Raw genomic sequence first — 54,453 nt, 5'->3', positions numbered from 1 at the left:
CGCATGAGGCAGCAGCGCCTTGGCAGCAATTCTCAGTCATGTAGGCGAGCAGCGCGTTCATGACCGGATAGGCGGCCGAGTAGATCAGCGACCGGCTTTCGCGCCGGAAGGTCACAAGGTCCGCGTGCTTGAGCTGGCTCAGGTGAAAAGACAGCGTCGCCGGCGGTAGCGCGAGCCGCTCGCCGATTTGCCCCGCCGCAAGCCCCTTAGGTCCGGCTTGCATGAGCAGCCTGAAAATATCGAGCCGCGTTTCGTGGCCGAGCGCGACAAGTGCGGCCAGGGCTTCCTGCTTTTCCATATTTCTAATATGATGGAAATATAGATCAGGTCAATACCGTCGAGACGTCGATTCCCCATGGTGCCGGTCGAGAGACTTCCGTCGCGTAACGCGCCGTCGCACTGAGTCGAAAACGAACGGAAAGTGTCGTATCGAGGCGTTGAATGGAGCGTGCATGACGCGACCTGTGCCGTTGAGACGAAATCTACAATGCTGACACATCAGCATATTAGATTCGCCGTTGCGCCGATGATGGATTGGACGGATCGGCACTGCCGATACTTCCATCGCCTGTTGTCGCGCCGCGCCCGCCTTTATACGGAAATGCTCACGACCGGCGCGGTGATCCACGGCGACCGCGCGCGGCTGATGGCGTTCGATCCGTTTGAGCAGCCCGTCGCCATGCAGCTCGGCGGCGCCGAACCCGCTGCGCTGGCGAAGGCCGCGAGCACCGTCGAGCAATTCGGCTATGCGGAGGTCAATCTCAACGTCGGCTGTCCGTCGGATCGCGTGCAGAACGGCGCGTTCGGCGCCTGTCTCATGCGCGAGCCTGCGCGCGTCGGCGACTGTATCAAAGCGATGAAGGACACCGTCGCGATTCCCGTCACCGTGAAATGCCGCATCGGCGTCGACGATCAAAATCCGGAGCAGGCTCTGTTCGCGCTTGCGGAAGCCTGCGTCGAAAGCGGCGCCGACGCGCTGTTCGTGCATGCGCGAAAGGCCTGGCTTAAGGGCCTCTCGCCAAAGGAAAACAGGGACGTCCCGCCGCTGGACTATCCGCTGGTGCACCGTCTCAAGCGCGCCTTGCCGGACGTTCCCATCGCCATCAATGGCGGGCTGACGCGGATCGCCGAGATGCAAGAACAGCTGCAGTTCGTCGATGGCGTGATGATCGGGCGCGCGGCCTATCATGATCCCGCGCTGCTTCTTGAGGTCGACCCACAATTGTTTGGACAGTCGGCGCCGGTCGCCAACCTCTTCGACGCCGTGGACGCGTTCCTTCCCTACGTCGACCGCGAACTCGCGAAAGGCGAGCGGCTCTCAGCGATGACGCGTCATCTGCTCGGCCTCTTCGCCGGAATGCCGGGCGCACGGTCGTTCCGTCGGCGGCTGGCGCTCGAAGCCGTCAAACCTGGCGCCGGAGTCGAAACGCTGCTCGGGGCCGTCACTGACGTGCGCACGGCCATTGCGCGCTTCGCCGAAGCAGAAGCAGGGAAACCCGCCAACGCCGAACCTGCCGAGATCGCCTGACGATCAACCCGCCGACAGCGCCGCCAAAATGGCGATCTCCGCGAGTTGCTGCGCGGCGCCAAGCACATCCCCCGTGTAGCCGCCAATCTGCTTTTTTGCGAGGTTGGTAATAAGCGCAGCCACGACGAAGGCGGCGAAGATCGCAACTGCGATCTGGATCAAGCCGGCGCCGCCGAGCCATGGCGCGAGACCAAAGCCGGCCGCTACGAGCCAGGCGCGCGTCCAAAACTCGCGCGAGGGCGCCGAGACGGTCGCGCCCAGCCCATCGGCGCGCGCCGTCGGAAGCCGCATCATCGGCGCCAATCCGGCGACGCGCGACAAGGCGCCCGCGAAGATGAGGGCGCCGGCCGCGAGCGCGACGCTTCGCTCAAAGAGTGACGCGAGCGCCGCGACGCGCAGCAGGACGGAGAAACACAGCGCCAGGGCGCCATAGGTCCCAACGCGGCTGTCGCGCATAATGGCGAGCTTCGACTCGCCCGTCGCGCCGCCGCCGAACCCATCCGCGACATCGGCGAGTCCGTCCTCGTGCAGCGCGCCTGTGGCGAGTGTGAGGACCGCGACCGCGACGAGCGCGCAGACGAGCGCAGGAAGATGGCAGATGCGCGCCAGGAACAGACTCGCCGCGCCTGTTGCGCCGATCAATGCGCCGGCGATCGGCAGCGCCGGCGCCATGCGGGCGAAATCAAGCGGCGCATGCGCGCCGTCGCCGATCGGAAAACGCGCGTAGAACCGTAAAAAGCTCTGGACGTCGGCGAGGAGCGCGCGCTGCATCGGTTCTACTTTCGGCGCCGCGTCGGATTTGTCGAGAACCCGAACCCTTCCGCGCGGCTCTAAATCGTCTGGTTGTACGCGCCGACCTCGGGATTTTCGCACAGCATGCCGTCGATCGCCGTAAACATCTCCTTCATGCGCGACTGTGAGACGGGGCTTTCGACCACGACCACGAGCTCCGGCTTGTTGGACGACGCGCGCACGAGGCCCCAGGTGCCGTCGGCGACCGTGACGCGCACGCCGTTGATGGTGACGACGTCGCGGATGGGCTGGCCGATGATCTGCTCGCCCTGCGCGCGCATCGCCTCGATGCGCGCCGTCACCTTGTCGATGACGCCATATTTCTTTTCGTCGTCGCAATGCGGCGACATCGTCGGCGAGCCCCAGGTCTTCGGCAACTCCGCGTAGAGTTCGGCCATCGACTTCGTTGGATTGCGGTCGAGCATTTCGAGGACGTGGACGGCGGTGAGCAGCCCGTCGTCATAGCCGCGTCCGATCGGCTCGTTGAAAAAGAAGTGCCCCGATTTTTCGAATCCGGCGAGCGCCTTGCGCTCGCTGACGCGGCGCTTGATGTAGGAATGCCCCGTCTTCCAATATTCCGTGACGACGCCGCGCGCGACGAGTTCGGGATCCGTCGCGAAAAGCCCGGTCGACTTCACGTCGACCACGAATGACGCATTCGGATGGACCTTGGAGAGATCGCGCGCGAGCATGACGCCGATCTTGTCGGCGAAGATCTCGTCGCCATTATTGTCGACAACGCCGCAGCGATCCCCGTCGCCGTCAAAGCCAAGCCCGACGCATGCGCCCGTCTCGCGCACCTTGTCGGCGATGGCGTGCAGCATGTCCATATCTTCGGGATTGGGATTGTAGCGCGGGAACGTGTAGTCCGGCGAGACGTCAAGTGGGATCACGTCGCAGCCAAGGCGCTCCAGCATCTGCGGCGCGAAGGCGCCGGCGGTGCCATTGCCGCAGGCGGCGACGACCTTCATCTTGCGGGCGAACGGCGGCCGGCGCGTGAGATCGTCGATGTAGCGCGCGCCGAAATTTTCGATGTAGCGATAGGAGCCGCCTTCCGCCTCGTGAAATTCGCCGGCGAGAACGATCTCCTTCAGGCGTCCCATCTCCTCCGGCCCGAAGGTCACGGGCCGCCGCGCGCCCATCTTCACGCCCGTCCAGCCGTTGTCGTTATGCGAGGCCGTCACCATGGCGACAGCCGCGACATCGAGATCGAACTGCGCGAAATAGGCCATCGGCGACAGTGCGAGACCGATATCGCGCACGCGCACGCCGGCGGCCATCAGGCCGCTCACCAGCGCCAATTTGATCGATGAAGAATAGCTGCGATAATCATGGCCGACGACGATTTCAGGCGCGACGCCCAATTCGCGCAGCAGCGCGCCAAGGCCCATGCCGAGCGCCTGCACGCCCATCAAATTGAGGTCGGCCCCAAACAGCCAGCGCGCGTCATATTCGCGAAAGCCGGTCGACTTGATGAGCGGCGCCTCTTCATATTCGAATGTATTCGGGCGCAAATTCGCAACGGGCTTGGGAAACATCAACGATCCTTCACTAGTCGAGCGTCGCCTTGGCCGCCTTGGCATAAGCGAAAATTTGTCCCGCGCCAAATGCGGCGTGGGGATGATGCACTTTATGCTTGCAGAGCGCGGCGAGCGCTCGTAGATTTTTGGTTGTTGCTAAATTTGCTTTATTATTTTCGAGGTTTCGCTATGGCCAAGAAAATCGTTTTGCTCGCCGACGGCACTGGAAACGGGCGACTGGTGCAAGTCTCAAATATCAATCGGCTTTCGCAAGCGCTCTGCCTCTCAGACAAAGATCAGGTCGTTTATTACATTCCCGGCGTCGGCACAGAGGGTTTCAAGCCGCTCGCGATGCTCGACGGCGCGACCGGTTTTGGCGTGCCCTCGAACGTGCGCAAGCTTTACCGTTTTCTGTCCTGGAATTGGGAGCCTGGCGCAGCGATCTACATGTTCGGCTTCAGCCGCGGCGCCTTCACCATTCGAATGCTGATCGACCTCATCCGCGCGCAGGGTCTGTTGCCGACCGAATTCGACGGGCGGCGCGTGTCGCACCAGGAGATGCTCCGCAATTCCGAAGACGCTTGGCGCGCTTTCTGCGAGCAAGACGAAGAACGCAAAAAGAATATCTGGGTTTTTTTGGGCCTGCCCAAGCTGCGAGACGCCATCTTGGGCGTCTGGAAAAAGCTTTGGGGACAGCCGAGCTATGCAGACGTGCAAAAGGCGGCCTCGGACCGCGACCTGAGAAACTGTCCATCGACTTTGTCGGCCTATTCGACACAGTGGAAGCCTATGGGGTTCCTATCGAAGAAATGCGCGAGGTCGTTCATCGCTTTGTGTTCCCCATCAAGTTTGGCGGCGATCATACGATCTGGAAGAAGGTCCACCGGATACGACAGGCTCTCTCGCTCGACGATGAGCGACTCACTTTCCATCCGATCCGCGTGTCCTTAAAGCCCGATGAGCCGGACTTTCGCATACAGGAAGTTTGGTTCGCCGGGGTGCATTCCGACGTTGGCGGCGGTTATCCCGACGACATGACGGCGTATTGCCCGCTGGTCTGGATGGTTCGGGAACTTCAGACAGCTGCGACCGACAGAGCGCTCACTTTTCACGAAACGGCGTTGGCCGAATTCAGTAGGACGGCCACGCCATTCGGCCCGCTGCATGACTCTCGAGCAGGCGTGGCGGTATTGTATCGGTACGATCCACGGCAAGTGACGCTGACGGATCCGGCCGGTAATCCCTACTACCGGCCGACCGTCCACCACACGGTTGTTGAACGCTTAGTAGACGGAGGCGGAGATTACGCGCCGCTGGCGCTTGGCGGGACGACCCCGCAGCAAGCCCAAATCGGTCCTAAAGGCGCCGACGTCTTCATGCCCGACGGCTCCATCGCGCGCGCCGAGACTGGACCGGCTTACGCCCGTGTTCGGGAAGCGGACCCGGCGTTTGAGCCCGCAAGCATGGGCAGCGACGGCCGCGAACTGGACTTTGCCAAGGGAGCGATGAAGAGCCTGGACGCGCCCAATCAGGAACAGATGGAGATCGCCCGCGATTACGTATGGCTGAACCGAATTGCTTACTTTTTCTTCGTGGCCTTGTTCCTCACGGCCCTCGCCTTTCCGTTGCTCGATTCAACAATCGACGACTCCAACGAAGGCATATGGAGCCAGCTCTCGGTAGTTGCGCTCCCGTTCCAATGGCTTCTGCACGTGCTCGGCCCAGTTGGCGCCGCTCTGTCGCGGTTCATGTCCGGCACTGAAAATGTCCTGCGTGGCATGGGCGACACGATCCTGTCCTTCACGCCGTCCTACCTCTACGCTCATGTGAAAGCTGCGCTGAATCATCCATTTTTCAGCATAGCGCTGGTGCTCGCCTATTTCGTTCTTCGCAATAGGAGCGACGCCTATGAGGACGCCACGCGCTACCACGCGCGCGCGGCCTGGAACATTCAGAACGATAAAATCAAAAAAGGCGTTGAACCCAAACCGGGCGCAACATCAAAATTCGTGCGCACGATACGAAGCTCGCCTGCGGCAAGATCTGTCCTTGGCGCCGGCCGCGCGATGTTGCCCGCCGCTTATGCGATTGTCTTTGTGTTCACGCCCCTGCTTCTCGCCGCCAATCGGATTGGCTTCAATTATCTCGCGGGATCTGGACGGGTGTGCGTGGGCTCAGAGGCGCCCGAATGGGTGGCGAACGCATCTGCACGGTTTGCCACGAATGACCCCTGCTGGGCGAGCCGCTGGACAGTTGAACGCGGCGGCGTCTATCGCCTGACGATCAGCATCGACCCCAAGAGCGATGATCCCTGGCTTGATCAGCTGATGCTCACCGATCCCTACGGCTTTGATGCGAAAGGCTTGGTCCAGAGCGCTGGCGTCGCCTTACGTCGCTGGCCTTCAGCCGCTTGGTTCCATCCTATCGCCCGCATCGGAACGCGCGGGGATTCAGAGTGGCCGCTGGTCCCGATCGACGGCGGCGGCGCTCTGTCGCCGCGCGGGCGACGCTGCTCAATGCTCCCGCTGAATTACAGCGAAACCGCCGAACATAAGTCTTTTTGCGCCAATCACCCCGCTGCGAAATCCTGTGTCGACGGCGGCCTGTCGCTGAGCATCGATCCGCTGCCCGCCGACGAATTGGATGCCGCCAAGGCGGCTTGGGCGCGAGACAGCTACTCCTACGACGGCAAGAGCTGCAATTCGGTGTTTCCGCGCAAAACCTTCGTGTCGGAATTCGTTGCGAGCGATACGGGAGAGCTATTTCTTTTCGTCAACGACGCGGCGCACGTGTCCTTAGACGGTCGCAAGCAAATTTTTTACGACAACAACACCGGCACAGCGAAAGTAACGATTGAGCGATTGCCGCGCGACGCCGCGCGCGCCACGACCGCAAGCGCGCCATAAGGGCTCCACCAAGCCGCAGGGCTCACGAGCCCCGCGGCTTGGCGCGCGTCGTCGGCTGCGCGGCCGCCGGATCATCCGGCCAGAGATGGCGCGGATAGCGCCCTCTCATCTCCTTCTTCACCTCGCTCCAGGAGCCTTTCCAAAAGCTCGGCAAATCTCGGGTCGTCTGTATCGGCCGATGCGCCGGCGAAAGCAGTTCGAGGGTTAAGGGCGCGCGTCCGCGCGCAAGCGTCGGGTGACTCGAAAGGCCGTAAAGCTCCTGCACCCGGACCGCGAGGATCGGTCCGTTCTCGGTGGAGTAGTCGAGCGCATGGCGCGATCCGGCCGGCGTCTCGAAATGCGAGGGCGCTTCCGCATCGAGCCTGCGCGACAACTCATAGGGGAGAAGCTGAGCGAGCGCGGCCTCGAGGTCGTCGGTCGCAATATCCGCGAGCGACGTGCGCCCCTCAATGAACGGCGCAAGCCACTCTTCGGCGCTTGCCGCCAGAGCGGCGTCGGAGAGGTCCGGCCACTCGTCGCCCTCGGCGCGGCGCAGAAAGGCGACCCGGTCGCGCCGCTGCATTTGCGTCTTCGTCCACGGCAGCCGCGCGACGCCAACCGCGGCCACGCCGCGCGCAAGGATCCGCGCATTCTGGTCAGACGGCTCGACCGCCAGATTGCGCTCGGAGAGTCGTATCGCCCCCAGACGCCGGAAGGCGCGCCGCCGCAAGCTTGCGCTCGCCGCGTCGAAGACGGTTTCGTCGCGCGTCTCGATACGATTGCCCGCAATCGTCTCAACCTCCTCGGCGGTGAGCGCACAAGCCGCAAGGATGCGCGCCTGCGCCGCCCGGCCGGTGAGTTCGGCGACGGCGAGGAATGGCGCGCGTGACAGAGGATCTTCGAACTGCAACATCGCGGCGCGGCCGTTCGCCATCAGGAACTCGCCGCGCGCGCCGCGCGATTTGGCGATGCGGTCGGGAAAAGCGAGCGCGATCAGCGCGCCGTCGGATAACAGCCCCCTCCCCAGCCCTCCCCCGCTTCGCGGGAGAGGGGACGCGAACGATCGGCGATTCGCTCTCTCTTGATGAAGCGCCGAGTCCACTCCCTCTCCCGCGTTAGCGGGGGAGGGTTGGGGAGGGGGCAAAACGCCTGCCGCCGCCATCGCCTGCCGCGCCCATTGCGCCGCGAGGCGCAGCGCGTCGCCCGCGCGCTTCGACTTCTCGCCGCGCAGGCGCTCGAGCCGATGCGAAAGGTCGGCGTCGGCGCCGCCGATCCCCCGCTCCGAGAGCAGCATGGCGAGTTCGGCGGCGCGCTTCGCCTCGCCCTGACCCGCCGCCTCGACCACCATTCGCGCCAATCTGGGCGCAAGCGGCAGCGCCCGCATGGCGCGGCCCATGTCGGTAAGCCGACCGTCGTCGTCGAGCGCCCCGAGTTCGCGATCAAGCGCGACCGCCTCCTTCCAGGCGGGCGCCGGCGGCGGATCGAGCCATTTGAGTCGCCCCGGATCGCTCACCCCCCAGGCCGCGAGATCAAGGGCAAGGCCGGAGAGATCGGCGTCGAGAATTTCGGGCGCGGCGAAGGCCGGGAGCGCCGCCGTCTGCGGCTCGTCCCACAGGCGATAGCAGACGCCGGGCTCGGTGCGGCCGGCGCGGCCGCGGCGCTGATCGACGCTGGCGCGCGAAGCGCGCACCGTCTCGAGCCGCGACAATCCGAGATCCGGTTCGAAGCGCTGCACGCGCGCCAGCCCGCTGTCGACGACGATGCGCACGCCTTCGATCGTCAGCGAGGTTTCCGCGATCGACGTGGCGAGCACGATCTTGCGACGGCCGGGCCGCGCCGGCGCGATGGCCAGGTCCTGCTCGCCGCGATCGAGCGCGCCATAGAGCGGCGCGACGTCGATGTCGTCCGGCAGGCGCGACTCGGCGAGGCGTGAGGCGACGCGCGCGATCTCCCCCTGCCCTGGCAGAAACGCGAGAATCGAACCCCGCTCTTCGCGCAGCGCCAGAAGAATCGCGCGCGTCATCGACTCTTCGATGCGCGCATTGGCGTCGCGGCCGAGATAGCGCGTCTCGACGGCAAATGCGCGCCCCTGGCTCTCGATCGTCTGGGCGCCCATCAGCGCGGCGACGCGGGCGCCGTCGAGCGTCGCCGACATGGTGATGAGCCGCAGATCCTCCCGCAGTCCTGCCTGGGCGTCGAGCGCCAGCGCGAGGCCGAGATCCGCGTCGAGCGAGCGTTCGTGATATTCGTCGAACAGCACGCCGGCCACGCCCTCGAGCCCCCCATCGTCGAGAATCATCCGCGCAAACACGCCTTCGGTGACGACCTCGATGCGCGTTCGCCCCGAGATTTTCGATTCAAGGCGCATCCGCAGGCCGATCGTTTCGCCAACGGTCTCGCCGAGCGTCGCCGCCATGCGGCTCGCCGCCGCGCGGGCGGCGAGACGTCGCGGCTCCAATAGAATGAGCTTGCCGCCCTTGGCCCAGTCGGCGTCGAGCAGCGCGAGCGGCGCGCGCGTGGTTTTACCGGCGCCGGGCGGGGCGACGACGACAAGGTTGCACGACGCCTCAAGCGCCGCGCGGATCGCCGGCAGCACATCGTCGATCGGCAGCGCAGAACGATCATGCAGCATCGGAGGCGCGCTTCAAAAGGTCCAAATTCTACAGCCCGACGCATTGCGGACGTCGGTCAAAGGGTCAAGACGCTGCGTCGCGCGGACCGGCAATAAAAAAGCCCCTCCCTTGCGGGAGGGGCAAAAGATTACAGCCAATGCTGAACTTACGCCGCCTGCTGGATCGCCGAGAGCTTCCACTCCTGCGGTCCGGCGCCCGCCGGTCGGCGGAAGGTCCAGGCCTCGGACGTCTCCGTCGGCCCCGGCGAACCGGGCGCGGGCTTGCCGGTGGCGCGATCCTCGATGACGTCATTGAGCGCGAAGCGCATGGCGACGGTGGCGTATTCGTCGACGCCTTCGCGCCACGCCTCCGACAGATCGCCCTGCAGCAATTTCACGTCAGAAACGCGGTTGATGACGCCCTTGCGGCGGTTCTCCTCCAATTCGTCGTCGAAATAGGAGGCCATTTCCGGCGTCGACATGCCGCGCAGTGCGCCAAGATCCTCGCGGCTATAGGCGCCCTGCGTTTCGCCGAGCAGGCGTTCGAAGGCGTTGAAGTCCTCCGCCGCAATCTTGATCGGCGTCGCCATCGCCGCTTCCGGAGAAGCGCCGGAGCCGAAGCCCGCCGCGCCAAAGGGCGCGCGCGCCGTAAAGGGCGACGTGAAACCAGGGCTCGGACGGTGACCCGCCCCCGCCATGGCGTTGGCATTGCGACGCGTCCACCAATTGAAAGCCATGCGGGCCAGGAAGACGATCAGCGCGATCTGCAACAGCAGGCCGATGACCGAGGCGAAGCCCATCATGCCGCCGAAGAGGCCATGGCCCGTCAGCAGGCCGAAGAGCCCGGCGCCCAGCAGGCCGCCGGCGAGACCGCCGAGCATGCCGCGACCGAAAGCGCCGCCAAAGGCGCCGCCGGGCTGCGACATCGGCCCGGCCATCCCCGGCGCGGGACGCGGCGCGACGCTGCGCTCGAAGGGCGAGGCCTGGCCCGGCATGGTGCGGGTCGACGGCGGGGCCGACCAGCTGCGCGAGCCGCGGCTGCCAAAGCTGCCGCCGCCGCCCATCCGCGCCTCGGCGAGGGCGGGCGCAAGCGCCAGCAGCGTCGCAAGCGCAAGAAAAATCAGCGATCCACGCTTAAGCGCGAAGAAACGCGACATGTTTGTATCCTCGAAATTGCGGGGAAACAGTCTCCCCTAACCGCGCATATATAGGAACGCCGGGGGGTGCGCGCAAAGGCTTGGCCGCAAGATCGTAGCCTGCATCTTGCGCAGCCATGCCATCACGCTATACTAGTCAGCATGACTAGATTTTCGAAATCGACCCACAAGGAGCCGACTTCACCGGGTCGGTGGGTCCTTCAAGACGCCAAGGCACGCTTCAGCGAACTGGTGCGGCGCGTCCGCAGCGAAGGGCCTCAGCATGTGACTGTGCACGGACGCGACGCCGTGGTCGTCGTGTCGGCGGAGGAATTTCGTCGGCTCGAGGGAGAGCGTACGGGGGACGCGTTGATCGCCGCGATGCAGGCGTCGCCCGCGCGCGACATCGACATTGAGCCCAAACGGGAAGCGATGCCCGTGCGCGAGATCGAATTGTGAGCGGATGGCTGCTCGACACCAATGTGCTTTCGGAACTGCGTCGTCCGAGGCCCAATGCAAAGGTCGTCGCATTCGTAGCTGCGCAGCCGCTCGATCGGCTCTATGTCAGCGTGGTCACTTTTGCGGAAATCCGCTTTGGAATTGAGCTTGTCGCCGACCCTTCGAGACGGGCCGAATTGCACGACTGGCTCACGCTCAAAGTGCGACCGCTGTTTACACAAAGGACGCTGCCGGTTAGCGAGGATGTCATGTTGAAGTGGCGCCTGCTCGTCGAAGAAGGGCGCAAGACGCGATATACTTTCTCCCAGCCTGATCTCATCATCGCCGCCACAGCGCTTCTCCACGGCTTCACGGTCGTGACGCGAGATACTGGCGATTTCGAGAAAGCGCGCGCGCCGGTTATCAATCCGTGGCAATGAACGCCGCGCACTCTTTGGTTGGAATGGGGCGCAGGGCGTATGGAGTGAGGCGTCGCAACCTTTGGCGGAAAGAGATTGAACCGGCGACATGCGTCAGTATCTCGACCTTTTGGATAAAATCCTGCGCGAAGGCGTGCGCAAGGACGATCGCACCGGCGTCGGCACGCTATCGCTTTTCGGCCATCAGATGCGTTTCGACCTGTCGCAAGGCTTCCCGCTGGTGACGACCAAGCGCGTGCATCTCAAATCGGTGATTCACGAATTGCTGTGGTTCCTGCAGGGCGACACCAACGTCAAATATCTGCGCGACAATGGCATCAGGATCTGGAACGAATGGGCCGATGAAAATGGCGACCTCGGTCCGATCTACGGCATGCAATGGCGGCGCTGGCCCGACGGCGACAGGGATATCGACCAGCTCGCCCATGTCGTCGAAGAGATCAAGCGCAATCCCTTCTCGCGCCGGCTGATCGTCTCGGCATGGAACCCCGCACAGGTCGACGAGATGGCGCTGCCGCCCTGCCACTGCCTGTTTCAGTTTCATGTCGCGGAAATTGACGGCGTGAAGCGCCTCTCCTGCCAGCTCTACCAGCGTTCGGCCGACGTCTTCCTCGGCGTGCCTTTCAACATCGCGAGCTATGCGCTGCTGACGCATATGGTCGCGCAGGTCACGGGCTGTGTTCCGGGCGATTTTGTGCACAGTTTCGGCGACGTGCATCTCTATCTCAATCATGTCGAGCAGGCGCGGCTTCAGCTCTCACGCGAGCCAAAGCCCCTGCCGCGCCTGAAGCTCAATCCGTCGGTGCGCTCGCTCTTCGACTTCAGATACGAAGATTTGAGCGTCGAGAATTATGACCCCTGGCCGGCGATCGCCGCGCCGATCGCGGTGTAGGCGGCGATGGAGCCCAAAATCGTCGCCGTCGTCGCGCGCGGACGCAATGGCGTGATCGGCGTCGCCAACGGCCTTCCCTGGCGGCTCTCGAGCGACCTCAAGCGCTACAAGGCGCGCACCTGGGGCAAGCCGATGATCATGGGACGGCGCACCTTCGAATCGATCGGACGGCCGCTGCCGGGGCGAGAAAGCGTCGTGCTCACCCGCGATCCCCATTTCAGAGCCGAAGGCGCGCATGTCGCGGCGGATCCCCAGGAGGCTTTGGCGACGGCGCGTCGGCTGGCCGCGCTGCTTGGCGTCGACGAGATCATCATCGCGGGCGGCGAGGAGATCTATCGCGCCTTTCTCGACCTCACCGACGTCATCGAACTCACGGAAGTGGCGCTCGATATTGCGGGCGACGCGCATTTCCCGGCGCTCGACCCCAAAGACTGGCGCGAGATCGCGCGCGAAGCGCCGCCCCGCGGCCCGAAGGACGAAGCGGACTTCGCTTTTGTCACGCTTGAGCGGGTCCGTCCCTAGAGCGCCCGAAACCAGTTGCGGCGCAATCCTGCTATGGCTATAAACCGGCCCGAAGCGGCTTCGGCCATTTCTGTCGGAGTGTAGCGCAGCCTGGTAGCGCACCTCGTTCGGGACGAGGGGGTCGGAGGTTCGAATCCTCTCACTCCGACCAATGTTCTCAAAAAAGCTAAGATGCGTTGACGCTCCGGAGACCAATGGAAGGCGCGGTATTCAGCGCGCATCCCAGCAAAAGCTCCGGGCGGAGCGTCTGAACGCGACCTGATTCTTTCAGCCTCGACGAAGCGCGCCAAGAATGCGAGGCTTGCATAGGGCTATAATGGCGTGCGCGCCCATAGCTCGCTCGGCAATAAAGCGCCGAGAGCGTCAGCGGATGAAGCCGGTATTTCCCGGTAAAGCCCGACCAACTGCGAGAAGTTCAGGCCCTCCCTTACGCGATCATTGAACGCCACTGGCGCCGGCCTGCAGCAGCTTGTCATCACGAATATTATCGTCGTCATCTATTCTTCTGGAGGGTATTATGACCCCTACGACATGCAAAACATCTCAACCGCTATCCTTTGGAGATTCTTCTCAGCAAACCTTCAAGGTTTGCACGTTCCTTGTGAACGTGCTCAGTAACATGTATGAACAATGGCTCAATGCCGGCTCGCCGCGAGACTTTGATTGGCAGCCGGCTAACGCTTGCCCGATCACCAAAGATTTCAAAGTAGAAGACTACGCCTTTGGTCAGCTGATTTGGAGCACGTTCACTTTAGAGTTTAAAAAGACAGTTACTGAACCTTTCGGATGCCTGGTTAAATCCAAGACCGACGGCAGTCTTTATCTCGTTTTCCGGGGAAGCAAAAGCCTTGAGGACTTCGAAGTCGATATTGAATTCAAACCGGTCGCGTATAGCGCGCCGACGCCCAATCCCCCTCCCGGCATTCTCGTCGCAAGAGGTTGGTACGCAGTTTACACTGGACTTGTGGAGGCGCTGGACGCCCAGCTCAAAACAATCGGCCCTAAACCTCTTACCATCACCGGCCACAGTCTCGGCTCGGCGCTTGCCACGCTTGCTGTGCCATTGGCGGCTTCCCACAATATTGCCGCCCGACACTATAATTCGGCAAGTCCAATGGTTGGGCTAAAACCCTTCCACGATTACTATGAAAACTTAAAGGTTCAAACATTCCGTCTTGTGAACACGGCCGACACCGTACCGAATCTTCCGCCAAAAGGTAGCGGCGACTATCAACACGTCGGCGTCGAGGTCCCCTTCAACGCGGACTATGGCGCTGAGAAGAAAACACACAACCCGTGTTGCAGCTACGCCTATGCAATCTACAATCCGGGTGCGCCCTGCAATAAAGACTTTGACGCCTGCGCCCCGACGCTCAGTCAAGCCCACGACTAAACCGACAATACCGGATGACCGGCGGCGTCTGACTGGGTCACGGCCCGCGTATTGAATCTATGCGGTGAGAAAGAGAAAGCCCAGCCGCGAGGGCAGGGCTTTCCTGGATCCGTCGTTGAATGATCGATCAGTATTTCGCCAACACCGGCGCCGAAGAGCCGAAATTGAAGTGGTAGTTCACGCCAAAGCGGATCGTGTGGAAGCGGGTGCGGTTGTTGACGTTGTTCAAGTTGAGGCCAAAATTGAAGCCGTTGTTGTTATTGCCGCTGAGCTGCGTATAGAGATACTCGGCCTTGACCGACCAGTTCGGCAGCGCAACGAACATATATTCGGCCCCGCCGCCGGCGGTCCAGCCCGTCTGCACCGTGCTGTTCTGGTTCAACCAGCCGTTGCGTTTCACCTCGCCATAAGCGAAGCCGCCTGTGCCGTAGACCAGCAGCTGCGGGCTCAGCAGGTTGACGCCGACGCGGCCACGCACCGTGCCGAACCAATTCAGGCTCGCGGTGGTTACCGGAGGGAGACCAAAGAGCCAGGCGAAGCTGTTGCCGCCGGCGCCAGAGCCGATGCTGGTGCCTTGGAAATCGGTCTCGACGCCGACGACGAACATCGGCGTGAGCTGATAATTGTAGCCAATTTGAGCGCCGCCGACGACGCCCGCCCGGCTACCGCCGTGATTGTTGACGCCCCACCCCCAAGCGTTGGATGAATTTTGGGCGTAAAAGCCGACGCCGAAGTTGAGACCGGCGTAAAAGCCCGTCCAGGTCATGATCGGCGGCGGGGGCGGCGGCGGCGGCGCCTTGTAGGACGGAAGGTCCGCGGCCATGGCCGAACCAGCCGTCAGCGCGAGGGCAAAAGCGGCAAAAGTTGCCTTCTTCATTATAGCTTCTCCTAAAGCTTAAAACGGCTTGGCCGAATCCCCAAACCAGAGGCGGCTTCCAGGTAAAAAAAGCGACCAGCCCTGCACAGTCAAAGCAATTTAGAAGCTATTCGGCCCTCCGGGCACGCTTTCCACCCGACTGTGGCAGCGGCGCCACAACCATGAAGCGGGTTTCCATCAAAAAAATCTCTCAAGCTTTTCGGAGCCTTAGGGCCGCAGAGGATGCGCGCCCACGTTTCGAGGTTGGACCAGATCGACCTTGGTCCAACCTGCCCCGCCACGACTACCGCCCTCAGTGTCCGTCATTGGAAAAGTGCTGATAGTCGACGCTTCTCTTCCAATGTCCGCCCCAGCGCCAGCCTTGTCGCGCGAAGGCCCTGGTCACGACGTCGCCGTCGACGATGATCCCGACGATATCTCTCCTGCGCTTGAAGGGCTCGTCATAGGCGCGCCCGGCTTCAGGCTCGGTGAGGTTTCCTTCCCGGTAGGGGTTTTGAACGGGATTGATGTCCACGGCCACGCCATAGGCGTGTCGCGACATCGCGCCACGATCGGTCGTTCGGCAATTGAAGGCGCTCGTATTATTCGCCGCCATCGATCGCGCGTCATCCCCTCCAAATTCATCGATCAGGGACATTCGATAGATTCGAAATCTCCCGCTGTCGTAGATTTCCTCAAAGGCGGCTGCGACTGCTTTTGCGACGCTTCTTGCGACAATCAAAGAGCCGGTCTGCGCGTTGCCGTCGAAATCCCGGTAAGGAACCCTCAACAGAACAAGTTCGTCGCGCCCCGGACATCGAAGCTCCGCGCGCCACGACCTTCCCTGCATGTAAGCCCATACTGCGTCAGGTATGGGTTCAGCCGTCACCTCGGCGCCGCGCGCATGTGCGACTGCGCCAGCGAGAAGCAAAAACAGAAGCACAACCGCTCCGACTCGTGAGCAGCGCATCGTCAAAATCATTTGCGCGCCAATCCGCATCTTCGTTCCGCCAGCGCTTCACCCACGCAATCTTCTCGGAGCGCTCTCAACGGCCTTCGATCATCGAGACGGCAACACGGTTGAATTGGCATATTCCGATGCACGCCAACGTAAGAAAGGCAGCGCCTCGATCGTCAGCGCCGCAATGCACACGAATTCGCCGACTCCATCCGCGATCACTAGGTCGCCGATTGTGAGTATCGCGAGTCCCTTGCAGATTTCCGAGACGGCAAAAATTCCGTTTGCTCTGGCCATGCAAACCAACTTGCCGAGCGGGCGGTCAGTTCGAGCAGTAATTGCATTCGCCGAAAAGAGGACGATCTCTTTTTTTCCGGTCGGCGGCCCGACAGATGATGGCGCCCGTGGAAAGCCCATGCCTAGCCTTCATAGATGGAGGTGTTGTTCCTCTACCTTGAATTGCGAACGCCAATATGGCCGACATGCGGCCCCACCTAGGCACAAGGCGCGATGAGATGACTGCGCGCTCTGTCTCCGCCGCTCTCGGGTCGTAAGCATCCAATAGAAACGCCCCGACTGCGGAGTGGCAGCGGGGCGTTTCTTGCGTCTCATCGAACTGGCGTGCTTCTCAGCACACCCATAGCCAGTTGCCGACGGAATCGCTCCACTGCCAGCACACGCCGGGGTTAAGAGGCCGCCAGGGCGTGCTCCAATCCCTCTTCTGATAGCGCCACAGCCCGCCATAGGACTGGACGTTGCCATCGCTAGGGTACGATCGCTGCGCTTGAGCCATCGGCGCGAAAGCGAAAGACGCCCCGATTATCAATAGCACGAGCTTGCGCATTTTTTCCTCCAGATTGTTTGGCTGTTAGCCAGTTCAACTGGGTCAGGCGCAAGGTCATTCAACCCGCCGGCGAACGCTTACATAGTCAAGCGTATCCGACGCAGCTTATTGTTCAATCCTAGGCTTGCGCGGCCGAGGCAAACGCAAAGCTTAATGTTTTGCAAAACGCTCTATGGCGTTGATAAACGCCTCCGGCGAAGCGGCAATGCGTCGAACGACATGCATCGGCAGTTGGACGAGCATCCGAACCGTCGAGACGTTGACGATGACTTTCGACGCGGAAACGAGACGCTGCATTCGGCTCTCCATACTTGGTCTGCGCGGCGCTGCTGTGCGGGGAGGCATTCGGCGGCGCTAAGCGCGAATTCTGAGATATGTGAGCGCACACTCTAAGCATGCCAGCGTTTCGGCTGGGTTGCCGCAATGTTGCCGGTTGTTTCGGGCGTGGGGCGAATTTGTGCGGCGCGTCGCCCCGCTTCGGTTATTCGCCGAGTATATCCGCCCGCAATCGGCCGGCGACGATATCGACCGCCGCCGCGACCGTCGGCGACATCGACGCGCCGATGTCGAAGGTTCCGCCTTCGATCGCATAGACGACGCAGCGCGAGGGCAGTGCGCCCAGCGCGCGGGCGAGCTCCAGAGCTTCGGCGAGGCCGAAGCCATGCGTCGATGCGCCAAAAGCCGCTCGCGGAAGCGGGCCTGTGCCGACGTCAAAGCGGCGGATCTCGCCGGGCGTCGCCCCGGAAACGCAGGCGTCGACAATGTAGGCGGCGTCCGCGCCCTCGAGCCGCGCCAAGACGCGCGTCGCCTCGCCCTCCTCCTCGATGATTTCGACGTCGGCCGGCGACGCTCTCAGCGCACGCGCGACCGCGCGGCCTGCCGCATCGTCGCCGCGCTGGGGATTGCCGATACAGAGCACAATGATGCGCGGTCCTTCGCGCGCGCTATCGACCCCGGTCGACATCGAGCCGCAAAAAATGCGTCGCGCAGGAAATGCAGGGGTCGTGATTGCGAATGGTCTGCTCGCAGCGGTGACGCAAAGCGTCGTCCGGCAGATTGAGCCACGCGGTCGCGAAAATCTTCAGATCCTCTTCGATGCTCGGCTGGTTCTGCGACGTCGGGGGGACGATGCGCGCGTCGGCGATCTTTCCATCGGCATGAAGCTGATAGCGGTGATACAGCATGCCGCGCGGCGCCTCTGTCGCCGCAAAGCCAACCCCCGCGCGCGGTTCGAGATCGACGGCCGGGCGGTCAGGCTCTTCATATTGGTCGATGATCCGTAGCGCCTCGTCGCAGGCGTAAAGAACTTCCACGGCGCGAACGATGATGCTGCGGAAGGGATTGGCGCAGACCGATCCAAGTCCCGCTTCACGCGCGGCTTCGCGCGCGATCGGCGAGAGAGACGCGGCGTTCAGGGCATAGCGCGCCAGGGGCCCCGTGAGATAAGCCCCACGCGCCTTGATGTGCGCGTGCAGCGCGGTCGAATGTTCGACGTGGCTCTCTTCGAAATGTTCGTCATATTCCGCGGCGGCGATGTCGAGCCCGCGGCTTGAGACGATGCGGCCCTGGTTCAAGGGATATTCGCCGTCGCCGCGCAAGGCGACGAATTCATAGTCGCGCTCGACGTCAGGAAAATCAAAACCGGCCGTCCAGCGCACGGTCGCGAGCGCTCCGTCCCGCGCGCGCTTTAACTCTTCGGCGAGCGGCTGAAGTTCGCGCCGGCGCGGCGCACGATAAAAGCCGCCGACGCGGACATTGATCGGATGAATCTCGCGGCCGCCGAGAAGCGCGATAATCGCATTGCCGGCCTTTTTGAGATCGAGGCCCCGACGCACGATATCGGCGTGGTCGCGCGCCATTTCGATTGCGCCCGCATAGCCGAGGAAATCCGGCGCGTGCAGCATATAGATGTGCAGCGTGTGGCTCTCGATCCACTCGCCGCAATAGAGCAGCCGTCGCAGGTCGCGCAGCGGTCCATCGACAACGACGCCGAGCGCGTTCTCCATCGCGTGAATCGCGCTCATCTGATAGGCGACCGGACAAATGCCGCAGATGCGCGCCGTAATATCCGGCGCCTCGCTATACATGCGGTCGCGCAGGAAGGCTTCGAAGAATCGCGGCGGTTCGAAAATATTGAGTTCCGCTGATTGCACGACGCCGTCGCGCGCGACGACCTTGAGCGCGCCCTCGCCCTCGACACGGGCGAGCTGATCGACCTTGATCGTCTTAACGATCATGACGTTCGCTTTCCTCGCGGAAGGCGTCGGCGTTGGCGTTGAAGGTTCTATAGACGCGCCGCAGCGCATCTTCATCCATGCCGAGTCTGCTCAGCCATACCGACAGTGACGGCGTATTGGGCGTCTCCATCGGGCCATAGCAGCCATAGCAACCGCGATTGTAGGAGGGACAGAGCGCGCCGCAGCCCGCATGGGTGACGGGTCCCAGACACGGCGTGCCGTGACCGACCATGACGCAGAGATTGCCGGCGATCTTGCATTCGACGCAGACGCTATGCGGCGGCGTTTGCGGCTTGCGCCCGGCGAGGAAGGCAGAAATCGTTTCAACGAGCTGCCGCGTGCTGATCGGACAGCCGCGCAGTTCGAAGTCAACCTTCACGTGATCGGAGATCGCGGTCGATGTCGCCAGGGTCTCGATATAGTCCGGCCGCGCATAGACGATCGCGGCATATTCGCGCACGTCGGCGAAGTTGCGCAGCGCCTGAATGCCGCCTGCGGTGGCGCAGGCGCCAATCGTAATTAAGAACCGCGACTGTTTACGGACCTCCTGGATGCGCGCCGCATCATGCGCCGTCGTCACCGAACCTTCGACGAGAGAAAGATCATATGGACCTTCGACCGACGCGCTCGTCGCCTCGAGAAACTGCGCGATCTCGACCTCGCCGGCGATCTCCAGCAATTCGTCCTCGCAATCGAGGAGGCTGAGCTGGCAGCCGTCGCATGAGGCGAATTTCCAGACAGCGAGTCTTGGTCGAATGCGCGCCACGTCACAGCTCCCGATAGGCGAGAAGATCGCGTACGCGATCGTAGCGGTGGACCGGCCCGTCCTTGCAGATGAACAGCGGACCGAACTGGCAGTGGCCGCAATGGCCGATGGCGCATTTCATATTGCGCTCCATCGAGACGAAGATGCGCGAATCCGCAATGCCCGCGTCTTCGAGCGCCAGCGCGGTCGCGCGGATCATCACTTCCGGTCCGCAGATCATGGCGACCGTGTCCGCCGGATCGTAGCGGAGCTTGGACAGCAATGGCGTCACATAGCCGACGTCCCCGGTCCAATCTGGTGCAGCGCGCTCCACCGCGACGCGCAGCTGGAAGTCAGGCGTCTTCCGCCATTCTTCGAGTTCGCTGACAAAGATAAGGTCGTCCGGCGTGCGCGCGCCATAAAGCACGCCCACTCGGCCGTAAGCGGCGCGATGACGCAGCAGCCAATAAATCGCCGGCCGAAGCGGCGCGAGGCCGATGCCGCCGCCAATCAGCAGGACGTCGAAGCCCTTGGCCTCCTCGACCGGCCAGCCGACGCCGAAAGGACCGCGCAAGCCCACTTGGTCGCCAGCCTTCAATCCGCCGAGCGCCGCGCTCACCGGCCCGACGGCGCGGATCGTATGGGTAAGCCGCTCTGGCGCCTGCGAATCCCCGCTGATGCTGATCGGTATTTCGCCGACGCCGAATGCGTAGAGCATGTTGAACTGCCCCGGCGTAAACGGCGTCGCGCGCTCAGGCGCGAGATCGAAGGTGAACACCTCCGCCGACTCGCGAATGAATCGCGTCACCCGCGTCATGCTCGGCGCCATCGGATAGGGCGGCGGCGCGCAGGCTTTAAGCGTTTGCGGCATCATACATCCCGAGCGCCTGCATGCGCGCCGACTGCAAGCGTTTGACGAGCGGCGGAATGAAGCGCTTCATCATTTCATAGCCGACGCGCGGATCCGCTTCGCATTTGCCGCGCAGACACTTTCCATCAAAGGAAATGGCGCGCGTCAGTTCGACGGCGCGCGCATCGAAGGACGAACGATACGGCGGAATAAGCCATTCGGCGCCAAGAATTTCTCCGCTCTTGACGGTGAGAAAGGTGAAAGGCCCCCGACCTGGCACGAAAGTCTCCAGCGCCACAGCGCCATGTCGCACGAGATAGAAGGAATCGGCTGGGGCGGCTTCACGGAGAAAATACTCTCCCGGCTGCAGGATGACGTTCTTGGCGCATCCGGCGATAAGCGCCAATGTTTCTTCGTCGAGCCCCTCGGCGAAGGGATGATGACGAAGCAGATCGGCAATGTCCTTCATGGCCAGTCCCCAGCGGACGTGTCACAGCCGCGGATGGCGCGCACCTCTTCGGTAATGTCGATGCCCACCGGACACCAGGTGATGCAGCGCCCGCACCCCACGCAGCCCGACGAGCCGAACTGATCGATCCAGGTCGCAAGCTTGTGGGTCATCCATTGGCGGTAGCGCGATTTCGCGGTGGCGCGCACGCTGCCGCCATGAATATAGGAAAAATCCATCGTGAAGCAGGAATCCCAGCGACGCCAGCGCTCGGCGTGCTGGCCGGAAAGATCGGAGGCGTCTTCCACCGACGTGCAGAAGCAGGTCGGACAGACCAAGGTGCAGTTGGCGCAGCTCAGGCAGCGGGTCGCCACCTCGTCCCAGCGCGGATGCTCGAGATTGCTCATCAGCAGTTCGTTGAGGTCGTCCGAACGCATTTCGCGGCCCATCGAGGATGCGGTGTGTTCGATGACAGCTTCACCGGCTTCGACCTCGCGACTTGACGCGGGCCGATGCGGGACCTGCGCCAGGAGTGCGCGCCCCTCGTCGCTGCCGGTCTCGAGGAGAAAGATGTGCTCGGTCCCATCGAGAAGCTCGGTCAGTGCGATGTCGAACCCCTGATTGACGCGCGGACCCGCCTGCATCGAAACGCAGAAGCAGGTGCCTCCCGCCTGGCCGCAATTGACGGCCACGATCAGCGCGCGCTCGCGCAGCGCTTTGTAGTGCGGATCGACATAGAGATCGCCGACGAGAACCCTGTCTTGGATTTCAATCGCGCGAATTTCACACGCCCGCACGCCGATGAAGGCGAGACGATCGGATGGCGGGGGTTCGGGCGTGACGCTTGCGTTCTCGCCATCGCGTTCGGCCGTCCAAAGCCGCAGCTTCGGCGCGTGCAGAAATTTTTTCCACGACTGCGGCCCGACGGAATATCCAAAGAGCGCATCGTCATCGCGTCTGGCCAATCTGTAACGGCCGCCGTCCTGCTCGTCCGTCCACCCGCGGGGCAGGTCCTCGACGGATTCGATATCGTCGTAAACAATCGCCTGATTTTGCACGGTGGGGCCGATGGCGCGGTAGCCGCGCGCCCGGATCGCCAGCAGCAAGGCTTGCAGGCCGTCCGCCGTGATGATCGCCGCCGCTTCGTCAGCTTTGGCCATGAGCGCTCCTAACCCGGCTTCCTGCCCGCAGATATCAAATCGAACGACGTCGGATGTTTCGTCAAGTCTAGCCTTTGCCGGCGTCCTTGTGACGCGAGGATGACATTAGGCTGACGTCCGGCGTCGCGCGCGATCGTCTTACCCGGCCACGCGATCCTAGAGCCCAAGTTTACCAGCAGGCGAGACGAGCGGCGCCCGCACTCCGCGCCCAGTTGCTCGGTTCCCGCGCACGAACTATCTTGAGCTTCTAATTCGGCCAACAGGCGCGTGGGACAAGGCGAACTTGCCGCCGCTGTGTCGCTCGCGCCGAACTGCGAGGATTTTTCATGTCCAATAGCCCCGATCCGGCCGAACCCAACTTGCCCGATACCTCGCCGCAGCACGAGAGCTGGGCGACGTCGATCGAGCACGGCATTGAAGAGATCAGAACCCAGTCCGCCGGCGTTCTCTTCCTCGACGTCATCAAGATCGACCTGCCCTACATCGTGATGCTGTCAACGGCCGTGCTCGGCATCGGCATCGTCACCTTCACGGGACAGCCGGTCGCCTACTACTGGGAGTTCCTGACGCCGGTCTATTGCGCGATCTGCATTTATATCGGCTGGCGGCATACCGAAACGACGCATGAGCGCACGCGGCTGGTTTGGACGCAAATACTGCACTGGGCGGCGTTTCTCTTCGGCATGTGGCTGATCTATTCGCCGCCGCTGCGAAAACTGATCGACGTCAACGCGGCCGGGCTCAATCTGATGGTGCTGCTGGCTGTGGCGACCTTCGTCGCGGGCGTTCACGCGGCCGCATGGCAAATCTGCGTCGTCGGCTTCATTCTGGGGATGTTTGTCCCCGCGGTGGCGATCATTCAGCGTTCGTCGCTGTTCATTATCGTTTCCCTACTCGGCATATCCTTCATCGCCGCCAGCATCTACATCACGCTGCACTCCCATCGCCGAAAAGCTCGCGAGGCGGCGGAGACCGTCTAAGCAGGTTCCGAAAAAGTTGGCAGACTTTTTCGATGAGAACCTGCTCCAACATTTTGATTTAGAGCGCTTTCCGATCACATGATTCCATGTGATCGGAAGCGCTCTTAAGAGGCGCGCGCCGAAGAGCTACTCGGCGCGCACTGCGATCAGGCCGAGGTCGGCTGCGCCGCCAGCGCGGCACGGATGGCGTCGTCTTTGGACTTATCGAACGACGTCCGCAGCACCACGCCGCCGACTCCTTTCAGTCCTTCGAGAACCTTGTCGGTCGTCATCTTGCGCACGAGCAGGAACAGCGCGGCGCCGCCGGGCGGAACCGCGGCCGCCACGTCCTTCATGAATTTATCGTCAATGCCGAAGTCGGTCAGCGCGCCCGAGACGGCGCCGGCGCCGGCGCCGATCGCGGCGCCTGCGAGCGGCATCATAAAGATCAATCCGATCAGAGCGCCCCAAAAAGCGCCGGAAACTCCGCCAAGGGCCGTTGTGTTGAAAAGCTGATTGAGCTTTATCGCGCCATCGGCATTCTTTACGGCGACGACCGCGTCGCCGAGTTCGATCAGATATTCCTTCTGCATGGTGAAGAGCTTCTGCCGAACTTCTTCGGCCTTTTCTTCCGACGGAAACGCAATCACGAGAAGATCATTCATTGGCCTCTCCTGTTCCGCGCGCGGATCTCGCGCGCCGCCATTGACGATCTAGTTCAGTGAAAAAAGCAAGACAATGCGCGAAGGAGCGGCTGAAGCTGAGTGAAGAGATCTAATGAGGGTCGGCGGACGCCGCCGTCATCGCGTTCACAGCGACGCTGGCGGGCCAGCCTTCCATCAAATCAACAATTTTCGTGACGGCGCGATGGCGCGATCTCGCAGCGGGCGCGCTGCGGGACACGACGCGGCGCGGCATACAGGAAGCAGAGCGGCGAAAGCGCCGCGGCCAGCAGCAGCATGACGATCACCATAGGAGTTTCTCCCGGTTTTTGTGTCGCCGCCCGCCTTGAAGCGGGCGGCGAAGTCTCGGATTACTCGGTCAGGAGGGCGACGCCTTCCTTGCCGATCAGGCGCTGAATGTTCATCAGCAGCTGAAGCACGACGCCGAACACGCCGAGCGCCATCCAGCCGAAGAACACGAAGCCCCAATGCAGCGGCGCAACGAACAGTTCTTCCATGAACCAGAACGTGTGGCCCCACTCATTCAGGCCGACGTTCGGGATGATCATGAACGGGCCAATCGCCACGATCAGATAGGCCACCGAATAGCCCTTGGAGAAATACGGAAGACGCGTCTTCGCATAGAAGAAGCCGCCGACCGCGATCACCGAGTAGATCGGGTAGCTCATGTAGAACTCGATGATGTGCGACGGCGTGAAGTCCGTGTCGCGAATCACCGTCATGTGCCAGGTGCCGTCCTGCTCGGTGAAGAACGACGCGCCCCAGTAAATGGCCGCGGCGTAAACAACCAGCCATTGCACTTCGACAACCAGGCGGCGCATCTCTTCGCGCGGCGCCAGGTTCGAGAAGTCGCGCGTGCGCGTCTTCCAAAGAAAGCCCGCAAGGCCAATGCCGGAGATCAGCTCAAGCGGAATCTCGGTCCAAAGGATCGACATCCAATATGTCTGAAACTCCGGAGCGAACGAATCAAGGCCGGCGCGCCAGCCAAAAACCTGCTCGTAAATCCGGACGACCAGATAGAACCCGTTCAGAACGGCCAGGCCGATCCACATGCCCTTCAGGTCTACTACAGCTTCCGTGCCAGCAGCAGCGCGGGCTGCTGTGTCAGTCGTTGAGCTCATTATGACTCCTCCATAAAATTTGTCTCGAAGAGACGCTCTTCGAGGCTGACGCATTTTGCTTGTTATGGCGCATTGAAACAGTGACTTTGTCGCCAAATACGGCGCAGAACCCGCCACGCGAAGGACCTCGAAAACGCGCTTCCGGTCCTCTCGCGATGCAAAAAAAAAGCCCGGCGCAGACGCCGGGCCTTTCTTTTCAATCGCCACAGTTTAGACCGGCTGCGGCTCCAGGCCGCCGACGTCGGGCTCTGGCTTCTGGCCAGTCGTCGGCACCGCCGAGCCGCGCGGCGGCGGCGTTGGCGTCGTCTCTTCGCGCACCGGCCGCTTGCCGGCAAGCAGGCCCTTCATCTCGTCGCCGGACAGCGTCTCAAATTCGAGAAGCGCATTGGCGATCGTGTCGAGTTGGCTGCGCTTTTCCGACAGGATGCGCATCGCCTCGTCATAGGCCTCCTGCACCAATCGGCGCACCTCAGCGTCGATCGTCTGCTGCGTCGCCTCGGAAATCGTCTGCTGACGCCCGAGGGAATATCCGAGGAACTGCTCTTGCTCGGGATTGGCGTAGGCGACGGTGCCGAGCTTGTCCGAGAAGCCGAGCTGAGTGACCATCGCACGCGCCACACGGGTGCATTGCTGGATGTCCGAGGCCGCTCCCGACGTCACCTTGTCGTGGCCAAAGATCATTTCCTCGGCGACGCGGCCGCCCATGGCGATGGCGAGCATCGCGGTCAGCTGCTCGTAAGTTTGCGAGATCTGATCGCGCTCGGGAAGGCCCTGCACCATGCCGAGCGCTCTGCCGCGCGGAATGATCGTGGCCTTGTGGATCGGCATCGCGCCAGGAACAGAGAGCTGCACCAGCGCATGGCCGCCTTCGTGATAGGCGGTGAGTTTCTTCTCCTCGTCCGTCATCACCAGCGTGCGACGCTCGGCGCCCATCATGATCTTGTCGCGCGCGTCCTCGAACTCCTGTTTCGTGACGATCCGCTTCGAGCGCCGCGCCGCGAGCAGCGCCGCCTCGTTGACAAGATTCATCAGATCGGCGCCCGAGAAGCCCGGCGTGCCGCGCGCGACGATCTTCAAATCCACGTCCGGCGCCAAAGGCACCTTGCGGGCGTGAACCTTGAGGATCTTCTCGCGGCCGATGAAATCCGGGTTCGGGACCTGGATCTGCCGGTCGAAACGGCCCGGACGCATCAGCGCCGGATCGAGCACGTCCGGACGGTTGGTCGCGGCGATCAGGATGATGCCCTCATTCGCCTCGAAGCCGTCCATCTCGACGAGCAGCTGATTCAGCGTCTGCTCGCGCTCGTCGTTGCCGCCGCCAAGGCCGGCGCCGCGATGGCGGCCGACCGCGTCGATCTCGTCGACGAAGATGATGCAGGGCGCGTTCTTCTTCGCCTGTTCGAACATGTCGCGCACGCGCGAAGCGCCGACGCCCACGAACATTTCGACGAAGTCAGAGCCCGAAATCGAGAAGAACGGCACCCCCGCCTCGCCGGCGATGGCGCGCGCCAGCAGCGTCTTGCCGGTGCCGGGCGGTCCCACCAGCAGCACGCCGCGCGGAATGCGCCCGCCGAGCCGCTGGAACTTCTGCGGATCGCGCAGGAATTCGACGATCTCCTGCAGATCCTCCTTAGCTTCGTCGACGCCGGCGACGTCCTCGAAGGTGACGCGGCCTTGAGTCTCCGTCAGCAGCTTCGCTTTCGATTTGCCAAAGCCCATCGCGCGGCCGCCTGCCCCACCCTGCATCTGCCGCGCCATGTAAATCCACACGGCGATGAAGAGCAGCAGCGGCAGCCCATTGACGAGCAGAGTCGTGAGCCAACCCGGACTGTCGTTCGCGGGCTTGGCGCTGATCTGCACCTTCTTGGACTCAAGCTTCTGCACGAGGCTCGGGTCGCTCGGCGCGTAGGTCGTGAAGGAGCGGTTGTCGTTAAAGTGGCCGGAAATCTCATTGCCGGACATCGTCACGTCATGGACGCGGCCTTCGTCGATCTGCACCAGCAGCTCGCTGAAGGTGATCTCGCGAGCCGGCGTGCGGGTCTGCTGATGCTGGAACAGCCCGAAAAGCAACGCGCCGACTGCGACGAACAGGACCCAAGGCAAATATTTCTTCCAATTCGCCTTCATTTTCACCTCCATGACGAGAGCCGCGGCGGGCCGGGGCGTCGTCGTCAATATGTATGCATCCCCCACCGGAAGCCGAAGATGCCTCGACTAGCGCAGGATGAGATTAGAAGTAATCTAGGTCAGGATGGCGCAATAGCCAAACAGGCGTCATAATTCGCCAAAAGTTGAGCGGATGAAAAAGATTGTCATCGCCGGCCTAAATGAATGCCTGGGCTCGGCTTTCTCGGGACTGACGGATATTTTGACGCTCGCGCGGCGCGCCGTCGTTCGCGCCGCCGCGCCCGCTGAAAGCGCTGAAGATCCTTTCTATGTCGTTGCGGCAAGCGCGGACGGCGAGTCGATCCGCGATCGCGCGGGCGCGAGCTTCCCCGTCGCCGCGTCGTTCGAGGCCATCGCCGCCTGCGACGCGATCATCGTGCCGAGTTTCTGGCCCGGCGAGGACGGAAAGCCGCCGGACATGTCGCGCTTTGGTGCGACGGCCGCCTGGCTACGGCGCCACCATGTGCGCGGGGCTCTCATCGCTGGCTGTGGAACGGGCGTTTTTCTTCTCGGCGAGGCGGGTCTCCTCGATGGCCGCCGCTGCACGACGAGCTGGCGGCATCATGAGGAGCTGAAGCAGCGGTATGCCCGAATCGACGCCGCCTGGGGCGCGCGGCTGATCGAGGACCGTCGAGTGGTCACCGCCGCCGGCCCCTTGTCGTGGATCGACGTCGCTCTGCATGTCATTCGTGAGCTTTGCGGGGTCGATGCGGCGCGGATCGCGGCGGAGTTCACCCTGGGCGAGGCCGCGCCCTTCAAAGGCGCGCAGCTCGGCCCGACCGTCTACAACACAACAGGGCTGAACGAAGGCGCCGGCGCCTTTTTGTCCGATGCCGAGCGAATCGTTCGGCAGTCCAACTCGTCAATGAGCGCTCAGGAGCTCGCACGGGCGCTTTCAACCTCCGAGCGAACGCTGCATCGCAGGCTCAAACTGGCCTCCGGAGAGTCGCCGAAGACCTTCATCGATCGGATACGCGTCGAGACTGCGCGCATGTTGCTGGAAACCAGCGCCAAGCCAGTCAAGGAGCTGGCCTCCAGCGCCGGCTTCGCCGACGAGGCGAGTTTTCGGCGCGCGTTCCGGCGTTTCGCCGGCATGGCGCCGAGCGCCTATCGGGTGTGGGCGCGCGCCAGAAGCCAGAACAAAGGCCAGCTTTTCGCCCTGCGCAAGGAAGCGGAAATCATTCCGAAAATGCTGACGACCATATTCGACGCCTGCGTCAACGGGGTCACGCTCGCGGACCCCGACCTCGAAGATTCGCCGATCATTTACGCCAATCGACCGTTCATGCGGATCACCGGCTATGAACTCGACGAGATTATCGGACGCAACTGCCGCTTTCTTCAGGGCGACGACCGCGACCAAGAAGGAAGACCGCGGCTGCGCGAAGCGATCCGCAATCGAGAACAGATCGAAGTCACGCTGCGCAATTATCGCAAGGATGGCGCGCTGTTTCACAACAAGCTCAACATCACGCCGCTCTTCGACGCCGACGGCCGCCTGCTGTATTTCCTCGGCGTGCAATATGACGTTAGCGATCAGGTGCAGGCCGAACTCGAAATCGGCGACCTTAAAGCGAAGCTTATGTCTTTGACGGATTAATCGTCATTGCGGCGCACAGACGCTGAAGCCGAGCCGACTAACCGTTGTTTAGAGCCGGATTACTGGCCGCAAGCCGAAACGGCGCAGCGCTCTTTTGAGCGGCGTGGCACGTGCATCGCAAAACCTTTTCCTACTTGGCATATTTCTAAGTCGGTGCGCTAATTTGTCGCGCCTGCCTCAGATGCGGTCTTCGTTTCCTCAATGGGCAGCGAGCCACAGGACAAAGCCATGAATGCGATCTCAGCGATTCTCTCGATTTTTGCCGCGGCCGCCGCCATTACGCTTGCGATCACCGCGTTCGTGAACGCCTGACCCTCGCGGCCACAAAAGCGTCGCTCGCCGCCCCGCGGCGAGACGCCGACGTCCTGATTTTTTTAATTGCCCCTCGGAGGCTAGCCCGGCGAGAGGCTGTTTTGTTCATGACCAGCAGCCCGTCTGGCGCAAACGTTCCAGATCGGCAAGATTGATCGGCGGCGCCGAGGCGTCGCCCGCAAGACTTCTGAATGGCGCGTCCATCGCCGCGCCGACTTCATAGAGCACAGCAAATATGTCGGCGCCGTCGATGCGCATCGGCGGCGCTAATGTTTCGCCGGGGCAGCCGCGATGCGACAGCAGCCGATGCATCGAGCTGTCGAAAACGCCGATTACATGCGTCAGCGCGGCGGCTTCAGCGATCGCATTCAGCGCGACGCCGAGCTGACCGATCGTGCGATCGATGGCGGCCTCCGTCGCGGGAGAATCTCCGGCAGCGCGGAGCGTCAAACGACTCGCTTCCCAAATCAGCGGGCTTTCGACGCGCAGACCATCCGGCGCAGCTCCCGCGAAACCGTGGTTCAACATCGTGACGCCGGTAGTCGGCAGAATCCTCAGCGCTCCCGCGACGCCTTCCATTTCGTCGAGCGCAAGAACGTAGAGCGGATCAAGCGAATCAAAATAATCGACGACCGCCAAGCGATGGACCGCCGCGGACGATCGACCGGCATGCGCGCGAGCAGCGCCGAGGCGCAGGTCATACATCTCACCCATGAGACGGGGAAAAAGCGCGCGCGATTCGCCAGGCAGCAGCGCGATCATCGCTCCCGCCGATTGATCGAAGAAAAGTCAGCGGGAATGGACCCGAGCGCAGAACGACGCCGTTCAACGCCGACGCGAATCAGCCCTATCCGGCACGCCTCCTCGACGGCGTCGTCGACCGAGTCGGCGTGAAGCCGCGCGCGCGCCGTTTCGAGCCAGAAGCGCACAGCTGTTGGACCAGCGCCAAGCGCGACCCCGATCTCCTGATCGCTGATCCCTTGCGCCTTAAGGCGCAGGCAAGCCAGCTCCGGATCCGACAACGGCATGTCGACGTGGCGTTCTATGGCAAGTGAGCCTCGCACGCCGGCGTGAAAGATCGCGCTCATGACCATGAGCCGGCGAATCAGGAATTGACGCGGCGACAGCAGGGGTGAAGCGTCTTCAGGGCAGCAGACGCTAAACAGCGCATATTCGCCGCTTCGGCCGCGCAGAGGAACGGAGAAACCATTGGCGCCGAGGTCGAACTCCAGCGCTTCGCCCAGGAGTTTACAAACTATCGGATCGTCACGATCCAGCAGGCGCCAATCGAGCGGCATTATCCCGCCGAACCCAACGCGCAGGACGGGCGCGAGATCGACACGGCGCGCCTGGGCATAGGATTTTCGCCATGAGGCGGCATGAACGGCGGACAGCAGCGGTCGATCGGCCAGCCCTGTCGGGATGTTGAAGGCGAGATAAGCGACGTTCGCGAGGCCTGTGGCCCGCAGGAATTCACTGAGGAAGCTGTTGGGAATCGGGAATCTCTCGGCGCGCGTGAGCCGATCGATGAGATCGAAAACATCCTCGCAATACACGCGACGCCCGTGGCCGGAAGCAATTATCAATTTGATACAGCGTCGCCTCAGGTTAGGCAATGCGCAGGCCGCGAAGATAGCAAAAGGGGGACTTAAGCCCCCCTGTAAGACGAAACGGGGCGTGAGCCCTTTCCGCAAGAAAAAAGCCCGGCCAATCCGGCCGGGCTCTTTCATATCGATTGTTCAGGCTGGATCAGTATTTCGCAACAATCGGGGGAGCGCCCCAGTTGAAGTGGTAATTTACACCGACGCGCGCGATGACACCGTCGTACTTCACTCGAGTCGTAGGAACATTCATGGCCAAAGGCCCGCCCAAGCCAATCAGCGGAATCGAAATTGGCGACATATAGATAACCGGGCTCGAAGCAAAAGTTGCGCTACCGAGATCGTAATAGAGTGCCTCAGCTTTGACGCTCCAGTTTTGCGCCATCATCCATTCGAAGCCGCCGCCCGCCGTCCAACCTACTCGCGTGTCTGAATAGCGGCCAGAACCTGGCACCACGGGCGCTCCGAAACCAAGAAGCGGAATACCCAAAAAGGCGAGATTTGCATTAGCAGCGGCCGAATGAGTCGCGTTGGCATTAACGCCACCGTAGGCAAGACCGCCAGTTCCAAAAACCATAAGTGTCGGAGTGAAGAGCCAGCCTAGGCGCCCGCGGACCGTTCCCATCCAATCAATGCCAGCATCGATTTGACCGGAACCCACTGCTACGCGATTTACGGTAATAACATTCGCAAAGTTAAGCGCGTCAGCACCAGCCCCAACGTATCCCCCGCGTCCACGAATTCCAGCTCCTTGAATGTCCGCTTCAAGGCCGACTACAATGCTTTGGCCCCACTGATAATTATAGCCGACTTGGCCGCCCCCAATGAAGCCGTTTTGGTTAACATTCGCGACGCCCGAGTTCGCGAGCGCAGTTGTTCCAAAGCGAAAGTTTGACACCAGGATCGGCGACAGAGGCGCCGTCAAAGCGGCGAGTGCATCCTGAGCAGGGAACGCGCCAGTATTTACTTGGTTGCTGGTGCCAAAAGCATAGCCTGCGTTCAAGCCAGCATAGAAGCCGGTCCACAGCGGCGGCGGCGGCAGCAGGGGCGGCGGAGGAGCCTTATAGCTAGGAAGATCGGCCGCGAATGCAGAACTGGCCAGCGCCAGCGCGAGCGTCGCGATGGAAAATGTCTTTTTCATTTGTAATCCTCATGGCGTTAAGTCCAAGCATGGATCCCCACTTCCGCGCTAGGGAACCTCAGCGATCGCTCGCTAGGCATATTCAGGGAAATCTTCCCGCCATGCACAGTCAAAGAAAAAGTAACTTGTGAAGCGTCACTGTGGCCACTTTTCGCGCAATTGTGGCGCCAAAGCCACAGCTACTATCCGCCGCTTAAACGTTTTAAAAATATAAAGAAAATGCCCGACGTTTCGGCCGAGCTCCCATGTTGCGACCTGTTCGGTCATCAGTATTTCGCCACAATCGGGGCGACGTCAGTCAGCCAAAAAAAAGAGCCCGGCCAACCGGCCGGGCTCTTTCATATCGATTGTTCAGGCTGGATCAGTATTTCGCAACAATCGGGGCAGCGCCCCAGTTGAAGTGATAGTTGACGCCAGCGCGGACGATGTTGCCGTTGAAGCGAGTCTGCGACTGCGACACCACACCGGCGATGCTCCCCGCCGGAAGAGCCGTAAGCGTGCTGTTGAGGGTCGTCAAAACGCCCGCCGAGTAGCTGACATTGCCGAGATCGTAATACAGATATTCGACCTTGGCGGACCAGTTCGGCATGAACATCCATTCCAAGCCGCCGCCCACCGTCCAGCCGACGCGCGTGTCGGAAAAGGATCCGGACGAGAAAGCGGCGCCAGCAATACAGTTCGCCGGGAACTGAGCGCAGTCATTGTTAAACTGCGCGATGCCGGTCGACACCGAGACGCCGCCGTAGGCGAGACCGCCGGTGCCGTAAACAAGCAATGTGGGGGTGAAGAGCCAACCGAGTCGGCCGCGAACCGTGCCGATATAGTCGAGCCGCTTGGAGGTCGTGATCGCGGTCGTAACGATTTCGCTGGCGGCGATAAAGGGAAATGCGCCCGCTGCGGTGACAGACGTCTTGTTGCTGTTGCTGCTGGCGACGCCCTGGATGTCAGCTTCTACGCCCGCGACAAGGCGGCCGCCCCAAAACTGCCAGTTATAGCCAATCTGGCCGCCACCGATGAATCCGCTGGTATTGCCCTGCGAAACGCCCGAGGCCCCGAGCGCGGAATACGCAGCATATAAATTTGCCGCGCCGCCGGCTCCGGGGGCGGAGAAAAGCGGGGCTGACGACGTCCAAATGTTATTGCTGCCGCCCCAAGTCCCGCCGGCGTTCAAACCGACGTAGAAGCCGCTCCACAACGGGGGCGGCGGCGGCGGGGGCGGCGGAGGAGCCTTGTAGCTGGGAAGATCGGCCGCCAAAGCCGAGCCCGTCAGCGCGACCATAAGAGCGGCGACGGAAAGAGCTCTTTTCATCTGTGTCCTCTTTAGCTTGAGGCGGAAACCTTCGCCCGATTGCCTAGTTGAAAACCTTCAGCGATCGCTCGCCATGCACTGCACTCAATCAGTCGAGGCCGCGCACAGTCAATCCAAAAGCCCCGTATCTGGCGGGCGTTCGGTCGGAATTCCGGCTGGTGTGGCGCCGGCGCCACAATGACGCAGCGCTCAGAGTTTGGATCGACTGGCTGGCGGGGAGGTTCAGTCGCGACTCGAGTTATGGAGCGCTCTAAAAGGGTGCTCGGCGCGCGCTCATTGGCGTCGCTCTCCCATGATTGGAGGCGACGACGCACAGCATCCGGCCTTGCGTCGAAAGGGGACGCTAGCCGTTGGAAGCCGCTAGGCGCGCGTTCTCGCCGCAGCGCCGTTCCTCCTTCGAGCCTTGCGCCGCCTTGTCCTCCAGCATCCGCGCGGCGACCAGATCGAGCGGTCCCACGGGGCAATCTGCCACCCAGTCGAGCCGCCGCGCGGGCGCAAGCGACCCCAGTACGCGCGAACAGCTTTTGCCGAAATGACGCAGAGGCAAAAGCAGAAGCTCGAACTCCGCCGCATCGCGGTCGGGCGCGGTCCGCGCGGTCCGGGCGCGCGCGACAAGCGGCGTTTGAGTGTCGATGACCCGGCGAATCGCCTCAGCCGCCTCCTCCCGCCGCGGCGCTCGCCACCATTCAAGGAAGGAGCGTCCTTTCTGCTCGCGCTGCCAGAGGGCGTTAACCCGAGCGCCACAGAGACGGAGCGGAAGTCGGCGCTCCGGGTCCACTTCGATGATGAAGATGTCGGGCAGAATGTGGCGAATCGCGACCGGATCGATCTCCGCTCGATCCGGCGCCGCCCGTTCTCCTTTCAATCGACCCCAATAGTCGTGAAGATCCCTGGTGACCGGCAATATCATTCAAATCCGCCCGACGCTCGCGCGCCCCCGCCCAGGATTGGGACGCCTTGCCCCGCCGCGCGCCAACCCTTCTTGAGGGGAGCAGCGATCGTGCCATCGGCGCGGCAATCGCCAGGAGGGGAGCTGACCAACGGCCAAGCCCCCGCACCATGAGCAAAACCGCCAAACTGAACCTGTCGGAAGGCGCTCCTCCGACCGCTGGCGCTCGCGGATGGCGTCGCGCCGTCGTGGCCCGGCGCCTCAAATCGGGACGCTCGCCGAGGCCGGTCGCGCTAGATTAGCATTGAGGCTGCGCGGGCTCTTGCCCAGCAAAACGGACAGGAGCGAACGTGCACGCGAGGCGAGAACAAATTTTCAATCTCCCGATAGTGACAAAGGCGCTGATCGGCGCGCTGGCGGCGACGCAGCTCATCGTCGCTTACGGTCCTGTGGAATTCTCAAACTGGCTGCTCGCGACGTTCGCTTTCATCCCGGCGCGCGTGACGCTTGAAGGCGGCGCCGAATACGCCACCATGCTGACCTACTTTTTCTTGCACGGCGATTGGACGCATCTCATCGTGAATGCGTTAGCGCTTGCAGCATTCGGCACGCCGGTCGAACGTCGATTCGGTTCGGCGCGCTACCTCCTCTTTCTCGCGGCGAGCGCCTTCGCAGGCGCGTTGTTGTTTCTTGCGCTGCACCCCTACGAAATCGCGCCCGTCGTGGGCGCATCAGGCGCAATCTCAGGAACAATGGGGGCAATTGTGCGTTTCGCATTTACGCCAGGAGCGCGGCTGGCGGACAAGCGGCGCAATCCCCGGACGCCATACGACGAGGAATCGCATTCCACTTCGCTGTCACAGCTGCATTTGAACCGACAGGCGATGTTTTTCCTTCTCGCATGGCTAGCGGTGAACGTGCTTCTTGGCGTCTTTCCGCAGGCGGTCGGCGTATCGAGCGCGATCGCTTGGGAAGCGCACGTCGGAGGGTTTTTGTTCGGCCTGCTCTTTTTCAGCTTCTTCGATCGCGCGGGTCGGCATGCCCTAAGTTCGCAGTAACGCCCTTCGGCTGGCGCGGGAGGCCGGTCGAGAGCGAAAAGGAGGGCCAGATGACGATCTCGAACATACTCGCAGAGAAAGGACGAGAGGTGGTGACTGCGAGCGCCGACACGACGCTGCAGCAGGCGGCTCAGCTGATGATGCGCTATCGAATCGGCGCGCTTGTCATTCTGGACGACAGCGGCCGCCTGGCCGGACTGATCGCCGAGCGCGACATTGTTTCTGCGGTCGCGCTGGATGGGCCTGAGGCGCTGACGCAACGCATATCTGCGTATATGCAGCCCAGCCCCCAACCGGCGGGAGAAGACGACGCCGTCGAAAACACGATGCGGGTGATGACCATCGAACGGCGCCGGCATATCCCCGTGATTCGGGAAACGCGCCTCGTGGGCCTTGTGTCGATCGGCGACGTGGTCAAATACCGCATTCGCGTCATCGAGGAAGAGCACCGATCGATGCGCGAATACATCGCGCAAGCCTAAGGACTGGGCGGGGCCGACAGCGGGATGTGGGCGAAGATATTCGGCAGCGCGCGCTTCGTCGCCTCGCGCCCCACATGGATCAGCTGATCAGCCTTATGGAAGTCGAACATGCCGACTTCCTCCAGTCGCGCCGTGATCGTGGCGTCGGGCGGGTCGCCGGCCAACCGCGAACGCAGGATGCGATCCTGGATGATGTTGAATGCGTCGATCATCGCGGTGGCGACGTTCGGCGCATCGCCCGGCTGACGATCGAAATAGCGGGGCAGGAACCGATCGACGAAGGAGGCGTCGGCTTTCTGTCCGAACGGACCGGCCTCCGCGGCGCGATGCAGCGCGCCGGGATCGTCGCGGATGACTCGCGCGCGATACATTGTGTCGGCGGTGACGTTTACGGCGATCACATATTCCGCGCCGAGCGCGCGGCATACTGTGACCGGCACGGGATTGACCAGCGCCCCATCAAAGAGCCAGCGATCGCCAATGCGCACCGGCTCGAAAACGCCCGGCAACGCATAAGACGCGCGGATGGCGAGCGACACGGAGCCATGCTGCAGCCACACCTCATGGCCCGTCCCAACCTGAGTCGCGACCGCGGCGAAGGGTATGGCCAGGTCCTCGATCTCCAGGCCTTCGAGTTCCTTTTCCAAGGCGGACCGCAACCGTTCGCCGGTGATGAGGCTCGCGCCGGAAAATGAGAGATCCATCAGCGTGAAGACGCGTCGCTTGGTCAGGGTGCGGGCAAAGGCTTCGATCTGATCAAGCTTGCCGGCGGCATAGCATCCGGCGACGACGGCGCCGATCGATGTGCCTGCGATCACATCGGGCTTGATGTCATTGGCGGCGAGTTCGCGCAGCACGCCGATGTGCGACCAGCCGCGCGCCGCGCCCGCGCCGAGCGCCAGCCCGATCGTCGGCTGACCGCGCCTTTGCCGTTTGGCCTCGGTATCGGCCTTGCGTACGAGGGTCGTCGGAGGAGCTTGTGGTTCGTCCGTCATCGCGCCAGCCGCCTCGGCATCGACAAGTTGAGGGTTGCGTGAGCGTAGCGATAACATACGGGCCTTCCCGCGCCGCTGTCTCCGTCATGGTAAGCGGCACAAGATATATTTGGAGACCAGCCTGCGCTTCGGAAGGTGGGCTTCAGGTTAACTTTCCGCCAAAAAAACGAGCGCCTATGCGCCATCGGCGGAGAAAACCAGTGCGCCCTCGTCGCCGAGCGCCCGATAAAAGCAGGACTTTCTCCCCGTATGGCAGGCCTTGCCGTCGCCGCCGACTTCGACCTCAAGCAGCACGGCGTCCTGATCGCAGTCGACGCGCAGCGACAGCACTTTTTGCGTCTGTCCCGAGGTCTCGCCTTTGCGCCAGAGCGAGCGCCGAGACCGCGACCAATAATGGGCGAGCCCCGTCTCGATGGTCTTCTCGAGCGCGAGTTCGTTCATATAGGCGACCATCAGCACGTCGTGCGTCGCCGCCTCGGTGGTGACGCAGACGATGAGGCCGTTCGCGTCGAATTTCGGCGCGAAAACGCTCCCCTCCTCCACCTCTTTGGACGCCTGAGACATCACCGCGCTCCGCGCAGCAGCGTATAGAAACGCGCCTGCTCGGCCGGATCGTCACGGAACACGCCGGAAAACTGCATGGTGACCGTGGACGACCCCTGCTTCATCACGCCGCGCATCGACATGCACATATGTTCCGCCTCGACCATCACGGCGACCCCGCGGGGCGCGAGCGCTTCATCGATCGCCGCCGCGATCTGCGCCGTCATCGCCTCCTGAGTCTGGAGGCGGCGGGCAAAAATCTCGACAAGCCGGGCAAGCTTCGACAGACCGACCACCCCGCCCGCCGGATAATAGGCGATGTGCGTCTTTCCGACGAATGGCACGACGTGGTGCTCGCAATGCGACGTGAAGGGAATGTCGCGAACGAGCACGAGATCATCGTAGCCTTCGACCTCCTCGAAGACTTTCGACAGAACCTCGTCGGCGCTTTCCCGATAGCCGCTGAAGAACTCTTCATAGGCTTTGACGACGCGACGCGGGGTGTCTTGCAGCCCCTCGCGGTCCGGATCGTCTCCCGCCCAGCGCAGAAGGGTGCGTACGGCGGCTTCGGCCTCATCACGGGAGGGGCGTTCGACGGTTTTAACCGTCTCGAGCGAAGAAAAGGGACAGGTCTTAACCACGTCATCCATGTGGCGCCTCCATATGCTTCAGCGCGCGCCTCTGAAAGGCGCAACGGCAGCGAATGCCTCGCGCGAGCAAGGCGGTCCCTCAAATCGTCGCCCTCTCCAGATGGTTTCGAGATCACGCGAGAATTCGAGACTGACGAGGGCCGCTGACGGCCCCGGCGCGACCCGCCGCTTTCGCGAGGGCGCGCAAAATCCTATATAGAGATTTACCGAGGCGATGGTAAGGCCTTGGCTTGAAACGCGCGGCGGCGATGCTCGACAACATTTACAATCAACGCATTCTGGAACTTGCCGGAAACATTCCGCGCATCGGCCGGCTGCCGCGACCGGACGCGACCGCCTCGGCCTATTCCAAACTCTGCGGCTCGACGATCACCGTCGATCTGAGGCTGGAAGACGGGAAAGTGGCCGACTACGCGCATGAGCTGAAGGCCTGCGCGCTGGGCCAAGCGTCGGCCTCGATCATGGCGCGCAATGTAGTCGGCTCCACGCCGCAGGAGCTGCGCGAGGCGCGCGAAGCGCTGCGCCGAATGCTCAAGGAGAACGGTCCGCCGCCGACCGGCAAATGGGCCGACCTGGCGGTGCTGGAGCCGGTGCGCGACTACAAGGCCCGGCATGGGTCGACGATGCTGGCGTTTGACGCCGTGGCGGATGCGGTGACGAAGGCGGAGGCTTGATCGCAAGCCAAAGAGGGCGGACAAGCTCTTATTCTGACGCCAACCGCTCAGTTGCTGTCTCGCCAAGACAAGGGTCGTCCCAGATTGATCTCACAAGATGCGGAACGGACGACCGACCGCCTGGGCGCCCTCGGCTGGTGGCGCGCGACGCCCCTCTATCTGCGCATTCTGGGGGCCGTGGCGCTGGGTCTTGCCGTCGGCGTCATGCTTGGCGACCATGCGGCAGTGCTCGAAACGCCGGCCAAGCTTGTGTTGCGGCTCCTGGGGGCGCTTGCCCCTCCGCTGATTCTGCTGGCGATCATGCAAGCGCTGATGCGCGCGCATCTTGGCGGGCGGCAGGCGCTCCGGCTGGTAACGCTGCTGTTGACGAACACGCTGGTGGCGATCGGCATCGGCCTCCTCGTCGCTAATGTCCTTCAACCCGGTTCATGGTCGAGCCCCGCGCCGGCGCATGCGCCCGCCAAGGCCGCAGCCGGCGCCGATCCTCTCGCGCAATTCCTCGACAGCGTGCCCAAAAGCATCGGCGGGCCATTTTCGGACAATGGCACGGTGATGGGCGTCATCTTCATCGCGGTGGCGCTGGGCGTCGCGCTGAGAAGCCTGCGGCATCGTGAGGTGCGCACCGTCGAAGACCTCGTTCACGTGGCGCTGACCAGCCTGATTACCATTCTGCACTGGATCATCGATCTGGTGCCGCTGGCCGTTTTCGGCATCGTCGCCAGCATCGTCGGCGTGAAGGGCTTTGGCGATTTCCTCGCTTTGGGAGGCTTCGTCGTCGCCGTGCTCGCGGCGCTGACCTTGCAAGCCAGCTACTACCTCATCCGCGTGCGGCTCGGGTCTTGGGCGCCACCACTCTATGTGCTGAGGGGCGTGCGCGATGCGCTGGTGATGGCGTTTTCGACCGGCAGCTCCACCGCCACGATGCCAGTGACCTATGCGCGGCTGCGCGAAAATGTCGGGCTGCGCGAGGAGTCCGCCAGCATGGGCGCGCTCGTGGGCGCGAATTTCAATAATGACGGCACGGCGCTCTATGAAGCCATGTCGGCCTTGTTCGTCGCGCAATTGCTCGGCATGCATTTGACGCTCAGCCAGCAGTTCATCGTCGTGGTGACGTCCGTCGTCGCATCCGTCGGCGCGGCTGGCATTCCGGAAGCGGGATTGGTGACGATGACGATGGTCTTCAAGGCGGTGGCGCTGCCCACCGACTACATCGCCATGCTCTTTACCGTCGACTGGCTGCTGGACCGCTGCCGGACGGCCATTAACGTCATGGGCGACGTCACGGTCAGCTGTCTGCTGGATGGCAAAACGCGCGAGCGGCCGGAGACGCTACCGCCCTGAGGCGTCCCGAGACGCCGCAAGAGACGCCCCGCAAGAGTCTCGCCCCAGCGCCGCTTTCCGCCTACGCTTGCAGCATGACCCCTGCCCCGATTCGCATCCTCGGCATCGATCCCGGCCTGCGCAACACCGGCTGGGGCGTCATCGAGGCGCAGGGCTCACGGCTCTCCTTCATCGCCTGCGGGCGCGTGCGCTCCGACGCAAGCCTCAACATGGGCGAGCGGCTATCGCAGCTGCATTTGGGCCTGATGGGCGTCATCGCCGATCTTGCGCCACATGAAGCGGCGATCGAGGAGACTTTCGTCAATCGCGATCCGCAGTCGGCCCTGAAGCTCGGACAGGCGCGCGGCGTGGCGCTGACCGCCCCCGCGCTCGCTGGCCTCGTCATCGCCGAATACGCCGCCAATCTCGTCAAGAAGACCGTCGTCGGCGCCGGCCACGCCGACAAGACGCAAGTGCAGATGATGGTGCGGGTGTTGCTGCCGGCGAGCGGAGCGACGAGCGCCGACGCCGCCGACGCTTTGGCGGTGGCGATCTGCCACGCCCAGCATCGCGGCGCGAGACTGCGGATTTCGGCATGATCGGCAAGCTCAAAGGGCTGATCGACAGCTATGGCGAGGATTTCGTCATCCTCGACGTCAATGGCGTCGGCTATGTGGTGCACTGCTCGACGCGCACGCTGCAAAAGCTGCCGCGCGTCGGCGAAGCCTCCGCGCTGGCCATCGAAACGCAGGTGCGCGAAGATTCAATCCGGCTCTTCGGCTTCGCGAGCGAGGCCGAGCGCGACTGGTTCCGCCTTTTGCAGACCGTGCAGGGCGTCGGCGCCAAAGTGGCGCTGGCGATCCTGTCGATTCTTCCGGCGAACGATCTCGCCTCCGCCATCGCCATGCAGGACAAGGCGAGCGTCTCCCGCGCGCCGGGCGTCGGCCCGAAGCTCGCCGCGCGCATCGTCGCGGAGCTGAAGGACAAGGCCCCCGCTTTCGGCGCCGTCGACCCCGCCCTCGCCCGACTCGCGGGCGAAGAGAGCGAAGGCGGCCCGTCGGCCGCGCGCGACGCGATTTCCGCTCTGGTCAATCTCGGTTATGGGCGCCCGCAGGCGGCTGCCGCGGTGGCCGAAAGCCTCAAGCAGCTTGGCGAAGCCGCCGAGGCGAGCGCGCTGATTCGCCAGGGCCTGCGGGAACTCGCGCGCTGAGCGCGCGATCAGGCGGCGATCACGTCGCGGTAGATTTCAGCGAGCGGAACGCCAACCCCGATCGCCGGCAATTCCAAAGTCGCGGCGAGCCCATCAAAGATCCGCACGCCCCCCCACTCATCTGCGACACGGTCGAAAGTCTCGATATGGGCGCGATCGCGCTCAACCAGCACATAATGCTTCAGGCTCGGCAGCAGTTGATAGACCGCCCATTTCTCGAATCGATCTCGCGCCTTGCTCCCTTCCGACATCACTTCGATGAGCACCGTCGGATCGGACAGATACGCGGCTCCTGGCTCAAGCGCGCAACAATGGACGATCACGTCCGGCAGCGTTGAAGACTCTGTCGGGCGGCTACGCAGCCGAAACGACTCGACCAAGGTCCGGCAGGGCGAACCCGACGCACGCAAGCGCTCGCGGATGCCATTCGCCAAATTCTGGATGATGTAGTTGTGCTCCCAGCGCGCGCCGACCATCATGCGCACGACGCGGCCGCCGATCAGCTCCCACTTCTCATCGGCGGGCTTGTCGGGCAGAAGTTCCTCGAAATCGTCGAGGGACATATACTCATACTGCGAGGACGGGCGATTCACGGCGCGGCTCCGTTTGCCGCATCTTAGCACAGCGCCTGCGCCAGCGCATGGGAGCCGCCCGTTTGAACACCCCCGCGCGCCTTGTCAGCCCCGAGCAGCGCGACGACGACGCCGACGCGTCGCTGCGTCCGCTGTCGCTTTCGGACTTTACGGGTCAGGAGGCGGCGCGCGCCAATCTCAAGGTCTTCATCGAGGCCGCCAAGACGCGCGGCGACGCGCTCGATCATGTGCTGCTCGTCGGCCCGCCGGGATTGGGAAAGACCACGCTGGCGCAGATCGTCGCGCGCGAGCTTGGCGTTAACTTCCGCTCGACATCCGGCCCCGTCATCGCCAAGGCCGGCGACCTCGCGGCGCTGCTCACCAACCTCGAGCCGCGCGACGTGCTGTTCATTGATGAAATTCACCGGCTTAATCCGGCGGTCGAGGAAATCCTTTATCCGGCCATGGAGGATTTCCAGCTCGACCTGATCATCGGCGAAGGTCCGGCGGCGCGTTCGGTGAAGATCGACCTTGCGAAGTTCACCCTCGTGGGCGCGACGACGCGCGCCGGCCTCCTGACGACGCCGCTGCGCGACCGCTTCGGCATTCCTGTCCGGCTGAATTTCTACACGCCGGAAGAATTGGAGCTGATCGTCAAGCGCGGCGCGCGCGTGCTGGGGATCGGCGTCGACGCCTCGGGCGCGAAGGAAATCGCGCGCCGCTCGCGCGGCACGCCGCGCATCGCCGGCCGCCTTCTGCGACGCGTGCGCGACTTCGCCGTGGTGGGTGGCGTGGGATCAATCACCCGCAAACTCGCCGATCACGCTCTGTCGCTCCTCGAGGTCGATTCAATCGGCCTTGACGTGATGGATCGTCGCTATCTCAATCTGGTGGCCGTCAATTTCGGCGGCGGCCCGGTCGGCATAGAGACGATCGCGGCGGCGCTGTCGGAGCCGCGCGACGCGATCGAGGACATTATCGAGCCGTTTCTATTGCAGCAGGGCTTCCTGCAGCGCACGCCGCGCGGGCGCCTGCTGACGCCGCACGCCTTCCGTCACCTCGGCCTCGCCGAGCCGGCGCGTCCCGCAGCGCAGTTCGGATTGTTTGGCGAAGGCGAAGACTAATCAGCGATCACGCGGTGAGCACGAAATAAATCATTGCGCCAAATAAGAGAACGGCGGCGATCTCGCCGGCATGCTCCAGCGCCTTCAGCGCGCGGCTTACGAGTTTCGAGTTCATAATGCACCCTCCATAGGAACGTACATGGCGTCTCAAGCTACGCTTTCCAGCTCCTTACGAGGAGTCAACTCGATCGAGCCAATATCGAGCTAGAGTACGAATTAGCCTACGAGCGGACCGCCGGCCTTGATCCAAGCGTCGAGGCCGCCCTGAATATGGCGCGCCGAAGTTAATCCCGCTCCCTGCGCGGCCTCGACCGCCATCGCCGAACGCTCGCCGAAGGCGCAATAAAAAACGATGCGCTTGCCGGTGGCGACCGCCAGCTCATGCAGCAGCCCGCCATCGCGAATATTCTCTTCGAGTTCGTCATAGGGCATATGCAGCGAGCCGGGAATGACGCCATTGACTTCGCGCTCGCGCGCTTCGCGCAGATCGACGAGAGCCGTTGAGGGCTGACCGAGCAGTTCTAGCGCCTCTTGCGGCGTCAACGACCAGCCCCGCCGCGCAATGTCCTCCTGATGCAATCCGATGTGAATGTTCGCCGGGACCGCAACGTCCATCATTTTCGGATTGGGCAGATGCAGGCTTTCCATCAGCGCGACATATTCATCGACGGACTTGACTTGCAAACGCGGATTGAACGCCCGCTCCTCGCCAATCGTGCTGACCGTATCGCCCTTATAGTCGTGCGCAGGATAGACAAGCGTCGAGTCGGGAAGCTTCAACAGCTTGCCGAAAAGCGACTCGTACTGCGCCCGCGCGTCGCCGTTCTGAAAGTCAGTGCGGCCCGTGCCGCGAATCAATAGCGTGTCGCCGGTAAACACCCTGTCGGCCAGCATAAAGCTGTATGAATCGTCGGTGTGTCCGGGCGTATAGAGGACTTCAAGCTCGACGCCCGGAATTCGGATGCGCTCGCCTTCGCGAACGCGCATCGACACCACGTCAGCGTTGCTGCGCTCGCCCATCACCGTGATGCAGTGCGTGCGGTCGCGCAGCGCGCCCGATCCGGTGATGTGATCGGCGTGGGTGTGCGTGTCCAAAGACTTGACCAGCCGTACGTCGAGCTCGCGCATCAGCTGCAGATAGCGATCAACCTTGTCGAGCACCGGATCGATGATCAGCGCCTCCCCGCCGCGATGGCCGGCGAGGAGATAGCTGTAGGTGCTGGAGACGCTATCGAACAGTTGCCTGAAGATCATCGCGCGCTTTCCTGCGCCTGCCCCGCGTCATTTCGGTTGCGGCACAATGCGAAGATAGGGCCGCGGCGCATTCCAGCCCCCAGGATAGATCTTCTTGGCCTCCTCGTCGGAGACTGATCCGGCGATGATGACGTCATCGCCTGGCCGCCAGTTGACGGGCGTCGCGACCTTATGTGTCGAGGTCAATTGCAGCGAGTCGATGATTCGGAGCACTTCATCGAAGTTGCGGCCGGTCGTCATCGGATAGACCATGATGAGCTTGATCTTCTTGTCGGGACCGATGACGAAAATATTGCGCACCGTCTGGTTGTCGGCCGGCGTCCTGACGCTGGCGTCGCCGCTGGCGCTCGCGGGCAACATTCCATAAAGCTTGGAGATGCGAAGGTCCGGGTCGCCGATCATCGGATAAGTCGGCTTCGCGCCCTGAGTTTCCTCGATGTCGACCGCCCATTTGGCGTGATTGTCGACCGGATCGACGCTCAAGCCGATGATCTTGACGTTGCGTCGCTTAAATTCCGGCTCGAGTTTGGCCATGTAGCCAAGTTCGGTCGTGCAGACCGGCGTGAAGTCCTTGGGATGCGAGAATAGAATGCACCAGGAATCGCCAATCCAATCATGAAACTTGATATGTCCTTGCGTCGTGTCAGCTTCGAAATCCGGCGCGGTGTCGCCAATCTGGAAAGACATGTGGAAGCTCCTCGGTTATGGTTGCGACGCGCCTTGGAGCGCGAGCGACGCTCTTCGCCGCCTGAGAGCGTATGCCTATAAATGCGATTGTTTCGCTCAGTATCAAGAACAGCCGCGTTCAAGCCAATCCCGCCTCTTTGATGAAACTCCAACCTAGCCGCCAGCCGAACGCAAAATGACGACGACCGCGCCATGTCAGTCCCTGTCCATTCGAGTCTATTACGAAGACACGGACTTTTCCGGACTCGTCTATCACGCCTCCTATTTGCGATTCATGGAGCGGGCGCGCACCGAAATGTTGCGTTCCCTCGGGCTCGATCAAAAGGCGCTGCTCGAGGGCGCAGCCGGCGCGCCGATTTTCTTCGTCGTCCGGTCGATGGACGTCGACTTTCAAAAGCCCGCGACGATGGACGACCTGCTGACCGTCGAAACCGCCACTCTTGAGCTCGGCGGCGCCTCGCTCACGCTTGAGCAGCGGGTTTTGCGGCAGGCGGAACTGCTTGTCCGCGCCAAAGTCCGAATTGTGTGCGTCGAAGCCGGCCGCGCCCGCCGACTGCCGCCCGAGGTGCGCGCGAAATTCGAATGTCTTCCGCCAAATTCAGAGTAGAATGCCGTCGCCATCTGGACGCCGCCTTTTGCGGCCTAAAATGGCGGCGAGATGGGAATCAACGAACCCGCTGCGCGCCTGCGGCCCCGGACCGAGCCTTCGGACCCGGCGGAGACCGGCGTTCTGATCGTCGACCTCGCCGCCCTCGCCGATAATTGGCGCACGATGGCTCGACTGGCCGGCGGCGCGGAATGCGGCGCGGTGGTGAAGGCCGACGCCTATGGCTTGGGGCTCGCGCCCGCGATGCGCGCGCTGCTGTCGGCCGGCTGCCGAACCTTTTTCGTCGCCAATGTCGTCGAAGGCGAAGCGGCCCGGGCCGTCGCCCACGACGCGACCATCTATGTGCTGGACGGACTCGTGCCCGGCGCAGCGCCGCGCCTCGTCGCCGCCGATCTTATCCCGGCCTTGGGTTCGCTCGGCGAAATCGACGAATGGGCGGCGACTGGGTTCAACCCCAAGGCCGCCATCCATTTCGACACGGGGATGAATCGCTTCGGAATTCCGATCAGCGAGGCGGCGCAAGCGGCCGAGCGTGCGCGCCACATCGCGCCTACGCTGGTGATGAGCCATTTTGTCAGTTCGCAAATGCGCGAGGCCGCCTGCAACGCCCGGCAAATCGAGGCGTTTCTGGACGCCCGGGCGCGCTTCGCCGACATTCCCGCCTCGATGGCGAATTCCTCGGCCGTCTTCCTGCCGCAGCGCCCGCATTTCGATCTCGTTCGCCCAGGTTACGCGCTCTTTGGCGGCAACCCCACGCCTTACGCCGAATGCCCGGTGCGGCCAGTCGCGCGGCTCAGCGCGCGCATTCTCTCAACGCGCGAGATCGAGCCAGGCGACTGCGTCGGCTATGACGCGCTATGGTCGGCGCCAAAGCGCACGCGCATCGCCACGATCGGCGTCGGCTATGCGGACGGCGTGCCGCTCGGGGCTGCCTCTTGCGCTGAAAAGCCGACAGGCGAAGCGCTCGTCGGCGGAGTCCGCTGCCCCTTCATCGGCCGCGTATCGATGGATTATGTCGTGCTGGACGTTTCCGAGGCCCCGCGCGAGGCCGCGCAGCGCGGCGAATGGGTCGAGCTGCTGGGCGACGGCATTTGCATCGAGGACGCCGCGGCGCGCGCCGGCACCATCGGCTATGAGATTCTCACGCGGCTCGGCGCACGATTCTCGCGGCGCTATCTGGGGGCTTAGCTCGGCGTCACGCCATCGCGAACCACGGCGCGAGCACCGGATAACCCTCGCCTGCGAGGAGCGAGACCGTCTCATGCAGCGGCAGGCCGACGACGGCCGTATAGGATCCGACGATCTTCACCAGAAACACGCCGGCGCGTCCCTGAATGGCGTAGCCGCCCGCCTTGCCGCGCCACTCGCCGGTTGAGAGATAGGCCTCGATCTCGGTTGAGCCGAGGCGCTTGAACCGCAGCCGCGCCTCGACGAGACGCCTGCGCTCATAGCCGCGCGGCGTGATCAGGCTCACCGCCGAAAAGACCCGGTGCTGGCGCCCCGAGAGCAGCTGCAGGCACTCCTCGGCCTCCTCCCGCGTCTCCGCCTTGGGCAGGATGCGCCGGCCGACGGCGACGACCGTGTCGGCGGCGATGAGAAAAGACTCCTTCAGCTCGGGCTGCGTCGCGCGCAGCTTTACCGCGGCAGCCGCTTTCTCGCTGGCGATTCGTGTGGCGTAGGCGCGCGGCGATTCTCCGCGGTGCGGCGTCTCATCGATATCGGCCGGCAGCAAGGCGTCGGCGTCGAGTCCTGCCTGCTGCAACAGCGCCAGGCGCCTCGGCGAAGCTGATGCGAGAATGAGCTTGGGACGGGCGATTGGAGGATTGGCTGTCAAGAATGTCGCTCCGCCAAAGGAAAATTACCGGAAACGATATGTTATACGCCCTTTGGTCAAATCATAAGGGGTCATCTCGACAAGCACCTTATCGCCAGTCAATACGCGGATGCGGTTCTTGCGCATTTTGCCGGCGGTATGGGCAATGATTTCGTGGTCGTTTTCGAGCTTGACGCGAAACATCGCGCTCGGCAGCAGTTCGGTGACGACGCCGGGAAATTCGAGCAGTTCTTCCTTGGCCATGTGGTTCCTTGTAAGGCGCTTCCCGCGGCGAGTGTGGCCGCGCGGCTTAGATAGCGCGTGAAATGCGAAAAACCCGCTGCCCAGGCCGGGGAGCGGACTCGGCGCGGACCCTAATCGAGAACGAAGGATTTGTGAACCAGGGAGTTGGGAGCGACCAAAGCTCTCACAATTCGACGGCGCGGCCAAAGTCGCTCGCGCGTTTGAGTTCGACGCCTTCGAGCGGCGCGGCAGCGAGAAGCGCCTTAAGCGATCCCCTTGCATGCAAACGCTCGAGCTTTTTTCTTTCCCTGCGTCGGCGAAAGATTTGAGTGCGAGATTTTCGTAATTTCCTCATCGCAGTTCTATTTTTCGTCGTTTCACCAAGCGTGATCATGCCTCCACACGAGGATCAATGATATTGATAGGAACGTCCTCTGTCTTCAAGAACTCTAGAAACCCATTTCTAGTGGAAGGGATCACGAACAAACTAAAAAACAAACAGATCTCCCAAAGGTCCTGCTGGGATAATACGATGTTCGAACCAACGGAGAATACTCGCTCACGCATCATCGCCTTGCCACAAATAGCCATCGGCTCCAAAGTTATCTGGCCAATAAGCTTAGGAATCGTATGGATGGTTCCCGTTTCTTCCCCTTGAGCAAAAATATCAAAAGTCTTCCAAGTGATCTGAAATGAATCCCCAGGCGAGCATCGTTCATATTTGATTCTCCCCAAATCGTGAGTTAGAGCGTTACGCGCTGAGTACAAGCTTTTGATGCTGTCTGCTTCGTTTGGTGCGATTCTGAATCGCTTTAGAAGCTTGTCGAGTTTGCCGGGGATGCCCAGATTCTCAAATTCCTTTTGGGCCTTTTGAGGGTTGTTCAATTCGAAACTTTTATTCTTGCACGCAATAATAAGACAGCTCTCGTGAATGCGATCGAGAAACAACGCGTAGTGTTCGAGTAACTCGCGTAAACCACATGAAATAATCCACGTAGCAAAATGTTCCTTGAAGTCCCGGACGGCCCCTTCTGGCAAGTTCGACGGGAGGAAGTCGATCGGCATACCGGTTTGGCCGGGCATAATTGGTAACTTATGTAACTCGTAGTCATTAAAATCACCGCGCTTAGCAGCGTTCAAACCTAAACCCATAAAGACTGCCGCGCGGCGAACTCCTGCGTGAGCAAGCTCCGCAATATTATCGATGTTCACGTTGATTTTGAGCTTCTGCACCAATTGTGAAAGTCCGTCGAGTGTTATTTCTAATTAATCGTGGATAAATTTTCTTATTTCGGCTTGCCCTTCACCGTGCGCGTGCCGGGCTTGCCGCCCGAAGAACGTGGCGAGACGCGCGGCGGCGGCGTGAGCCGACCCAGAGGCCGCGCTTCCCCGCCGCCGAAATTATGCGGCCCCATGTCGGCGTCGGTCGGCTTATGCGCACGGGTGGCGAGCTTTTCCTCTTCGTCACGGCGGATGGCGCCGCGCCCTCCCCGACCAAAGGAGGCGCGAAATTGCGGGCTCGCCTCGGCGAGCAATTCGGCGCGTTGTAGCCGCTGGATTTCATCGCGCATGCGCGCCGCCTCCTCGAAGGCGAGATCGGCCGCCGCAGCCTTCATGCGCTTTTCGAGATCGGCGATCGTGGCCGCGAGATTATGCCCCGGCGCGATGTCATAACCCGTGTCGATGGTCACATGATCCTGTTCGGCGACCGAGCCGAGAATGTCGGCGATTCCGCGCTTGATCGACGCCGGCGTGATGTTGTTCTCGCGGTTATAGGCTTCCTGCTTGGCGCGGCGACGGTCGGTCTCGTCCATCGCGCGCTTCATCGAGCCGGTGATCTGATCGGCGTAGAGGATGACGCGGCCGTCGATATTGCGCGCGGCGCGGCCGATCGTCTGCACGAGCGACGTTTCGGAGCGCAGAAACCCTTCCTTGTCGGCGTCGAGAATGGCGACGAGGCCGCATTCGGGAATGTCGAGGCCCTCGCGTAACAGATTGATGCCGACAAGCACGTCGAAGGCGCCGAGCCGCAGATCGCGGATGATCTCGATGCGCTCGATCGTGTCGATATCGGAATGCATGTAACGCACCCGCACGCCGTTCTCATGCAGATATTCCGTCAGATCTTCCGCCATACGCTTGGTGAGCACGGTGACGAGAGAGCGATAGCCGATCTGCGCCGTCGCGCGCGCTTCGTCGAGAAGATCGTCGACCTGGGCGCGCGCCGGGCGCACCTCGACAAGCGGATCGATCAATCCCGTCGGGCGAATGACCTGTTCGACGAAGACGCCGCCTGTCTGATTGAGCTCCCAGTTTCCCGGCGTCGCCGAGACCGAAACGGTCTGCGGCCGCATGGCGTCCCATTCCTCGAAGCGCAGCGGCCGATTGTCCATGCAGGACGGCAGACGGAATCCATATTCCGCCAGCGTCGCCTTGCGGCGGAAGTCGCCCTTATACATCGCGCCGATTTGCGGAATGCTGACGTGGCTCTCGTCGGCGAAGACGAGCGCATTGTCGGGGAGATATTCGAACAGCGTCGGCGGCGGCTCTCCGGGCCTGCGGCCGGTGAGATAGCGCGAATAATTCTCGACGCCGGCGCAGGAGCCGGTCGCCTCCATCATTTCGAGATCGAAGCGGGTGCGTTGCTCGAGTCGCTGCGCCTCCAGGAGACGCCCGGAACGGTGCAATTCGTCGAGCCGCGCGCGCAATTCTTCCTTGATCGCCTTGATCGACTGCAGCAGCGTCGGCCTCGGCGTCACATAATGCGAATTGGCGTAGACTTTGACGAATTCGAGGTCGACCGTCTTCTTGCCGGTCAGCGGATCGAATTCGGAGATCGACTCCACCTCATCGCCAAAGAAGCTGATGCGCCAGGCGCGATCCTCATAATGGGCCGGGAAAATGTCGACGGTGTCGCCGCGCACGCGAAACGTTCCGCGGGTGAAATCGGCGCCGATGCGGCGGTAGTGCAGCGCGACGAGATCGGTGACGAGCTGCCGCTGCTCCAACTTCTCGCCGAGAGTCACCGAAAAGGTCATCGCCGTGTAGGTTTCGACCGAACCGATGCCGTAGATGCAGGAGACCGACGCCACGATGATGACGTCGTCGCGCTCGAGCAGCGCGCGCGTCGCTGCGTGACGCATGCGGTCGATCTGCTCGTTTACCGAGGATTCTTTCTCGATATAGGTGTCCGAGCGCGGCACATAAGCCTCAGGCTGATAGTAGTCGTAATAGGAGACGAAATATTCGACGGCGTTATTGGGAAAGAAGCTCTTGAACTCGCCGTAAAGCTGCGCCGCAAGCGTCTTGTTGGGCGCGAGAATAAGCGCCGGGCGCTGCACGCGTTCGATTACGCTCGCCATGGTGAAGGTCTTGCCGGAGCCGGTGACGCCGAGCAGCACCTGATCGCGTTCCTGCGCCGCGATGCCCTTGACCAGCTCCTCGATCGCCGCCGGTTGGTCGCCCTTCGGCGTGTATTCGGAGACGAGGTCGAACCTCACGCCGCCTTCGGACTTCGCCGGCCGCTCGGGCCGATGCGGCGTCCAGGGCTTTTGGTCGCGAATGTTCGGATCGCCAAGGCGCAGCAGTTGCGCAAGACTGTCGGCGGTGGCTTCCACTCCGCCACTGTTTTGAGCGGCGCTTCCTGAAGTCGCGCCGCCAATGTTTTGAGCGGCGCTTCCTGAAGTCGCGCCGCCAATGTTTTGAGCGGCGCTTCCTGAAGTCGCGCCGCCCGCCTGAAAGCCCTCGCCGAGGCCGTATTTCTCGATGTCCTCCTCGTCGAGGCCGTGAATCGAAGAGGCGTCATCATAGGCCGCCTGCGGCGCCTCGCCGAACCCGGGCGCGAGCGCCGGATTGAGGAGCTGCACGAGATGCGGCGCGAGCGGCGCGACGTCCGGCTTCGCTGCCTTGGCGCGCGTCGGCCGCGCAGGATCTCTGGGCTTTCCGGGAGGTTTCGCCATGGCCGCAATATGGGGGAGACGGCGGCGGGATGGAAGGCGGGAAGGCGCCACGCCCCCTCCCTGTCCCTCCCCCGCTGCGCAAACCGGGTGCTCCCGGTTTGCGCATCTATGCCGAAGTCGGCAATAGCCGACTTCGGATGGGAGAGGGGACGCCAACGATCGACGCTAGCGAAATCCCGACGAAGCGCCGAATCTCCTCCCTCTCCCGCGAAGCGGGGGAGGGTTGGGGAGGGGGCGGGTCATAGCCCCGAAATCTGTTTCAAATATTCGAAGATCGGTTTTCCCTGATGATAGATTTCCTTGGCGATGACGAGCATCGCGGCTGCCTTTTCAGGATCTTTAGCGCGCTCCAGGACGGCCCGGTAAAGCGCGTTGATAGAGCCGCCGACGCCGAGCCGCCGAGTCTTTTCGTATTCGGCGTCGCCGTAAGGATAGGGTGGCGGCTGGATCGGCGCCTTGGCGCGCAAATCCTCAGGCTCCAGTTCGATTTTCGGCGCTTCGCGCTCGGCTTCTTTGAGCCCTTCTGAAACACGCGGCGCGAAAACCGTGGGCGTGTGCGCGTCTATGACGGCGTCGACTTTCTGAACCGCCTCTCGCGGGAAAGGCGCGGCGAGACTGCCTTTCTTCGCAGCGGCATGGAAGCGCTGCATCTCGTCTTCATAAAAAGCGAGCAGCGCGAAATGGGTCTCCAGAAACGCTTTCAGACGCGCCGCGAATCCTTCGTTCAGCGCGGACGTTTCGGCGAGAAACAGACTGTGAAGAGCGCGCGCCTCGGCGTCGGCGAGGACGATGTTGCCGTCGTCCGTCGAAGAAGGAAGGTCGGCGACATATTGGTCCAGCCGCTCGCGATACTGCTGATTGGCGTTGAATTTCTGCGCCTTGAGATCACTCGCGAGGCGATCGGCGAGTTTGCGCGCGGCGTCGAGCCAGCGGCGATGCACAGCTTCGTCGCCGGGATGCGCAATGAAGGGGAGATTTTGCGGGCCCGAGGCGATGTCGATCTGACCCGCGGCGTTGACGCCATAAGTGAAGACCGAAGGAACGTTTTCGACAGCGGGAGGTGGCGCCAAGTCAAGAACTTCTGGCGAAGCAACGACATCGAAAACCTCATCGGGCCCTTTCTTGCCAAGCTCCTCCAGCCGCGCCGCGATCCAGGCGTTGGCGGCGGCGGGACCTTTGTTCCATTCGGATTCGGGAACGGTCGCATAGATGAGGCTTTGTTCCTCCGAGAGATGCACGCCTCTCAGAACAGAGTCGTACCAATTGGTCCACACCTGCCAATTGTCCTCGGCGGGTAAATTGCTCCTCAGCTTCTTCCACGCCTCCTCGGCCCAGGAGGGCGCGCCGTTCGGCCACAGCCGCTGCGAAGCTAATGTAATCGGCGATGCGCCGTTCTCGATAAAAGCCACGTCCAACGAGACAGCGGACCAAATATCGGCGGCGGCGGTGGCGGCGGCGCTGACGGAGGCGTTGACAGCATCGCAGGCGGAGGCGTTGACGACTGGGGCGGGGTTGGCAAAGGAGGGGGTGCCAGCGGGACGGGCGGGGGCGGCGGCGTTGACGGCGTGGGCGGAGGCGTTGACAGCGTGGGCGGCGGCGGCGGCGCGGGAGGCGGCGCGAGCGGCGTCGCGGGTGACGTCGCGGCCGCGAAGCGCCTTGGCGCGGGTTGGATAAACAGCCGTAACCCACGCCAATGCGGTAGCGCGGAAAATGGCGCCGATCATATCCAGGAAAGCGCCTATCGCTCGTGCATCTTGGTTTTTTGGAAAAGCTTCCTCGGCGAGCGGCGCGACCCGTAGCGCTGTTCTGGCGGCTATCGCCACCGCAACCCCGGGCTTCTGTGCCCTAAGCCATGCTTCAAGTGGTTCGCGACTATTAATCTGACGAGGCGGCTCTCCATCCCTTGGACTCTTCGCCACGTTGAAACTCTTTCGTGAAAAATATCCCCTCTACGCTCAAGCTAGCACGCTTGCAGCGAAGGGCAAGCAAGGGCCGACTCGCGCGCACAACGCTCTTGAAGCGGGAGCCGCGCAGGCATAGTTTGTGTAAATAAATGGAGACTTATACACATGCGCACCAACATCGTCATCGATGACAAGCTGATGGAAGAGGCGCTGCGCGCGACGGGCCTCAAGACCAAGAAGGAAGCCGTCGAACTCGCGCTGCGGACGCTGCTGCGCCTTCAGCGGCAAAAGCAAATCCGAAGCCTGCGCGGCAAGCTCGACTGGCGCGGCGATCTCGACGCTATGCGCACGGAAAAGAAAACAGAAAAATGATCCTCGTCGATTCTAGCGTTTGGATCGACTATTTTCGTGGCGTCGCCTCGGCAGAGACAGATCGTCTGGATGAGTTGCTCGACGAGGAATTGATCGCGATCGGCGATTTGATCTTGATCGAAGTGCTGCAAGGCTTCGATCGGGACCGCGATTTCAACCGCGCTCAGAAATTCCTGAACACGCTGACGATCATAGAACTCGGCGGAAGGGAAATCGCCCTGCGCGCCGCGAAGAATTACCGCAAGCTGCGCGCACTGGGCGCGACGCCCAGAAAGACGATCGACACGATCATCGCCACGTGTTGCATCGAAAAGGGTCTGCCGCTTCTCTATAGCGACAGAGATTTTGATCCGTTCGTTGAACGCCTTGGTTTGCGCTCGGCGATGGCCTAGAGCAGCTTCCGAAAAAGTTACAGACTTTTTCGATGAGAACCTGCTCGAAAATTTTGATTGAACGATTCCTTATCCATCACATGATTCCCCTGTCATCCGGAAGCGCTCTAGCCGACGCTCTCGCCCGTTACTTGCAATGTTTAGAGGTGACCGTTGGCCAGCGCCTTGGCCGCGCTATTTGCCTGCAGGGAGGCTACGATGCGCCGAGGTCGATCAGGAATGAACAAGCTCTTCACCGACACGCTCAAGATGAGCTTCGTGGCCAATCAGGTGATCGGCCTGCGGCTGATGAAGATCGCCACCGGCGGCGCGCATGGCAAACGCGAAAGCGATCTGATGGTGAGCGAAAAGCTCGAGGCCGCGGCCGAGGCCAGCCTCGCGGCTGCGATGTGTATGGCGACAGGGCAACCGCATCGCGCCGCCGAGCGCGCCCTCGCCGTGTATGCGAAGCGGATCGACGGCAATCTAACGCGACTGTCGAAGCGCTGACGGCGACGGTTTGTCGGGCGAGAACCGTGGAGTAGACGCGGCGCGTTTGCGCCGCCACATCGCCAAAGC

The 54,453-nt window shown here is 62.4% G+C and carries 56 protein-coding genes, 1 tRNA gene and 1 pseudogene (2 of these 58 running past the window's edge); 23 read left to right on the top strand and 35 right to left on the bottom strand.

Annotated elements, in window-relative coordinates; all coding sequences use genetic code 11:
- On the bottom strand, positions 1 to 298 hold the 5' portion of the coding sequence (locus EHO51_RS05080) for an ArsR/SmtB family transcription factor (RefSeq protein WP_124737983.1). 71 nt of this gene lie to the left of the window's left edge; only the first 298 of its 369 coding nucleotides appear in the window; it begins with the start codon at positions 296 to 298; the stop codon falls past the left edge of the window.
- A gap of 189 nt (positions 299 to 487) precedes the next feature.
- On the opposite strand from EHO51_RS05080, the gene dusA reads away from it, so the two are divergent.
- Positions 488 to 1,528, top strand: a complete 1,041-nt coding sequence (gene dusA, locus EHO51_RS05075) for a tRNA dihydrouridine(20/20a) synthase DusA (protein ID WP_124737982.1) — start codon at positions 488 to 490, stop codon at positions 1,526 to 1,528.
- Between the two features lie 3 nt (positions 1,529 to 1,531).
- Here dusA and cobS read toward each other — a convergent pair whose 3' ends face one another.
- Together cobS and EHO51_RS05065 are read right to left on the bottom strand one after the other, a co-directional pair.
- Positions 1,532 to 2,299, bottom strand: a complete 768-nt coding sequence (cobS, locus tag EHO51_RS05070) for an adenosylcobinamide-GDP ribazoletransferase (protein WP_124737981.1) — start codon at positions 2,297 to 2,299, stop codon at positions 1,532 to 1,534.
- 59 nt (positions 2,300 to 2,358) lie between these two features.
- The gene (locus tag EHO51_RS05065) at positions 2,359 to 3,858 is read right to left on the bottom strand and encodes a phosphomannomutase/phosphoglucomutase (protein WP_124737980.1); all 1,500 of its coding nucleotides are present in this window, start codon (positions 3,856 to 3,858) and stop codon (positions 2,359 to 2,361) included.
- A 69-nt stretch (positions 3,859 to 3,927) separates the two neighbouring features.
- On the opposite strand from EHO51_RS05065, the pseudogene EHO51_RS21195 reads away from it, so the two are divergent.
- Together EHO51_RS21195 and EHO51_RS05055 are read left to right on the top strand one after the other, a co-directional pair.
- Positions 3,928 to 4,392, top strand: a pseudogene (locus EHO51_RS21195) (phospholipase effector Tle1 domain-containing protein); the annotation flags it as partial.
- 227 nt (positions 4,393 to 4,619) lie between these two features.
- Positions 4,620 to 6,746, top strand: a complete 2,127-nt coding sequence (locus EHO51_RS05055; protein ID WP_281024507.1) for a phospholipase effector Tle1 domain-containing protein — start codon at positions 4,620 to 4,622, stop codon at positions 6,744 to 6,746.
- Positions 6,747 to 6,768: 22 nt separating this feature from the next.
- On the opposite strand, the gene hrpB is transcribed toward EHO51_RS05055, so the two are convergent.
- Both hrpB and EHO51_RS05045 read right to left on the bottom strand, forming a co-directional pair.
- Positions 6,769 to 9,357 (bottom strand): ATP-dependent helicase HrpB, encoded by a 2,589-nt coding sequence (hrpB, locus tag EHO51_RS05050; protein ID WP_124737978.1) that lies wholly within the window; start codon positions 9,355 to 9,357, stop codon positions 6,769 to 6,771.
- Positions 9,358 to 9,503: 146 nt separating this feature from the next.
- Positions 9,504 to 10,493, bottom strand: a complete 990-nt coding sequence (locus EHO51_RS05045) for a TIM44-like domain-containing protein (protein WP_124737977.1) — start codon at positions 10,491 to 10,493, stop codon at positions 9,504 to 9,506.
- A 141-nt stretch (positions 10,494 to 10,634) separates the two neighbouring features.
- Between EHO51_RS05045 and EHO51_RS05040 the strand changes: the two genes are divergently transcribed.
- The 6 genes from EHO51_RS05040 (at position 10,635) to EHO51_RS05015 (ending at position 14,157) form a co-directional block, all read left to right on the top strand.
- On the top strand, positions 10,635 to 10,931 hold the full coding sequence (locus EHO51_RS05040) for a type II toxin-antitoxin system Phd/YefM family antitoxin (RefSeq protein WP_109025442.1): 297 nt from the start codon (positions 10,635 to 10,637) through the stop codon (positions 10,929 to 10,931).
- Positions 10,928 to 11,350: a type II toxin-antitoxin system VapC family toxin gene (locus tag EHO51_RS05035; RefSeq protein WP_124737976.1), complete on the top strand. Its 423-nt coding sequence runs from the start codon at positions 10,928 to 10,930 to the stop codon at positions 11,348 to 11,350. The genes EHO51_RS05040 and EHO51_RS05035 overlap by 4 nt, the downstream gene beginning before the upstream one ends.
- Before the next feature lie 88 nt (positions 11,351 to 11,438).
- Positions 11,439 to 12,242 carry a thymidylate synthase gene (locus EHO51_RS05030; RefSeq protein WP_124737975.1) on the top strand — a complete coding sequence of 268 codons (804 nt, stop codon included), beginning with the start codon at positions 11,439 to 11,441 and terminating at the stop codon, positions 12,240 to 12,242.
- A gap of 6 nt (positions 12,243 to 12,248) precedes the next feature.
- A complete protein-coding gene (locus EHO51_RS05025) occupies positions 12,249 to 12,764 on the top strand; it encodes a dihydrofolate reductase (protein ID WP_124737974.1) in 516 nt (171 codons plus the stop codon).
- A gap of 74 nt (positions 12,765 to 12,838) precedes the next feature.
- Positions 12,839 to 12,915, top strand: a tRNA-Pro gene (locus EHO51_RS05020).
- Positions 12,916 to 13,281: 366 nt separating this feature from the next.
- Positions 13,282 to 14,157 (top strand): lipase family protein, encoded by an 876-nt coding sequence (locus tag EHO51_RS05015; protein WP_124737973.1) that lies wholly within the window; start codon positions 13,282 to 13,284, stop codon positions 14,155 to 14,157.
- A 127-nt stretch (positions 14,158 to 14,284) separates the two neighbouring features.
- Here the strand turns inward: EHO51_RS05015 and EHO51_RS05010 are convergent, their stop codons facing one another.
- From EHO51_RS05010 to EHO51_RS04970, 10 genes are all read right to left on the bottom strand, one after another.
- Positions 14,285 to 15,034: an outer membrane protein gene (locus tag EHO51_RS05010; protein WP_124737972.1), complete on the bottom strand. Its 750-nt coding sequence runs from the start codon at positions 15,032 to 15,034 to the stop codon at positions 14,285 to 14,287.
- 292 nt (positions 15,035 to 15,326) lie between these two features.
- Positions 15,327 to 15,956: a M15 family metallopeptidase gene (locus tag EHO51_RS05005; RefSeq protein WP_245434750.1), complete on the bottom strand. Its 630-nt coding sequence runs from the start codon at positions 15,954 to 15,956 to the stop codon at positions 15,327 to 15,329.
- Between the two features lie 117 nt (positions 15,957 to 16,073).
- Positions 16,074 to 16,388, bottom strand: a complete 315-nt coding sequence (locus tag EHO51_RS05000; RefSeq protein ID WP_124737970.1) for a hypothetical protein — start codon at positions 16,386 to 16,388, stop codon at positions 16,074 to 16,076.
- Positions 16,389 to 16,965: 577 nt separating this feature from the next.
- Positions 16,966 to 17,112, bottom strand: coding sequence for a hypothetical protein (locus EHO51_RS20465; protein ID WP_164479345.1), 147 nt, complete (start codon positions 17,110 to 17,112; stop codon positions 16,966 to 16,968).
- A 184-nt stretch (positions 17,113 to 17,296) separates the two neighbouring features.
- Positions 17,297 to 17,779 (bottom strand): hydrogenase maturation protease, encoded by a 483-nt coding sequence (locus tag EHO51_RS04995; protein WP_124737969.1) that lies wholly within the window; start codon positions 17,777 to 17,779, stop codon positions 17,297 to 17,299.
- Positions 17,760 to 19,052 (bottom strand): Ni/Fe hydrogenase subunit alpha, encoded by a 1,293-nt coding sequence (locus EHO51_RS04990; RefSeq protein ID WP_124737968.1) that lies wholly within the window; start codon positions 19,050 to 19,052, stop codon positions 17,760 to 17,762. The genes EHO51_RS04995 and EHO51_RS04990 overlap by 20 nt, the downstream gene beginning before the upstream one ends.
- On the bottom strand, positions 19,042 to 19,818 hold the full coding sequence (locus EHO51_RS04985; RefSeq protein WP_124737967.1) for an oxidoreductase: 777 nt from the start codon (positions 19,816 to 19,818) through the stop codon (positions 19,042 to 19,044). The genes EHO51_RS04990 and EHO51_RS04985 overlap by 11 nt, the downstream gene beginning before the upstream one ends.
- Position 19,819: 1 nt before the next feature.
- Complete coding sequence (locus tag EHO51_RS04980; RefSeq protein ID WP_124737966.1) at positions 19,820 to 20,671, bottom strand: FAD/NAD(P)-binding protein; 852 nt, start codon at positions 20,669 to 20,671, stop codon at positions 19,820 to 19,822.
- Positions 20,652 to 21,116 (bottom strand): cyclic nucleotide-binding domain-containing protein, encoded by a 465-nt coding sequence (locus EHO51_RS04975; protein ID WP_124737965.1) that lies wholly within the window; start codon positions 21,114 to 21,116, stop codon positions 20,652 to 20,654. Before EHO51_RS04975 ends, EHO51_RS04980 begins: the two co-directional genes overlap by 20 nt.
- Entirely contained in the window at positions 21,113 to 22,255 is a 1,143-nt protein-coding gene (locus EHO51_RS04970) for a 4Fe-4S dicluster domain-containing protein (RefSeq protein ID WP_124737964.1), read from the bottom strand. Before EHO51_RS04970 ends, EHO51_RS04975 begins: the two co-directional genes overlap by 4 nt.
- Positions 22,256 to 22,581: 326 nt before the next feature.
- Here EHO51_RS04970 and EHO51_RS04965 point away from each other — a divergent pair, with 326 nt between their 5' ends.
- Positions 22,582 to 23,235 carry a hypothetical protein gene (locus tag EHO51_RS04965; protein ID WP_124737963.1) on the top strand — a complete coding sequence of 218 codons (654 nt, stop codon included), beginning with the start codon at positions 22,582 to 22,584 and terminating at the stop codon, positions 23,233 to 23,235.
- Positions 23,236 to 23,381: 146 nt separating this feature from the next.
- Here the strand turns inward: EHO51_RS04965 and EHO51_RS04960 are convergent, their stop codons facing one another.
- The 3 genes from EHO51_RS04960 to ftsH form a co-directional block, all read right to left on the bottom strand.
- Positions 23,382 to 23,879: a DUF1269 domain-containing protein gene (locus EHO51_RS04960; RefSeq protein ID WP_124737962.1), complete on the bottom strand. Its 498-nt coding sequence runs from the start codon at positions 23,877 to 23,879 to the stop codon at positions 23,382 to 23,384.
- A 368-nt stretch (positions 23,880 to 24,247) separates the two neighbouring features.
- Entirely contained in the window at positions 24,248 to 25,018 is a 771-nt protein-coding gene (amoC, locus tag EHO51_RS04955; protein WP_026222791.1) for a bacterial ammonia monooxygenase, subunit AmoC, read from the bottom strand.
- A gap of 210 nt (positions 25,019 to 25,228) precedes the next feature.
- A complete protein-coding gene (gene ftsH, locus EHO51_RS04950; RefSeq protein ID WP_124740047.1) occupies positions 25,229 to 27,145 on the bottom strand; it encodes an ATP-dependent zinc metalloprotease FtsH in 1,917 nt (638 codons plus the stop codon).
- A gap of 172 nt (positions 27,146 to 27,317) precedes the next feature.
- On the opposite strand from ftsH, the gene EHO51_RS04945 reads away from it, so the two are divergent.
- Positions 27,318 to 28,784 carry a GlxA family transcriptional regulator gene (locus tag EHO51_RS04945; RefSeq protein WP_124737961.1) on the top strand — a complete coding sequence of 489 codons (1,467 nt, stop codon included), beginning with the start codon at positions 27,318 to 27,320 and terminating at the stop codon, positions 28,782 to 28,784.
- A gap of 417 nt (positions 28,785 to 29,201) precedes the next feature.
- Here the strand turns inward: EHO51_RS04945 and EHO51_RS04940 are convergent, their stop codons facing one another.
- The 5 genes from EHO51_RS04940 to EHO51_RS04920 all read right to left on the bottom strand — a co-directional run bounded on the left by EHO51_RS04940 (position 29,202) and on the right by EHO51_RS04920 (position 34,057).
- Positions 29,202 to 29,858 carry an acyl-homoserine-lactone synthase gene (locus tag EHO51_RS04940; protein WP_124737960.1) on the bottom strand — a complete coding sequence of 219 codons (657 nt, stop codon included), beginning with the start codon at positions 29,856 to 29,858 and terminating at the stop codon, positions 29,202 to 29,204.
- On the bottom strand, positions 29,855 to 30,652 hold the full coding sequence (locus EHO51_RS04935) for an autoinducer binding domain-containing protein (protein ID WP_245434748.1): 798 nt from the start codon (positions 30,650 to 30,652) through the stop codon (positions 29,855 to 29,857). Before EHO51_RS04935 ends, EHO51_RS04940 begins: the two co-directional genes overlap by 4 nt.
- A gap of 193 nt (positions 30,653 to 30,845) precedes the next feature.
- Positions 30,846 to 31,838, bottom strand: coding sequence for an outer membrane protein (locus tag EHO51_RS04930; protein WP_124737958.1), 993 nt, complete (start codon positions 31,836 to 31,838; stop codon positions 30,846 to 30,848).
- 361 nt (positions 31,839 to 32,199) lie between these two features.
- Complete coding sequence (locus EHO51_RS04925) at positions 32,200 to 33,147, bottom strand: outer membrane protein (protein WP_124737957.1); 948 nt, start codon at positions 33,145 to 33,147, stop codon at positions 32,200 to 32,202.
- A 343-nt stretch (positions 33,148 to 33,490) separates the two neighbouring features.
- The gene (locus tag EHO51_RS04920) at positions 33,491 to 34,057 is read right to left on the bottom strand and encodes a PAS domain-containing protein (RefSeq protein ID WP_124737956.1); all 567 of its coding nucleotides are present in this window, start codon (positions 34,055 to 34,057) and stop codon (positions 33,491 to 33,493) included.
- A gap of 329 nt (positions 34,058 to 34,386) precedes the next feature.
- Between EHO51_RS04920 and EHO51_RS04915 the strand changes: the two genes are divergently transcribed.
- Together EHO51_RS04915 and EHO51_RS04910 are read left to right on the top strand one after the other, a co-directional pair.
- Positions 34,387 to 35,094 (top strand): rhomboid family intramembrane serine protease, encoded by a 708-nt coding sequence (locus tag EHO51_RS04915; protein WP_164479344.1) that lies wholly within the window; start codon positions 34,387 to 34,389, stop codon positions 35,092 to 35,094.
- A 50-nt stretch (positions 35,095 to 35,144) separates the two neighbouring features.
- Positions 35,145 to 35,576, top strand: coding sequence for a CBS domain-containing protein (locus EHO51_RS04910; RefSeq protein ID WP_124737955.1), 432 nt, complete (start codon positions 35,145 to 35,147; stop codon positions 35,574 to 35,576).
- On the opposite strand, the gene EHO51_RS04905 is transcribed toward EHO51_RS04910, so the two are convergent.
- From EHO51_RS04905 to folE, 3 genes are all read right to left on the bottom strand, one after another.
- Positions 35,573 to 36,571 (bottom strand): patatin-like phospholipase family protein, encoded by a 999-nt coding sequence (locus EHO51_RS04905; protein ID WP_124737954.1) that lies wholly within the window; start codon positions 36,569 to 36,571, stop codon positions 35,573 to 35,575. The two genes, EHO51_RS04910 and EHO51_RS04905, sit on opposite strands and share 4 nt — an antisense overlap.
- Before the next feature lie 174 nt (positions 36,572 to 36,745).
- Positions 36,746 to 37,135, bottom strand: coding sequence for a phosphoribosyl-AMP cyclohydrolase (gene hisI / locus EHO51_RS04900; RefSeq protein ID WP_124737953.1), 390 nt, complete (start codon positions 37,133 to 37,135; stop codon positions 36,746 to 36,748).
- Entirely contained in the window at positions 37,135 to 37,764 is a 630-nt protein-coding gene (folE, locus tag EHO51_RS04895; protein WP_124737952.1) for a GTP cyclohydrolase I FolE, read from the bottom strand. Before folE ends, hisI begins: the two co-directional genes overlap by 1 nt.
- Positions 37,765 to 38,012: 248 nt before the next feature.
- Here folE and EHO51_RS04890 point away from each other — a divergent pair, with 248 nt between their 5' ends.
- The 4 genes from EHO51_RS04890 (at position 38,013) to ruvA (ending at position 40,968) form a co-directional block, all read left to right on the top strand.
- Positions 38,013 to 38,438, top strand: a complete 426-nt coding sequence (locus tag EHO51_RS04890; protein ID WP_124737951.1) for an iron-sulfur cluster assembly scaffold protein — start codon at positions 38,013 to 38,015, stop codon at positions 38,436 to 38,438.
- A gap of 84 nt (positions 38,439 to 38,522) precedes the next feature.
- Positions 38,523 to 39,779: a dicarboxylate/amino acid:cation symporter gene (locus tag EHO51_RS04885; RefSeq protein ID WP_124737950.1), complete on the top strand. Its 1,257-nt coding sequence runs from the start codon at positions 38,523 to 38,525 to the stop codon at positions 39,777 to 39,779.
- Positions 39,780 to 39,853: 74 nt separating this feature from the next.
- Positions 39,854 to 40,357 (top strand): crossover junction endodeoxyribonuclease RuvC, encoded by a 504-nt coding sequence (gene ruvC, locus EHO51_RS04880; protein ID WP_124737949.1) that lies wholly within the window; start codon positions 39,854 to 39,856, stop codon positions 40,355 to 40,357.
- The gene (gene ruvA, locus EHO51_RS04875) at positions 40,354 to 40,968 is read left to right on the top strand and encodes a Holliday junction branch migration protein RuvA (RefSeq protein ID WP_124737948.1); all 615 of its coding nucleotides are present in this window, start codon (positions 40,354 to 40,356) and stop codon (positions 40,966 to 40,968) included. Before ruvC ends, ruvA begins: the two co-directional genes overlap by 4 nt.
- A gap of 8 nt (positions 40,969 to 40,976) precedes the next feature.
- Here the strand turns inward: ruvA and EHO51_RS04870 are convergent, their stop codons facing one another.
- The gene (locus tag EHO51_RS04870; protein WP_124737947.1) at positions 40,977 to 41,561 is read right to left on the bottom strand and encodes a Uma2 family endonuclease; all 585 of its coding nucleotides are present in this window, start codon (positions 41,559 to 41,561) and stop codon (positions 40,977 to 40,979) included.
- A gap of 47 nt (positions 41,562 to 41,608) precedes the next feature.
- On the opposite strand from EHO51_RS04870, the gene ruvB reads away from it, so the two are divergent.
- A complete protein-coding gene (ruvB, locus tag EHO51_RS04865; protein ID WP_124737946.1) occupies positions 41,609 to 42,664 on the top strand; it encodes a Holliday junction branch migration DNA helicase RuvB in 1,056 nt (351 codons plus the stop codon).
- Between the two features lie 216 nt (positions 42,665 to 42,880).
- Here ruvB and EHO51_RS04860 read toward each other — a convergent pair whose 3' ends face one another.
- Both EHO51_RS04860 and EHO51_RS04855 read right to left on the bottom strand, forming a co-directional pair.
- Positions 42,881 to 43,918 (bottom strand): MBL fold metallo-hydrolase, encoded by a 1,038-nt coding sequence (locus EHO51_RS04860; RefSeq protein WP_124737945.1) that lies wholly within the window; start codon positions 43,916 to 43,918, stop codon positions 42,881 to 42,883.
- Positions 43,919 to 43,945: 27 nt separating this feature from the next.
- Positions 43,946 to 44,605: a peroxiredoxin gene (locus EHO51_RS04855; protein ID WP_124737944.1), complete on the bottom strand. Its 660-nt coding sequence runs from the start codon at positions 44,603 to 44,605 to the stop codon at positions 43,946 to 43,948.
- A 175-nt stretch (positions 44,606 to 44,780) separates the two neighbouring features.
- Here EHO51_RS04855 and ybgC point away from each other — a divergent pair, with 175 nt between their 5' ends.
- Together ybgC and alr are read left to right on the top strand one after the other, a co-directional pair.
- The gene (ybgC, locus tag EHO51_RS04850) at positions 44,781 to 45,212 is read left to right on the top strand and encodes a tol-pal system-associated acyl-CoA thioesterase (protein ID WP_124737943.1); all 432 of its coding nucleotides are present in this window, start codon (positions 44,781 to 44,783) and stop codon (positions 45,210 to 45,212) included.
- Between the two features lie 51 nt (positions 45,213 to 45,263).
- A complete protein-coding gene (gene alr, locus EHO51_RS04845) occupies positions 45,264 to 46,400 on the top strand; it encodes an alanine racemase (RefSeq protein WP_124737942.1) in 1,137 nt (378 codons plus the stop codon).
- A gap of 7 nt (positions 46,401 to 46,407) precedes the next feature.
- Here alr and EHO51_RS04840 read toward each other — a convergent pair whose 3' ends face one another.
- The 5 genes from EHO51_RS04840 to EHO51_RS04820 all read right to left on the bottom strand — a co-directional run bounded on the left by EHO51_RS04840 (position 46,408) and on the right by EHO51_RS04820 (position 52,951).
- Complete coding sequence (locus EHO51_RS04840; protein ID WP_124737941.1) at positions 46,408 to 47,046, bottom strand: Maf family nucleotide pyrophosphatase; 639 nt, start codon at positions 47,044 to 47,046, stop codon at positions 46,408 to 46,410.
- Positions 47,047 to 47,070: 24 nt separating this feature from the next.
- On the bottom strand, positions 47,071 to 47,289 hold the full coding sequence (gene infA, locus EHO51_RS04835; protein WP_014890360.1) for a translation initiation factor IF-1: 219 nt from the start codon (positions 47,287 to 47,289) through the stop codon (positions 47,071 to 47,073).
- Positions 47,290 to 47,658: 369 nt separating this feature from the next.
- Complete coding sequence (locus EHO51_RS04830) at positions 47,659 to 48,504, bottom strand: hypothetical protein (RefSeq protein WP_124737940.1); 846 nt, start codon at positions 48,502 to 48,504, stop codon at positions 47,659 to 47,661.
- Between the two features lie 50 nt (positions 48,505 to 48,554).
- Positions 48,555 to 51,227 (bottom strand): excinuclease ABC subunit UvrB, encoded by a 2,673-nt coding sequence (gene uvrB / locus EHO51_RS04825; RefSeq protein WP_124737939.1) that lies wholly within the window; start codon positions 51,225 to 51,227, stop codon positions 48,555 to 48,557.
- Positions 51,228 to 51,466: 239 nt separating this feature from the next.
- Positions 51,467 to 52,951 carry a hypothetical protein gene (locus EHO51_RS04820; RefSeq protein WP_124737938.1) on the bottom strand — a complete coding sequence of 495 codons (1,485 nt, stop codon included), beginning with the start codon at positions 52,949 to 52,951 and terminating at the stop codon, positions 51,467 to 51,469.
- A gap of 345 nt (positions 52,952 to 53,296) precedes the next feature.
- Between EHO51_RS04820 and EHO51_RS04815 the strand changes: the two genes are divergently transcribed.
- The 3 genes from EHO51_RS04815 to EHO51_RS04805 all read left to right on the top strand — a co-directional run bounded on the left by EHO51_RS04815 (position 53,297) and on the right by EHO51_RS04805 (position 54,384).
- Complete coding sequence (locus tag EHO51_RS04815) at positions 53,297 to 53,503, top strand: type II toxin-antitoxin system VapB family antitoxin (RefSeq protein ID WP_124737937.1); 207 nt, start codon at positions 53,297 to 53,299, stop codon at positions 53,501 to 53,503.
- Entirely contained in the window at positions 53,500 to 53,895 is a 396-nt protein-coding gene (vapC, locus tag EHO51_RS04810; RefSeq protein WP_124737936.1) for a type II toxin-antitoxin system VapC family toxin, read from the top strand. Before EHO51_RS04815 ends, vapC begins: the two co-directional genes overlap by 4 nt.
- 198 nt (positions 53,896 to 54,093) lie before the next feature.
- Positions 54,094 to 54,384, top strand: a complete 291-nt coding sequence (locus EHO51_RS04805) for a hypothetical protein (protein WP_245434746.1) — start codon at positions 54,094 to 54,096, stop codon at positions 54,382 to 54,384.
- Here EHO51_RS04805 and EHO51_RS04800 read toward each other — a convergent pair.
- On the bottom strand, positions 54,361 to 54,453 hold the 3' portion of the coding sequence (locus EHO51_RS04800; RefSeq protein ID WP_124737935.1) for a hypothetical protein. Its footprint extends 516 nt past the window's final position; the window shows 93 of its 609 coding nt (coding positions 517-609); the start codon falls outside the window, past its right edge; the stop codon is at positions 54,361 to 54,363. The genes EHO51_RS04805 and EHO51_RS04800 overlap by 24 nt on opposite strands.

It is taken from the genome of Methylocystis rosea (assembly GCF_003855495.1).
In the GTDB taxonomy this organism is placed as follows: Bacteria; Pseudomonadota; Alphaproteobacteria; order Rhizobiales; family Beijerinckiaceae; genus Methylocystis; species Methylocystis rosea_A.
This window is presented reverse-complemented; position numbering and strand designations above follow the sequence as displayed.

What these genes read in the sequence shown, in the direction of transcription:
- dusA (WP_124737982.1), top strand. Translation starts at nt 488, where the DNA reads ATGCTGACACATCAGCATATTAGATTCGCCGTTGCGCCGATGATGGAT.
- cobS (WP_124737981.1), bottom strand. Translation starts at nt 2,299, where the DNA reads ATGCAGCGCGCGCTCCTCGCCGACGTCCAGAGCTTTTTACGGTTCTAC.
- EHO51_RS05065 (WP_124737980.1), bottom strand. Translation starts at nt 3,858, where the DNA reads ATGTTTCCCAAGCCCGTTGCGAATTTGCGCCCGAATACATTCGAATAT.
- hrpB (WP_124737978.1), bottom strand. Translation starts at nt 9,357, where the DNA reads ATGCTGCATGATCGTTCTGCGCTGCCGATCGACGATGTGCTGCCGGCG.
- EHO51_RS05045 (WP_124737977.1), bottom strand. Translation starts at nt 10,493, where the DNA reads ATGTCGCGTTTCTTCGCGCTTAAGCGTGGATCGCTGATTTTTCTTGCG.
- EHO51_RS05040 (WP_109025442.1), top strand. Translation starts at nt 10,635, where the DNA reads ATGACTAGATTTTCGAAATCGACCCACAAGGAGCCGACTTCACCGGGT.
- EHO51_RS05030 (WP_124737975.1), top strand. Translation starts at nt 11,439, where the DNA reads ATGCGTCAGTATCTCGACCTTTTGGATAAAATCCTGCGCGAAGGCGTG.
- EHO51_RS05025 (WP_124737974.1), top strand. Translation starts at nt 12,249, where the DNA reads ATGGAGCCCAAAATCGTCGCCGTCGTCGCGCGCGGACGCAATGGCGTG.
- EHO51_RS05015 (WP_124737973.1), top strand. Translation starts at nt 13,282, where the DNA reads ATGACCCCTACGACATGCAAAACATCTCAACCGCTATCCTTTGGAGAT.
- EHO51_RS05010 (WP_124737972.1), bottom strand. Translation starts at nt 15,034, where the DNA reads ATGAAGAAGGCAACTTTTGCCGCTTTTGCCCTCGCGCTGACGGCTGGT.
- EHO51_RS05000 (WP_124737970.1), bottom strand. Translation starts at nt 16,388, where the DNA reads ATGGGCTTTCCACGGGCGCCATCATCTGTCGGGCCGCCGACCGGAAAA.
- EHO51_RS20465 (WP_164479345.1), bottom strand. Translation starts at nt 17,112, where the DNA reads ATGCAGCGTCTCGTTTCCGCGTCGAAAGTCATCGTCAACGTCTCGACG.
- EHO51_RS04995 (WP_124737969.1), bottom strand. Translation starts at nt 17,779, where the DNA reads ATGTCGACCGGGGTCGATAGCGCGCGCGAAGGACCGCGCATCATTGTG.
- EHO51_RS04990 (WP_124737968.1), bottom strand. Translation starts at nt 19,052, where the DNA reads ATGATCGTTAAGACGATCAAGGTCGATCAGCTCGCCCGTGTCGAGGGC.
- EHO51_RS04980 (WP_124737966.1), bottom strand. Translation starts at nt 20,671, where the DNA reads ATGATGCCGCAAACGCTTAAAGCCTGCGCGCCGCCGCCCTATCCGATG.
- EHO51_RS04975 (WP_124737965.1), bottom strand. Translation starts at nt 21,116, where the DNA reads ATGAAGGACATTGCCGATCTGCTTCGTCATCATCCCTTCGCCGAGGGG.
- EHO51_RS04970 (WP_124737964.1), bottom strand. Translation starts at nt 22,255, where the DNA reads ATGGCCAAAGCTGACGAAGCGGCGGCGATCATCACGGCGGACGGCCTG.
- EHO51_RS04965 (WP_124737963.1), top strand. Translation starts at nt 22,582, where the DNA reads ATGTCCAATAGCCCCGATCCGGCCGAACCCAACTTGCCCGATACCTCG.
- EHO51_RS04960 (WP_124737962.1), bottom strand. Translation starts at nt 23,879, where the DNA reads ATGAATGATCTTCTCGTGATTGCGTTTCCGTCGGAAGAAAAGGCCGAA.
- amoC (WP_026222791.1), bottom strand. Translation starts at nt 25,018, where the DNA reads ATGAGCTCAACGACTGACACAGCAGCCCGCGCTGCTGCTGGCACGGAA.
- ftsH (WP_124740047.1), bottom strand. Translation starts at nt 27,145, where the DNA reads ATGAAGGCGAATTGGAAGAAATATTTGCCTTGGGTCCTGTTCGTCGCA.
- EHO51_RS04945 (WP_124737961.1), top strand. Translation starts at nt 27,318, where the DNA reads ATGAAAAAGATTGTCATCGCCGGCCTAAATGAATGCCTGGGCTCGGCT.
- EHO51_RS04940 (WP_124737960.1), bottom strand. Translation starts at nt 29,858, where the DNA reads ATGATCGCGCTGCTGCCTGGCGAATCGCGCGCGCTTTTTCCCCGTCTC.
- EHO51_RS04930 (WP_124737958.1), bottom strand. Translation starts at nt 31,838, where the DNA reads ATGAAAAAGACATTTTCCATCGCGACGCTCGCGCTGGCGCTGGCCAGT.
- EHO51_RS04925 (WP_124737957.1), bottom strand. Translation starts at nt 33,147, where the DNA reads ATGAAAAGAGCTCTTTCCGTCGCCGCTCTTATGGTCGCGCTGACGGGC.
- EHO51_RS04920 (WP_124737956.1), bottom strand. Translation starts at nt 34,057, where the DNA reads ATGATATTGCCGGTCACCAGGGATCTTCACGACTATTGGGGTCGATTG.
- EHO51_RS04910 (WP_124737955.1), top strand. Translation starts at nt 35,145, where the DNA reads ATGACGATCTCGAACATACTCGCAGAGAAAGGACGAGAGGTGGTGACT.
- EHO51_RS04905 (WP_124737954.1), bottom strand. Translation starts at nt 36,571, where the DNA reads ATGACGGACGAACCACAAGCTCCTCCGACGACCCTCGTACGCAAGGCC.
- hisI (WP_124737953.1), bottom strand. Translation starts at nt 37,135, where the DNA reads ATGTCTCAGGCGTCCAAAGAGGTGGAGGAGGGGAGCGTTTTCGCGCCG.
- folE (WP_124737952.1), bottom strand. Translation starts at nt 37,764, where the DNA reads ATGGATGACGTGGTTAAGACCTGTCCCTTTTCTTCGCTCGAGACGGTT.
- EHO51_RS04890 (WP_124737951.1), top strand. Translation starts at nt 38,013, where the DNA reads ATGCTCGACAACATTTACAATCAACGCATTCTGGAACTTGCCGGAAAC.
- ruvC (WP_124737949.1), top strand. Translation starts at nt 39,854, where the DNA reads ATGACCCCTGCCCCGATTCGCATCCTCGGCATCGATCCCGGCCTGCGC.
- ruvA (WP_124737948.1), top strand. Translation starts at nt 40,354, where the DNA reads ATGATCGGCAAGCTCAAAGGGCTGATCGACAGCTATGGCGAGGATTTC.
- ruvB (WP_124737946.1), top strand. Translation starts at nt 41,609, where the DNA reads ATGGGAGCCGCCCGTTTGAACACCCCCGCGCGCCTTGTCAGCCCCGAG.
- EHO51_RS04860 (WP_124737945.1), bottom strand. Translation starts at nt 43,918, where the DNA reads ATGATCTTCAGGCAACTGTTCGATAGCGTCTCCAGCACCTACAGCTAT.
- EHO51_RS04855 (WP_124737944.1), bottom strand. Translation starts at nt 44,605, where the DNA reads ATGTCTTTCCAGATTGGCGACACCGCGCCGGATTTCGAAGCTGACACG.
- ybgC (WP_124737943.1), top strand. Translation starts at nt 44,781, where the DNA reads ATGACGACGACCGCGCCATGTCAGTCCCTGTCCATTCGAGTCTATTAC.
- alr (WP_124737942.1), top strand. Translation starts at nt 45,264, where the DNA reads ATGGGAATCAACGAACCCGCTGCGCGCCTGCGGCCCCGGACCGAGCCT.
- infA (WP_014890360.1), bottom strand. Translation starts at nt 47,289, where the DNA reads ATGGCCAAGGAAGAACTGCTCGAATTTCCCGGCGTCGTCACCGAACTG.
- uvrB (WP_124737939.1), bottom strand. Translation starts at nt 51,227, where the DNA reads ATGGCGAAACCTCCCGGAAAGCCCAGAGATCCTGCGCGGCCGACGCGC.
- EHO51_RS04820 (WP_124737938.1), bottom strand. Translation starts at nt 52,951, where the DNA reads ATGATCGGCGCCATTTTCCGCGCTACCGCATTGGCGTGGGTTACGGCT.
- EHO51_RS04815 (WP_124737937.1), top strand. Translation starts at nt 53,297, where the DNA reads ATGCGCACCAACATCGTCATCGATGACAAGCTGATGGAAGAGGCGCTG.
- vapC (WP_124737936.1), top strand. Translation starts at nt 53,500, where the DNA reads ATGATCCTCGTCGATTCTAGCGTTTGGATCGACTATTTTCGTGGCGTC.
- EHO51_RS04805 (WP_245434746.1), top strand. Translation starts at nt 54,094, where the DNA reads ATGCGCCGAGGTCGATCAGGAATGAACAAGCTCTTCACCGACACGCTC.